This is a genomic window from Nonomuraea sp. NPDC001699, assembly GCF_053596455.1.
This window is the reverse complement of sequence record NZ_JBSFGF010000004.1, coordinates 55,728-110,686: the sequence shown is the minus strand read 5'-3', so window position 1 is coordinate 110,686 and position 54,959 is coordinate 55,728. Positions and strand designations below refer to the sequence as shown.

Below are 54,959 nucleotides of genomic sequence, written 5' to 3'. Positions count from 1 at the left end.
CCTGGCCGGCCTGTACGAGCTGGCCGACATCCTCCGCACCCACCGGGGAGCCGCGTGAAGAAGCCCGTCCCCCTGGACATCGACGCCATCCTCGACGACAAGGGCACCCGGATCATCGTCTGCTGCGGCTCCGGCGGCGTCGGCAAGACCACGACCGCCGCGGCCCTCGGCCTGCGCGCCGCCGAACGCGGCCGGTGCGCGGTCGTGCTGACCGTCGACCCGGCCCGCCGCCTGGCCCAGTCGATGGGCCTGACCGAGCTGGACAACACCCCGCGCCTGGTCAGCTCGCCCGAGGGCGGCGGCCAGCTCTACGCCATGATGCTCGACATGAAGCGCACGTTCGACGAGATCATCGAGGCGCACGCCGACCCCGAGCGGGCCCGCCAGATCCTGTCGAACCCCTTCTACCAGTCGCTGTCCTCCAGCTTCGCGGGCACGCAGGAGTACATGGCGATGGAGAAGCTGGGCCAGCTCCGCCGCTCCGACGAGTGGGACCTGATCATCGTGGACACGCCGCCCTCCCGGTCGGCGCTGGACTTCCTCGACGCGCCCGAGCGGCTCGGCCGCTTCCTCGACGGACGGTTCATCCGGCTGCTGACCGCCCCCGCCAAGGCGGGCGGGCGCAGCGCGTTCCGTCTGCTCAACGCCGGGTTCGGGTTGATGGCCGGGGCGATGACCAAGCTGCTCGGCGCGCAGGTGATCAAGGATCTGCAGACGTTCGTGTCCGCGCTGGACGCCGTGTTCGGCGGGTTCCGGCAGCGGGCCGAGATGACGTACAAGCTGTTGCAGGCGCCGGGCACGGCCTTCCTCGTGGTGGCCGCGCCGGAGCGCGACGCGATGAGGGAGGCGTCCTACTTCGTGGAACGGCTCGCCGAGGAGCGCATGCCCCTCGCCGGGCTCGTGGTGAACCGGGTGCACGTGTCGCCCGGCTCGGCGCTCTCAGCGGCACGCAGCGCCGCCGCGGCCGAGGACCTGGAGTCCAGGGGCGAACACGAGCTGACGGCCGCTGTGCTGCGGCTGCACACCGGCCGGATGCAACTCGCCACCCGCGAGAGCCGCGAGCAGGAGCATTTCGTCTCGGCTCATCCCACGGTGCCCGTGGCACAGGTACGTGCGATGTCCGGAGATGTCCACGATCTGGCCGGGTTGCGGCAGATCGGGAACCTGTTGGCGAGCGCGTAGAGAAAGCACGGCCGACGGGCGGCGCCGGCCGTGCTCTCCCTCCGCGGGCCCGATCAGCCCGCGATCAGCTCATTGGTCCGTTCGTACTCTTCCTTCGCGGACTCGAGCAGGTCACGCCACGAGTCCACGTCGGGCCGGCGCCTGAGCAGCGCACGGCGTTCGCGTTCGGTCATACCGCCCCACACCCCGAACTCGATGCGGTTGTCCAGCGCATCGGCGAGGCATTCGGTACGGACCGGGCATCCTCGACAGATCAACTTCGCCCTGTTCTGTGCGGCGCCCTGGACGAACAGCGCGTCCGGGTCCGCACCCTTACAGGCGGCACGGGAGGTCCAATCCGTGATCCACATTTTTCGACCCCACTCCCCTTAGGTGGTCAGTCGTCATTTGGGGCCGACGGGCGCGGGCGCCGAGCCTCCGTATTCAGTTGCCGCAGGGAGAACGTACGCAACTTCACGTTCGGGCCGACAGACCCCAGAGGACCAATTTCTCGCCGGACTGTTGACCGGGAATGACTAGTCACCCCTCCCAGTCAAGGCGAAATGGTGTCGTGTTACCGATAAGGACAGTGTTTCGACGTACCCTTAGGAGCGTGCAAGCGAAGGGCAAAGACCGCTCCCACCCGCTCCTCAGCGTCCTGCGTCTGATCATCGCCGGGACGGCGGCGGGTGTGCTGACGGCAGCCGTGGCGCTGCCCGCGGTCGGCGGGGCGGGTGTGTCGGCCAAGAGTGCCATGGACGGGCTCGACCTCAAGCCCAGGGAACTCGACGAGCCGCCCCTGTCCGAGCGCACGAAGCTGGTCGACGCCAACGGCAAGCAGATCGCCCAGTTCTACTACGAGAACCGGCAGTCCGTGACCCTCGACAAGGTCGCGCCCATCATGCAGACCGCGCTGATCGCGATCGAGGACTTCCGCTTCTTCGACCACGGCCCGATCGACGTCGAGGGCACCGCCCGCGCCCTGGTGAAGAACCTCACCGGCGGCGGCGTCATGCAGGGCGGCTCCTCGATCACCCAGCAGTACGTCAAGCAGGTGCTGGTCAACAAGGCCGAGACGCCGGAGGAGCAGCAGGCGGCCATCGCGCCGACGATGTCCCGCAAGCTCCAGGAGCTGCGGTACGCCATGGCGATCGAGGGCAAGTACACCAAGCAGCAGATCCTGGAGAAGTACCTCAACATCGCCTACTTCGGCGCGGGCGCGCACGGCGTCCAGGCCGCGGCCAGGCGTTTCTTCGACAAGCCCGCCTCCGAGCTCAACCTGTCCGAGGCCGCCACGCTGGCCGGCGCCGTCCAGAACCCGGCCCGCACCGACCCCAACGTCGGCCCCGAGGCGCGCGAACGGCTGCTGCTGCGGCGCAACACCGTGCTCGACAGGATGGCCCAGATCGGCAAGATCACCTGGCCCGAGGCCACCGCTGCCAAGGCCAAGAAGCTCGGCTACAAGGACGTCAAGTTCCCCGGCGGCTGCGAGGCCAGCAAGTTCCCGTACTTCTGCCTCTACGTCCAGTACGAGATCCTCGGCAACGAGGACTTCGGCAAGAATGAGGACGAGCGCAGGAAGCTGCTCCAGCGCGGCGGCCTGACGATCAAGACCACGCTCGACCCCAAGATGCAGAAGGCCGCCGAGAAGGCCATCAAGAAGTACGTCAGCCCCAAGGACAAGCCCGTGGCCGCGCAGGCCATGGTCGTGCCCGGCACCGGCGAGATCAAGGCGATGGCGGCCTCGCGCAAGTTCGGCGGCAGCAAGAAGAAGAACGAGATGAGCTACAACATCGTGGCCGACGCGGCGCACGGCGGCGGGCGCGGGTTGCAGCAGGGCTCGACGGCCAAGGCGTACACGCTGGCCACCGCCCTTGAGGAGGGCCTCAAGTACGAGGACGGCTTCCCCGCGCCGGCCGGGTTCACCGCCGGCGGCTACAACTCGTTCAAGGACTGCAAGGGCGACAACGTCGGCGACCCCTCGCACACCGCGCACAACTCCAGCGAGGGCGGTGGCGGTTTCAAGACCCTGCAGAGCGGCACGTGGGGCTCGGTGAACACGTTCTTCCTGAAGCTGGAGCAGGAGGTCGGGCTCTGCAAGGTCGTCAAGCTCGCCAAGCGCCTCGGCGTCAAGCGCGCCGACGGCGGCAAGCTGCGCGAGGTCGAGACGTTCACGCTGGGCGTCAACGAGGTCGACCCGGTGACGATCGCCAACTCCTACGCGGTGTTCGCCTCGCGCGGCCAGTACTGCAAGCCGCTGGCCATCACCGAGATCAAGGACAGGAACGGCAACGCCAAGCAGTACAAGCCGAAGTGCTCGCAGGTCATGGAGGAGGAGGTCGCCGACGCGGTCAGCGGCATCCTGTCAGGTGTGTTCACCAAGGGCACGATGCGCGAGGTGGGCGGAATCGGACGGGACGCGGCCGGCAAGACCGGGACGACCGACGACTACATGTCCGCCTGGTTCGCCGGTTACACGCCGAACCTGGCCTCCGCCGTCAGCCTCGGCGACCCGCGCGGCGCGTCCACCCACAAGCTGATCGGCGTCACGATCGGGGGGCGCTACTTCCCGTACGTGTACGGCGCGTCCATCTCCGGGCCCATCTGGAAGCAGGCCATGATGCAGGCGCTCAAGGGGGTGGAGCCGACGAAGTTCACGTCCGTGGACCACTCGCGCTTCGGCGGCTGCTCCGACAAGTGCGCGCCGAAGCCCAAAAAGAAGAAGAAGCACGAGGAGGACGGGCGGCCGGGCGGCGGCGACCCGTTCGAGGACTTCTTCGGCGACCGCAACGACCGGGGGGACGGCGGCGACGGCGGGCGCGGTGACGGGCCGGGGCCGGGTGACTGGCAGGGGCTGGGCGACGGGCCTGGCGGCCACGCCAACACCGGCCTCACCATCCCGGCGACCCGAACCCGCCCCTGACCCGCCTCCAGCCCGGCCCCTGACCTCACCGTCCCAGGGGCCGGCCGCCGCTCCCGGCCCGGCTCTGACCGCACCCGTCCCAGGGGCCCGGTCGCCGCTTTCGGACCGGCTCTGACCGCACCCGTCCCAGGGGCCGGCCCGCCGCTTCCGGCGCGGCCTCCCATCGCCCCCTAAGGGCGCTACGCGGCTTCTAGACGTCTCCGCCCGCTTCCCGCCCTGGGATGGGCCCCCAGGAGGCCCCACAACCTTCTCGGGGCCCCTCAGCGACGCTCCAGCTTCCGGGCCCTCAGCCTCAGAGACGCCGACCGGCCTTGCGGGGGCGCTCAGCGGGCAGCGGGGGTCAGGCCGTCAGGCGGGCGCGTACGGCGGCGGCGACGCGGCCGCCCTCGGCCTTGCCCGCCACCTTGGGGTTGACCACCTTCATGACCTGCCCCATGGCCTGCGGCCCCGACGCGCCGGTCTCGGCCACGGCGGCGTCGACGATCTGGGCCAGCTCCTCGTCGGAGAGCTGCGCCGGCAGGTACTCCTCCAGCACCGCCTGCTCGTCCAGCTCGGCCTGGGCCTGCTCGGCGCGTCCCGCGTTCTGGAACGCCTCGGCGGCCTCGCGCCGCTTCTTGGCCTCCTTGGTCAGCACCTTGATGACCTCGTCATCGCTGAGCTCCCTGGCCTGCTTGCCCGCCACCTCCTCGACGTTCACGGCCGCCAGAGCCATACGAATCGTCCGGAGACGCACCTCGTCCCGGCTCTTCATCGAGGCCGTGAGATCGGCCTTCAGCTTGTCCTTCATTGCGCTCATGCGGTCCATCTTGCCGTCTGCCGGGACGCCTCGTGCCCGTTGTCAGGCATCATGAGTACGTGAGGAAAGCCGTCGCAGTGCCCCTGTCCATGATCGGTCTCGGCCTGGCCGGGCTGGGCTACGCCTCCGTCGTGGAGCGCAACTGGTTCCGTCTGCGCCGCTTCGACGTGCCGGTGCTGGAGCGCGGCCGGCGTCCCGTACGCGTGCTGCACCTCTCAGACCTGCACCTGACCCCCAACCGCACGATGCTCATCAACTGGGTGCGCTCCCTGGGCGCCCTGGAGCCCGACCTGGTGGTCAACACCGGCGACTCGATCGCCCACCCGGAAGCGGTCCCCGCGCTCCTGCACGCCCTGGAGCCCCTGCTGTCCCGCCCCGGCCTGTTCGTCTACGGGTCCAACGACCTCTACGCCCCCCAGCCCAAGAACCCGGCCCGCTACCTCTGGCGTACGTCCAAGAACGACCGCCGCCAGCACATCCCCAACCTCCCGTGGGAGGAACTGGGCGCCGGCATGGCCGCCGAGGGCTGGCTGGACATGAACAACACCACCGCCCGCATCAAGATCGGCGACCTCGACGTCGCGGTGGCGGGCATCCACGACTCCCACATCTCCCGCGACCGCTACGACCTGGTCGCCGGCCCGGCCCCCGCCGACGCCGACCTCCGCCTCGGCGTCATGCACTCCCCCGAGCCCCGCAACATGACCCGCTTCGCCGACGACGGCTACCAGCTCCTGCTCGCCGGCCACACCCACGGCGGCCAGCTCTGCGTCCCGTTCTACGGCGCCCTGGTCACCAACTGCGGCATCGACCGCGCCCGCGTGAAGGGCCTGAGCCGGCACGAAAGCGCCTGGTTGCACGTGTCCGCCGGCCTCGGCACCTCGCCGTACGCACCTGCCCGCTTCGCGTGCTTCCCGGAGGCGTCGTTGCTCACGCTGGTCCCGCGACGCTGAGGCGGTCACGAGTACCCGCGAAGTCCGCTAGACTTTCTCAAGCACGCGCAAGACGGGCGTGCATCGGGGTGTAGCGCAGCTTGGCAGCGCGCTTCGTTCGGGACGAAGAGGTCGTGGGTTCAAATCCCGCCACCCCGACAGTATCGCCGCAGGTAGAAGGCCGCTTCCGAAACTTGGAAGCGGCCTTACTTGTTTCTGGGTAACCAACAAGGTCCGAGACGACGGCACCCATAACTCTGATCTGCCACGTCCGCGCTGAAGGGCGATCACACGGCGCTCCGACGAAGTTGGGGCCGGCGCCCAACCGGATGTGAGATATCAGCGTTTCGGTTGCCCGTGCCTGTGCCCGGCGAGCAGCGTGGCCCACACAAGGCGAGCGGTGGCGTGGCGCCCTCGGGCGGTCTCCTCGTACCCGTTCTCCTCGCTGTGACGACGGATGAGGAACTGCCCCGCCTCGCAGCACCACTCGTACTCGCCGCAGCACGAGATCTCCCGCACCCGGACGGGACGCGGTCCGTACGGGACATGCGGCGTCCACACGTACATGAGGGCTTGCCTTCGGTTCGCGCGCAGGAGGCAACCGCGGCCGCCTCCTGCGATGCCTGATCGGGCGTTCACGTCAGGTCGGCGTCAGCCGTTGGCGATGATGGTCATCGCTCTGTGGAGACGCAGTACGGTCGCGCCGTAGATGTAGGAGGGGTTCGATGCGTACCGGTCAAGGCGAACGACCTGGACTGAGCCCATGGAACCTGGAGCCAACGACTCAAGCGCCTGCCGCAGAAGCGCGGCCGCCTGCTCGGCCTCACCGGTTATGCCGCACGACCCACGGCCGTACTGATCGCAAGCAGCCCACGAGTAGAAGCCATCGATGTCCTGGTGCACGACTACATCAGAGCCACGCGCGGTACCACGTCAGAAGAGGACACTGAGCGGCGAACCCCGCTGTCCGCCCCCGTGTCCGCCCGTCCCCGGAGGTGCACCGGATGAGCGACAACGCAACGGCCCCCGTCTGGGCCGGCCGCCTCCTCGCCGCCCGCAACAGCAAGGGCTGGTCCCAACGCGAGCTGGCACAACAGCTGGCCAGAGCCTCCGACAAACCCCTCCCCGAGCTGCCGAACGTCATCCGCCGCATCCGAGGCCACGAGACCGGCGAACACCGCCCGGACGCCTTCTACACCCAGCTCTACTGCAAGGCGTTCGGCCTGACCGAAGACCAGCTGTTCGGCACCATCATCAAGCCCATCCCCGCCCTCGCCCTCCCCACCTTGGCCCCCGACGCCGACCTCTACGAACGCATCACCCGCGCCATCGAGCACCCCTCCCGCGTCGATCTGGCGACGGTGGAATGGCTGGAACACTGCCTCGCCGAACACCGCCGCGTCGAGGACACGATCGGCAGCCGCCCTCTCCTACCGCTGATCCACGCCCAGCTGTCCACCGTGGCCGACCTCGCCCGAGGAGCCCGCGGCCCCCTCGCTGACCGCGCCGTAGCAGCCCTGGCCCAGTACGCCCAGTTCCTCGCCTGGATGTGCCAGGACTCCCGCCAGCACGCCGCAGCCCTGGCCTGGTACGACCGCTCCCACGCCTGGGCCGTCGAAGCGGGAGACGCCTGCCTCGCCTCCACCACCCTGAACATGCGCGCCCACCAAGCCTGGAGCCTCGGCGACGCCCAACGCTGCATCCGCCTGGCCGAAGCCTCCCGCTGGCACGACGGCCGCACCACGTACGGCGTCCAAGGCATGGCCGCCCAAATGGCCGGCCGAGGCCACGCCCAAATGGGCGAGGCCAACCAGGCCCGCACCCGCCTCGCCGAAGCCGAAGACCTCATCCGCACCGCCGCCGAACACCCCGAAGACGAACCACCCTGGATGTACTTCTACGACGAGGGCTGGTTCCTCATGCAACGCGGCATGGCCGAACTGGAACTCGGCGACGGCCGCCGCGCCGCCGAGTTCATTGAGCGCGGCCTATCAACCCTGCCTGAGCACTATCGACGCGACCGAGCCTGGTTCGGAGCCTGCCTGGCACGAGCCCACATCCTTGAGGGCGACGCCGAAGCCGCAACCACCATCGCCGTGGAGGTAGCCCCGGATGCCGTGGCCCTCAACACCTACGCTGTGACAGAACTCCACCGCGCCGCACAGGGACTGGCGGAGGCAGGCGCCTCAGGCGCCAAAACAATCAAGGACTCACTGGCATTGGCAAGGCGCTGAGACTGTCCCTGCTGTCCCCTTGTCCCTCATCTACCCTTGGGCCTGTTGAAATAGCGACACAGGCGGGGACATCCAGCACGCTCGCTGATGTCCCTACCGTCCCAATCTCCGTGATCGGCATGGAGCCGCTATCGGCTGCATGCGCTGCCAGCGTTACAGCTCCGAAACGTAAGTCCCTACGAAATTCCGGGCGAACTGCGGATGCGGTGGCTCCAGACGAACCCCGTCTCAATCGATACCGGCCCGGTTGACTTGCGCCGGCGGGGCATACATACGTAACGCCTACACCGCTTTACTCATGAGCGCTGATCGAGACAGGAGCCTTATCGAGTGACAAACCATTGGCTTCCATGGCAACTGCTACGGCTTCAGCTTGCTGTTGGACGCTCGCTCGATTCACAAGCTTATGCAGCCAACTGTGCCTGGAAAGTTCGAATGTGACATCGATAAGATGGAGCTGGTCCGTCAGGGTCGCCAGTTCAACGATCTGTTCAAAGGAGGCATCATATTTCTCGCCTTCAAGATACCCTTTAAGCAGAGCGAGCTTCGAGCGAAGCAAACCTTGATGAAAAGCCGCAACCTTCATATGGCGCCCCTGACGCTGGACATACTTAAGGGGCAAACGCGCAAGCGATTGCTGCAAGCGATCCAAGCTCTTTTCCGCCTGCTCCACTTGACTCACAAGGAAGTCGGACAGGCTTTCGACATACTTCAATTCGGTAAGACGCATCGTGCCGAGCACTAGGCCAAGCTCCTGGAACTGGAATATCACCTCATCAATCTGATTTCTGTCGCGAATAATCCGCGCCTTCCTTGCTTCCAGTTTCGGCTTTGCCAGATATTCAACTGTCATCGTGGTAGCCAGGGCGGTGAGTATCGCTATTAAAAAGTTCTTCAGCGTTGGATTTGCATTCAGCAGATCGATTAGAGACACGAGATGTCTACCCTAGAAGGAAATTGGCGCTTTTACGAAAAGCGCTCTGCTAAGTACCTGGCTTGGCATCCCACGGCACAGGCACGGTAGCACTCGCCCACCCACTTAGTTGGGAGGTCGAGGGGGGCGGCATCAGGACGGTGACCCGGCGGTTCGTCATCACCGACTGCGCGGCGGTGCCGCACGAGCCACAGCCGATCCGCTACACCTACCGGACCTGGCTGGGGACGGGTTCGTCGGAGGTGACGCCGACTTCGTGGCAGCTGACGGGAAGCACGGGCAGCGTTCCCGTGGCCTGGCAGCGCGGCCTGGCCGGCCTGGCGTGCAACCAGGCGGTGAGCGGCGAGCTCTGACGGCCGTCCGACACGAGAAGGGCAGTGCGCTTGCGTCCCGTCACGAAGATCGTCACCGGGCTGGTCATCGCCTTCTGCGCGGTCCGGCTCAATGGCCTCGACCTGCTGTTCGACCCCGTCGGCTGGGGCCTGTGCGCCGCCGGGCTGCTGCCGTTGCAGCGACCGGGCGACGCCTTCGCCAGGGCCCAGACCTGGACGATCTGCATGGTCCCCGCCTCGCTGGTGGCCACCTACGCGAGCGGCGAACTCCCGGATGAGCCGGTCAGGGACCTGATCGGCAACGCCGTCACGGCCGGCGCCCTGATCACGGTCTGGCTGATCGTGGACGCCTTCGTCAGCCGGTTGTGCTCGCTCGGCGACAGTTCCCATGCCGCCCTGCTGGACGTCCTGCGCTGGGCGGTGGCCGGTCTGGGTGCGGCCGGTCTGGCGGCCGGTTCCGGCTACGCGGAGCTGTCGCCCGTGCTGACGCTCGGGTGGTTCGTCGCCCTCGTCGTCCTGGTCATCGTGCTCTGGGGCGGCGCGACCGGCCGTACTTCGCCGGTGTGCGGCCGGTCTCCGGTGACACATTGCGTCAGCCAGGGGCGGGCTGACGCACGGAGAGGCCGCCCGTGTGAGATGTGGGGACATACCCCTCGGCGGCGCTGGGCAACGCCTCGACGCAGGCCGGAGAGCAGGCGTTGACCAGGAGCGGCAGGACGTCGGTGGCGACTCGCAGGGAGATCCACACCTGATGGGGGCCGCCCTCGCTGATCGGCTGGTCGCAGACGCTGCACGTACGAACGGCCGTGGCGCCCCAGACCGCGGGATCGAGGTCACCGAGATCGGGACGGTCGGCGGCGTCCGGGCCGGGCCGCAGCCGGGGGAACGACGGACGCTGCTTGTAGTTGCCGTACACGGAGCGGGTGCTGACAGTGCTGCGCCGCAACTTCTCGCACCTGGTCAGCTCGTAGGGGAACCAGTGCAGCCGGCGAGAGGTGTAAGGGCTGAACTCCTCCAGAGCGGTCATCGCGCCGATCTCCGGCGGGATCCTGACCAGGTTGCTCCCGTACAGCACGAGGTGCTTGACCGCGACCAGCTTGGCGATCGTCGGCGGCAGGGTCACGATCTGCCGCCGCTCGTCCGGGCTCAGCTCCGTCAGCGGCCGGAACACCTCGCGGCCGTCCGCGGCGGCTTCCTCGATCAGGGCCAGCAGATGGTGCCATCCGGCCGCTGAGGTGTCCTGTCGCTCGGCGTGGAATCGCACGTTCCTCGGCTGCTGCCGCCTGAACTGGTCGAAGCACTCACATCGATCACGGTCGACCCCGCCGCCGGGGCCCACCGCGTCCGCCCACAGGTTGCCGAAAGCAGCTCCTGGCTGCTCGCTGTCCGCCATGGCGGCCAAGGTACGCGTTTGGAGGGAATTGTGCCCGGCCGTTCCCCCGATGGACGGCCGGGCACCGGTTCAGCCCACCGCGTAGGCGCGGATGATCGTCTGGGTCAGCCGGGTGGTGGGGGTGTCGATGACGGTCGCCCGCAGGGAGACGAATCCCGCTGTGCGGGGGTTGGGGACCACCGCCAGCCGGCCCTGGGCGGATCGTGTCACCGGGACGGGACGCCAGGTGCGGCCGTCGTCGGAGGAGGTCTCAAGGCGTACGCGCGTGCTCTCCTGGCGGGGTTCGAGGGTCAGGGTGAGGGGGGTGCGGGTGCCCGGGCGGGCGCGGTTGTGGTCGTCCAGGGTGGTGGGGGTGAGGCGTACCGCGGTCAGGGGCGGCGGACGGCGGCCGTCGGCCCTGGAGGAGCGGAACGTCCAGACGGACTCCACGGCGGTCGAGAGGGTGGAGTAGGGGACCTGGCGGCGGGCCGACGCCTTCAGGGTGTACGTGGCGGCCTCCGGTGACAGGGCGGCGTGGAGCACGCAGTCGGCGGGCCGTTCCGTCGCGCATCCCGCCAGGTCGGTCTCGGCCAGCGTCCGGCCGCCGGTGGTGAGGGTGGCGGTGCCGGTGGCCGCGTCGTCGGCGCCCCTGTGGCCGGCGACGCCGTCGGCGAACAGGCCGCCCACGGGAACGGTCAGCTCGTCACCCGATCGGGTCGCGACGGGCGCGGACGGGCCGGCCACGGCGGCGTTCCACACCTCCGTGGTGCTCCCCCGCTCCAACCTGACCGGGGCGCCGGCCACGACGGACGTGCCGACCTCGAACCCGCTGTCCCACACCAGCCCCGGCGTCCGGTAGTGGGTGAGGGTGCTCGGCAGCTCCACCTCCTGGACCGGGCTCGCCCCGATCCCGGGCCTGTCCTCGACGAGCCTCGGGCCGGAGTACGGAAGTCCGGTCGCCGCCGTGGCCGCGGCCCGGTACGTCGCCGTCACCTTGACCAGGTCCGCGCGCCGGGCGGCGTGAACGGGGTTGTCCGGCAGCCCGTCGGTGTGGATGTTCACCAGGTCGTAGACGTACGGGCTCGGCGTGCGGGTCCTGCTCTTCCAGAGGCTCCTGATCAGGAATCGCAGGCCCGGCGCGCGTGCCGGGACGACGTACGTGTCCCAACCCGGTGCGGCCCAGCTCGCGAACCCGTAGGACCAGGCGCCGTCGGCCAGTTCGACGACGAGCGGGTCGCCCGGCGCGGCGTCCGGGTCGTCCACGCTGAAGCCGGCTCGCCTGCCGTCGCGGGCGTCGATGGTCACCTGCCGGTCCTGGTCGACGTCGAGCCGGGTGTGGGCCAGGGTGCCTCCCGTGTCGTCGTCGATCTCGCTGTACAGGTTCCACTCGCGTTCGGGCAGCCTGAGCCTGGCCGTCCCGTCGATGAAGGGGACGTCGCGGCCGGTGCCCGTGTGCGCGTCGTACACCTGGATGAAGCCCGCCTCGGCGGGCCGGCCGTTGCGGTCGAGCGCCTTGACGGTCACGTTGTGGGACTCGGGCTCGACGAACGCGCCGGCGAGCGTGCGGATCACCGTGTCGCCCGACCTGGCGGTGATCGTCGCCGGGTGTTCGCCGGACGCCTTGTCCTTGGCGTCGATCGTCACGGTGACCGCCGCCTGCCCCTTGGCGGGCACCTGGAGACGTCGGGCGGAGAGCCGCGCCACCTCGCCGTCTGCGGTCAGGTCGAGGTCGACGGGGGTGTCGCCGGCGTTGTCGTACGTGACGGTCCCGGTGGACACCCGCTCCCCCGGACCGTCCGAGGGGAAGTACGCCCACACCCGCTCCGGTACGGCGACGACCTGCTGGGCCAACGCGCGGACGACGTCCACCCGCCCGGTCCCCTGCCGGTACGGCGTCAGGCCGGGAAGCGGCATGGCGCTGCCCGTCAGCGCGGACTTGAGCCGTTGCCCGGTCCAGTCGGGATGGAGCTGGGCGAGGATCGCCGCGGCGCCCGCCACGTGCGGCGCGGCCATGGAGGTGCCCGACATCGCCACGTGCGCCTCGGTGCCGGTCCCGCCCGCCTTCGCGGCCACGATTTCCACGCCGGGCGCGGTGATGTCCGGCTTGATGGCGTGGTCGCCCTCGCGGGGTCCGCTGCCCGAGGAGGCGGCGACGCGGTCCTGGTGGTCGACGGAGCCGACGGTGAGCGCGGCGTCGGCGCTGCCGGGACTGGTGACGGTGGTGCCGTCGTTGCCCGAGGCCGTGACGAACAGCGTGCCGTACCGCTCCGACAGCGTGTTCACCGCCTGCTCGACCGGGTCGAGGCCCAGGGTGTCGGGAGCGCCGAAGCTCAAATTGACGATCTTGGCCTTGACCTCGGCGGCGGCCCACTCCATGCCCGCCAGGATGGCCGACTCGGTCAGTCCGAAGGCGGTGCCGGCCTTCGCGACGGCGAGCTTCGCACCGGGCGCGATCCCTCGGTACTTCGCGTCGGCCCCCGCGATGATCGAGGCGACGTGAGTGCCGTGGCCGGTGTTGTCGCGGATGTCGGGGTCGTCGGTGAAGTTCTTCTCCTGGGTCACCACGCCCTTCAGGTCGGGGTGGTCGGGGTCGTACCCGCTGTCCAGGACGGCCACCGTGACGCCCTTGCCCGTCATGCCCTGTTTCCAGGCTTCGGTGGCGCCGATCTGCTCGGCGCTCCGGTCGAGGTTGTAGGAGCGGCGGCCGTCCAGCCAGAGCTTGGTGGATCCGGCGGTGAGGGAGCGGGCGCCGGCCGCCAGGTCCTGCCAGGTCCGCCCGGCGGACGCCTTGGGCACGTTCATCGCGCTCATCCCGAGCCCGCCGAGCCGCCGGGCCCGCTCGGCCCCCCGGAACGTCGGGGCCGTCCCCTGGGACGACTGGACGATCAGCGGGATGTCGGGCCGGTCGGCGTCGCCGTACCGCCAGGCCAGCAGTTGAGTGACGTCGAACAGCCGCCGGTCGAGGAGGTCCGCGGCGACGAGCGGCCGGGCGTCGGACGGGATCACGTACAGGTGACCGTCCTGGATCTGGCCGCTGAACCCCACCCGCCTGCCCGGCCCCGGTCGCACGCGGTATCCGCCGCCGCCGGTGACCATCACGCGGTCGCCGGTGATCAACGTGACACCGCCCGCCCGGCCCACATCCGGAGGCTGTGGAAGGTCGGGCGCGGGCACGACGCCGACCGTCACGGCCACCAGGACGGCGGCCAGCGCCTTGTGCACGATCACGGGCACCCGGTCTTCTCCTTCATCGTCCGTACGAGGTCGGCGGGCAGGTCCGAGTCGCTGACCTGGAGTGTCGCCTTGCCGGCCATCGTCAGGTAGCCGCCGACGACGTGCATGGTCTCCGGTACCGACGCCTTGGTCACCGGCTCGGTGTCCTTGCCCTCCTTCGTCCAGAAGGCCGGGCCGAGGACGTCGAACGCCTGGACGTCCACGCCGCGGGCCTTGAGCAGGGCGCGCACCTCGCCGACGGGCCTGTTGTGGAACGGCGCGCAGTGCATGGGCTCGCCGAGCGAGTCGAAGCCGGTGATGATCTCGTACTCCTCACCGGGACGCGCCTCCCGGCCGAGGACGACCTCGGCCGGCCCCTTGAAGTCCCGGCGGACCTTGATGCTGATCGGGCAGCCGCCCGCCGTCTCGCAGCCTTCCTGCCGGTCGACCACCTCGATGCCGTCCGGTTCCGCCGTGCTCGGGGCGACCGAGCCGACGTTGCTGGGCGTGGAGGGCAACAGCCGCAGCTTGATGTCGAGCCCGGCGTCGCGCAGTTGTTCTTGGTATGCCTCCGGCTTGGCGAACACGTCCTTGACCTCGATGACGAAGTAGCCGCCCTCGTCCTTGACGTCGAGGGCCGAGGCCGAGGCGGGCCCGAGGGTGAGGACGACGGCGGACGACGCCGCGAGGGCGCCCAGCGCGAGCAGGGCGCGCCGCCTCCTGCGCATGGGCCGGGCCGGGGCGGGCTCCTCCTCCATGATCTTGTACATCGTCTCCCGGGCGCCGGGCGTCAGCCCCGGTCCGGCGGGCGGGGCGAGCCGCCTGACGACGTCGTCGAGCTGCGGGTTCATGAGGTCTCCTTGGCAAGACGGACGGCCCGCGGACCGTACCGGGCGAGATCGGGGTCGTCGGCGGCGAGCTCGGCGGCCAGGCGCTTGCGGGCGCGGTGCAGGCGCTGCCGCACGGCGAGACGCGAGCAGCCGAGCACCTGCGCCAGCTCGGCGTTGCCGAGCCCCTCCCAGGCGACGAGCGACAACACCTCCCGGTCGTCGGCGGACAACCGCATGAAGGCCGCGCGGGCGGTCTCGGGCACGGCCTCCGTCGCGGGGCCGGTCCATTCTTCGAGTTCGGTGCGCAGGCGCGTGGTGAGGGCCGCCCTGCGGGACTCGCCGCGGCGGTGGTTGGCCAGGGTGCGCCTGGCCACGCCGTACAACCAGAGCCGGGCGCGGTCGCCGGACGGTACGTCGCCGAGCCGCCGCCACGCGGTCGTGAAGATCTCGGCGATGACGTCGGCGACGTCGTGAGGGTCGCCGGTACGCCGTCGCACATATCCGGAGACGGCCTCGTAGTGCTCGGTGTAGAGCTCCTCGAAGCGTCGCCGGGGGTCCGGTGGGCCCACGCGGTCGTCCCTTCCGTAGGGGTATGTCACAACAAGCAGGTGTCCGGATGGTTGCAGGCGTGACAGACGAGGACGCGGAAGCGGCCTTTCGCGTCGGGGCTGTGGGCCCTATGGCCGTTGTTCGAGATGGCGGCGGTAGGCGTCCAGGATCAGGCCGTGGAAGTGGTGGACGGCGTGTTCCGACAGGCCCGAGCCGTCGGGGTCGTAGACGATCTTGCCCTGGGTGAACGCCGGGGTGCGCATCCCCCGCTGGACGCTCTCCACCAGGGCGATGTCCTCCACCTGGAGCACCTCGTCGATGTAGCGGATGCTGTCCCGCCCGCTCTCGTCGGGCTCGGCGGTCTCCAGGGAGAAGTCCCAGGTCCCGCGCCCGGTGTCCGCAGTCGTTCCACGTGACACATCGAGAGTGCCGGATCGGGATGGTAACCGGCGGAGATGTGAGCGAATTCCGGGGTTACCGATACCTCCGATGCAGAACATGAGCCGCCTTGAGGCTATTGAGCAATTGCGTGCCGATTCAAGGCTTCAGTTCTGCCTGGGGCTGGCGTAATCAATGAGATTGGTGGGATGATCCTATGATTAACGCCAGAAGAATGGAGTTGTCCAATGAGTCCGTCTTCCAGAGCGCTGCCGATGGCGGGGTTCATGTTCTCGGCCGTCGGGGTCGGGGGCGTGGTGCTGCAGATGTTGAGCGTGGCCTATCCCGACGGCGATCCGGCCAGAGCGCGGGCGGCCGCCGAATTGTTGCGCCAGCTGGCGGGACGGGTGGACGCGAGCCTGGACGACGTGGAGGAGGTGGCGAGCAGGGTTTGGCGGCCACCGAGTTCCGGCGCGGGAATTGACGCGTTCAGGCGGTATTTCGCCAAGGAGATCGCGCCCTATCCGCCGCGGGTTTCCGCCTACATCCGGGGATTGGCGGACGCCGTCGAGGATTATGCGGAGTTGCTGGAGCGGACCCAGCACACGTTGCGCACGATGGCCATGATCCAGTGGATGGAACTGCTGATGTTCTTCTGCTGGCCGGCGATCGACAAGAAGGTCCAGGTGATGATCAACTGGGCGATACGCAGGTCGCAGGCGCGGCTGTTGATCAGGATGTTCGAGAACGCCGTGGGGAAGCGGTTCATCTACGCGGTGGGGGGCAGCTTCGCCTACACCGTTCTCGACCAGGCGGTCGTCGACGGGTTCAAGCTGGCGAGGGGCGAGGACACCGGGTCGTGGGGCGACCGTGGCGAGTACATGCTGAAGAACTTCGCGGCGGCCATGGTCTTCTACCACGTGGACCCCGCGAACTTCGGCAAGGCCGCGAACGTGCTGCCGAAGAACCCGGCGGCGCGGAACGCGGTCGTGTTCCTGACCGGATCCACCATCTTCAGCACCACCGCCAACGCGCTCAACAGGCCCGGGGACGTCGTGGACGACCCGGTCAGCCTGTTGCCGACCTGGCAGCAGATGCTCGCCAAGCTCGGGGTCGCCGCGGGCCAGGACCAGTTCAGGAGATGGCGACGGTACTGAGGGCCGGTCACGTCGTCATTCCCGGGTGAAACGCCGGATCTCGTCGGCGAAAGGGGTCAGACCGGTCGTCATAAGGCCGGTCATCTGGGCGGCGAGGTCCTCGGCGGCGGCGTTCGCGGCGGCCAGGACGGCCTCGGCCAGGGCGTCGGCGCCCAGTCGCATGGCCCGCGGGTCGAGGTGCAGGCCGCCGAGCGCGCCGGTCGGCGTCACCTCGGCCCTGACCTGGCCGTCGGCGGCCTCACCCCGGCCGCGGACGGCGTCGAGGCTCTCCTGCAACTCCTCCAGCGGGCGGACGTCGGCCTGGAACCGGTCGAGGAGGTGGCGCATCTCGTCGTCGAGATAGGGAGTGGGGTCTTCGGGGGTGGTCATCGGGGACTCCTGGGGTGTCAGGTGAGCTTTCCGTCCTTGGGGGAAAGCTTGGGCGGGTCGGACACTTCGGGCAGGGATTCGATGGTCGCCCAGTTCGCGACGTCGAAGCTGGTCTTCATGTCGTCCAGACGGTCGGCCACTGCCGGGTATACGTCGCGCAAGGCTTCGACGTAGGTCTCGGCCTTGTTCAGGGCCGTGGAATAGCTTTTTCTGAACGTGTTCGCGGTCCCGTCCGTGCCGGCGAAGTCGCCCAGTGCGGCTATGGCGTCGAGGATGCGGCGGATGTCGGTCGCCAGTTCGGTGCGCTCCGCGAGCAGGGCGCCGGCGGCCTTGGTGAAGGTGCTGCCGTACACCTCGGTGGTCGGCAGGCCGGGCCCCCGGGGGGCCGCCGGGCTCGCGCCGGAGGCCGGGAACGGGGGCGCCGGCCGCGGCGGCGGGGGCTCGCTGGGTGACGGATTGCTGGGGCTCGGGGCGGGGGTGCTGCTCGGGGTCGGGGTAGGAGGAACGGGGGTGCTCATGGCGGTTCTCCTGTCGGTACGTGGCCACCGGGCGGGGCCGACGAGGTTGTCCACAATACCGACAGGAATAGGGGGCAGGGGCTAGGGTTCGTAGACCGGGGCGAGATCGGCGAAGATGCGGTAGTCCGAGATCAGGCCGTCGTCCCGGGTGCGCCAGATGGAGACGGCCACCACTGCGGCGTCCTTGCCGTCCAGCCGCCGGTACGTGACCTCGGTCTCGGCGATCGTGTCGGGGCCTGCCTGCCAGTCCCTGACGATCCGGTGCCGGAGGCCGCCGATGGTCGAGTAGAACGCCCGCAGGCCGTCGGCGACGGCGTCGCGTCCCACCATGGGCTCGGCGTTGCCGAACACCAGGGTGGCGTCCTCGGCCAGCAGTTCGGCGAACTTGTCGGGGTCGAACGAGTCGACCGTGCGGAAAACGCGTCGTACCACATCGTGGGACATGTTGATCATTCCTCACGTGGACGGGGTCGCTGGTCCGGACGATACGGGACGACGCGTTCCCGTGCGACGGGCCGGCCGCGTCCGGCGCTCAGGCCGGCGAGGCGCCGCCGGGACCGGCCGGCGGCTCGAAGGTGATCGACACGATCGCGCTGATGGCGAGGTTGTGCTCCCGGACGCCGCCCGACGCCGGGTCCGAGGACTCGACCGTGACCACCGAGTCGCCCCGGCGGGTGACGTGGCCGGTGAAGGAGTCGCCGCTCAGCAGGCGTACCGAGATGACCCGGTTCTCGTGGCGGGCGTTGTCGAGGAGGGCGATCCAGGACGTGATGAGCCCGGTTCCTGGGGGTTCGAAGGGGTCTTGGGTCATGCTTCCTCTTCTTCCCTCAACAAGGGGAAGGGAACGACCGGATCGGCGACCTCGCCGGCAGGCAAGGGCTCGGAAACCGGCTCAGCGTCAGACCGTGCGGCATGTCACCGGTCGTCACGAAATTTCGTGTGATGTCGTGGGGTGAATTCATTTGCCCTTCAGCGGTAGGACATCAAGCGTCGATACCTTTCGACCCTTGTCTGTAGGTTTGCTGCCAAGGGAAGCGTCATGTCTCGTTCGTTCATCGCCATGCTGGCCGTCGGCGCGGCCCTCGCCACCACCGTCGCCGCGCCCGCCGACGCCGCCTCCGGACGGCAGCCGCGCGTCCTGTCCGACGTGACGCTGCCCGCCCCCGACCTGGCCGCCTTCGAGCCGGGCCTCGTCAAGGACTCCCGCGGCGTCAAGCTCGGCGGCCTCGGCAGCGGCCTGTTCCCGGCCCGGCGCGCGGGCGAGTACTGGATGGTCACCGACCGGGGCCCGAACGGCGAGCCCAAGGTGAACGGCGAGAAGCGGCGCACGTTCCCGGTGCCGGAGTTCGCGCCGGCGATCGTCCGCGTGGCCGTACGGCAGGGCGTGGCGCGCATCGTGGAGAGCATCCCGCTGAAGACCTCCGACGGCACCCCGATCACCGGCCTGTCGAACCAGCCCGGCCACGACGAGGTCCCCTACACCTGGGACGGCCTGACCCAGCTCACCTACGACCCGAACGGCCTGGACACCGAGGACATCGTCACCGACGGCCGCGGCGGCTTCTGGCTCGTGGACGAGTACTCCCCCTCGCTGCTCCACGTGGCGGGCGACGGCCGCATCCTGGCCCGGTACGTCCCCAAGGGCCTGAACCTCACCGGCGCCGGCTACCCGGTCCACGAGACGCTGCCCGCGATCCTCGCGACCCGGCAGCAGAACCGCGGCATCGAGGCGCTCGGCGTCTCGCAGGCCGAGCGCGCCCTGTACCTGGCCGTGCAGAGCCCGCTCGCCAACCCCGACAAGAAGACCAGCAAGGCGTCGAGCACGGCCCGCATCCTGCGGGTGGACCTGCGTACCGGCCGCCCGACCGGCGAGTGGGCCTACACCATGGAGAACGCGGCCACCTTCGACCCGGCGGCCGAGCAGGGCGACATGAAGATCTCTGCCCTGAACGTGCTGAGCCCCGGCCGCCTGCTCCTCCAGGAGCGCACCGACGCCGTGGCCCGCCTCTACACCGTGGACCTGCGCCGGGCGACGAACCTGCTCGGCGGTCCGCACGACGACCCGGCCACCACGCCGTCGCTGGAGGCGTCGCTGCCGTCGAACGTCACCGTCGCCACCAAGGCGCTGTCCGTGGACCTGGCGGCGATCGCCGGCCTGCCGGGCAAGATCGAGGGCGTCGCCCTGCTCGACCCGGTGACGCTCGCCGTGGCCAACGACAACGACTTCGGGCTCGGCACCTTCGACGCCGACGGCCGCCTGGTGGACTCCGGCGTGACCAGCCGGATCCTGACGATCCGCCTGGCCAAGCCGCTCTTCTGAGCTCCTAGGACAACGTGCTCGCGTACGGGTCCCAGTCCGCGGGCAGGGGTTCGGGGGCCGTCACGGCCGAGGTGATCGGGCGGAACTCGGCGCGTTCGCCCGACTCGGTGATGGCCGTCATGAGCTCCAGCACGTGCAGCGTCAGCTCGCCCGAGGCCCGGTGCGGCGTGCCCGCGCGCAGCGACCGGGCCAGGTCGAGCACGCCGATGCCGCGCCCGGCCGTGCCGTCGGCGACGGGCAGCTCGCGCCAGTCGGCGTCGTGCGGGCCGCGGGCCAGCAGCGGGCCGCCGAAGGTGTTGGGATCGGGCAGGAGCAGGGCGCCCTCGGTGCCGACGACCTCGATCAGCTTGCGGCTGACGGGCGAGTCGAAGCTGAAGGTCGCGGTGGCGATGGCCGTGCCGGGGAAGTCCAGCAGGGCGTTGACGTGGGTGGGCACGTCCACGGGGAACAGGGTGCCGGCTTTGGGGCCCGAGCCGATCGTCCGTTCGGCGCGGGCCCTGCGCGTGCCGCCCGCGACCCGGGCGACCGGGCCGAGCAGGGATACCAGCGCGGTCAGGTAGTAGGGGCCCATGTCGAACAGGGGACCGCCGCCGGGCCGGTAGTAGAACTCGGGATCGGGGTGCCAGGACTCCGGGCCCAGGTTCTGGAACGCGGCGGTGATCCCGACCGGCTCGCCGATCAGGCCGGAGCGCAGGGCGTGCGCCGCGGCCTGGAGTCCGGGGCCGAGGAAGGTGTCGGGGGCGCCGCCGACGCGCAGGCCCAGGTTGGCGGCCTCGGCCATGACCTTGGCCGCCTGGTCCATGTCGAGGGCGAGCGGCTTCTCGCCGTACACGTGCTTGCCGGCGCGCAGGGACTCCAGCGCGACGGCCGCGTGCGCGGCCGGGACCGTCAGGTTGACCACGATCTCGACCTCGGGCAGGGCGAGGATCTCGGCCAGGCCGCCCGAGGCGGGCACGCCGTGCTCGCGGGCCGCCGCGGCGGCCCGATCGGTGTCGAGGTCGGCGACGCCGAGCACCTGCACGTCGGGGAAGGCGGTGAGGTTGCGCAGGTACTGGGCACTGATCACCCCGGCGCCGACGACCGCGACACCGACGGGTCCGCTGCTCAAAAGCCCTCCAGGCGGGTGAGGTGGGCGTGGCTGTCGGCGAGTGCGGTGAACAGGTCGGTCGCGCACGTGTCGAGCTCGACGATGCGCCAGGCGTCCGGCGCGGCGGCCAGGATCTCGGGCACCGGCATCGCGCCCGACCCGACGGCCGTGTGCGGCTCCTCCTTCACCACCGGCCCGTCCTTGACGTGCAGCGCGAGCGTGCGACCGGCCAGGCGGCCGAGCAGGGCGGGCACGTCCGCGCCGCCCACGGCCGCCCAGTACGTGTCGATCTCCAGGAACACCTCGGGGGCGAGCAGATCGGCCAGCGCCTCGATGGCGTGTCGGCCGTCGATCCTGGGCTCGATCTCCCACCAGTGGTTGTGGTAGCCGATGCGCATGCCGTGCCCGGCCGCCTGTTCGGCCAGGCCGTTGAGCAGGTCGGCGGTGCGCGAGAGGCCGTCGCGGGTGGTGAACTCGGCCTCGGGGACGCCGCCGGGGATGATCACCAGGTCGGCGCCGACCGTGGCGACGGCGTCGAAGACCTCGGCGGGTTCCCTGCTGAGCAGCGCGTACGCGTGCGTGCTGCTCACCGCGAGCCCGAGGTCGTCGATCACCTGGCGGAAGCCCTTGGGGTCGTCGGTCGGGTCGAAGGGCTCGACGGCGCCGTACCCGATGCCGGCGATGCGCTCAAGGGTGCCGTCGCGGTCGGCGGCGAGCTGGTCCCTGACGGTGTAGAGCTGGACGCTGAGCGGCCGGGTCATCCGCGGACCCCCATGAGGTGCTCAAGGGCGAGCTGGTTGAGCCGGGTGAAGTGGAAGCCGCGCCGGGCCGCCGCCTCGGGGTCGAAGTCGTCGCCGGCCAGGTCCTGCCAGGTCTCGCCCTGGGCGAGGGTGGGCCGGGCCAGCTCGTCCACGCGGGAGGCGCGCAGGGCCTCCTGGACCTCGGGGTCGGCGCGGAAGGCGCGCGACTTCTCCTTCAGGATCAGGTACGTGCGCATGTTCGCGGCGGCCGAGTCCCACACGTCGTCGGGGTCCTCGGTGCGCAGCGGCTTGTAGTCGAAGTGGCGGGGGCCGTCGTAGCCGCCGTTCTCCAGCAGGTCGACCAGGAAGAAGGCGCTCTTGAGGTCGCCGTGGCCGAAGATCAGGTCCTGGTCGTACTTGGGGCCGTGCTGGCCGTTGAGGTCGATGTGGAACAGCTTGCCGTGCCAGAGCGCCTGGGCGATGCCGTGGACGAAGTTGAGCCCGGCCATCTGCTCGTGGCCGACCTCGGGGTTGAGGCCCACCATCTCCGGGTGCTCCAGGTCGTTGATGAGCGCCAGGGCGTGGCCGATGGTCGGCAGCAGGATGTCGCCGCGCGGCTCGTTGGGCTTGGGCTCCAGGGCGAAGCGCAGGTCGTAGCCACGGTCGAGGACGTACTGGCAGAGCAGGTCCAGGCCCTCCTTGTAGCGGTCGAGGGCCGCCTTGACGTCCTTGGCCGCGTCGGACTCGGCGCCCTCGCGGCCGCCCCAGCACACGTACGTGGTCGCGCCGAGCGAGGCGGCCAGGTCGATGTTGCGCAGGACCTTGCGCAGGGCGTACCGGCGGACGTCGCGGTCGTTGCTGGTGAACGCGCCGTCCTTGAACACCGGGTGGGTGAACAGGTTCGTGGTGGCCATCGGGACCTTCATCCCGGTCTCGTCCAGGGCCTTGCGGAAGGCGGCGATCGCCTTGTCCCGGTCGGGCTCGACGGCCAGCAGGTCGTCGTCGTGGAAGGTGACGCCGTACGCGCCGAGCTCGGCCAGCCTGTGCACGCTCTCGACCGGGTCGAGCGCGGGACGGCTCGCGTCCCCGAACGGGTCACGGGCCTGCCAGCCCACGGTCCAGAGTCCGAAGGTGAAGCGGTCGGCGGGTGTCGGAGTGAAGGATGACATGTGTCGGTGTCCCCAACCTTTAGTCCATAATCTGCACATAATCCTGAGGAGGCATGCATGGTGACGTCAAGGGGGGTCCGGCATGATTCCATGCGTGCCCGCAATCTGGCCGTGGTACTCCAGGCCGTCCACCGGCAGGGGCCGCTCACCAGGGCGGGGCTGGCCGAGCGCACCGGGCTGACCAAGACCACCGTGTCCAGCCTGGTCGCGGCCCTGCTGAAGGCCGGGGCGGTGAGCGAGTCGGGCGCGGTGCGCGACGGCGAGCGCGGACGGCCCGGCGTGGCCGTGGAGCTGAGCGGGCATCGCGTGGCGGCGCTCGGGCTGGAGGTCAACATCGACTACCTGGCCGCCTGCGTGGTCGACCTCACCCGGTCCGTACGCCTGCGCCGCACCCGTCCGGCCGACAACCGCGGCTCCGACCCGGCGGGCGTGCTCCAGCTGCTGCGCGACCTGGTGAAGGAGGTCACCGCCGAGGCCGAGGGGGCCGGGCTGCGGATCATCGGCGCCGCCCTGGCCGTACCCGGCACGGTCGAGGGCGACCTGCTGCGCAACGCCCCCCACCTGGGCTGGCGCGACGTACGGGTGGCCGACCTGCTGGACCTGCCGTGCGCGGTCGACAACGAGGCGAACCTGGCGGCGCTCGGCGAGCTGTGGTTCGGCTCGGGGGCGACGGACTTCCTCTACGTCTCCGGCGAGATCGGCGTCGGCGCGGGCCTGGTCGTGGACGGGACGGTGTTCCGGGGGACGTACGGGCTGGCCGGCGAGCTGGGCCACGTCGTCGTGACCCCGGACGGCCCCGCCTGCCGCTGCGGCGGCCGGGGCTGCCTGGAGGTGTACGCGGGCCAGGACGCCCTGCTCGGCGGCCTGGACTCGGTCGCCGCCCTGGTGAACGCGCTGGCCGCGGGCGACCGGCGGGCGCTGGACGCCTGCGCGCGGGCGGGGGACGCGCTCGGGGTGGCGCTCACCTCGGCCGTGCACCTGCTCGACCCCGGCAGGATCGTGCTCGGCGGGATCTTCGCCCCGCTCTTCCCGTGGCTGGAGTCGCCGGCCCGGGACGTGCTGGGGGCCCGGCTGGGGCAGATGCGCGGCGCGCCGCCCGCCCTGGTCGTCTCGTCCAACGGCGCGGACGCGGCGGTGCTCGGGGCGGCCGGGATGGTCATTCAGCGGATCATCGCCGACCCGGCGGACGTGCTGGGCCTGTGAGGGTCAGTAGTAGCCCTTGTTCCCGTCGACCAGCTCTCTGACGATGTCGAGGTGACCGGCGTGCCTGGCGGTCTCCTCGACCATGTGGATCAGCACCCAGCGCAGCGAGGACGCCGCCGACCGGAAGTCGGGGTGCTTGCCGACGTCGTCGAGCGAGTGGGCGGCGACGATCTCGTTGGAGCGCTCGCACTGCTTGGCGTAGTCGTCGAGGAGCTGGGCCAGCGTGACGCCCTCGACCAGCATGTCGGCATCCTCGGGCTCCTCCAGGAACTGCGGGTTGCCCTCGGAGCTGCCGCCCAGGAAGAGCACCTCGAACCAGCAGTGCTCGGTCCAGCGCATGTGGGCGACCAGGCCGGCCATCGTCATCAGCGGCGAGCTGGGCAGGACGACACGGTGGGCGTCGGCCTCGGACAGGCCCTCGCACTTCCAGTGGACGATCGCGCGCTGCATGTCCAGCCAGCCGACGAGCTGGGTACGTTCGTCGGCCACGAAAGGCGGACGTACACGGGGTGGCGTCATGCGCGGGAGGCTACTGCACGGCTGCTCTGCAACGCACCGCATTTTCGGCTGGTTCGCGTATGACCCGGGCGAGCCGCGACAATGGCTCGATGGCGGAAAGTGCAGAGGCCGACTGGGTCTCCAGGTTCGCGGACGAGGTGATCTCCGAGGCGGAGCGTCGTGCCCCGGGCAAACCGATCGTCTGCGCCTCCGGGCTCAGCCCCTCGGGCCCCATCCACCTGGGCAACCTGCGCGAGGTCATGACCCCCCACCTCGTCGCCGACGAGATCCGGCGGCGCGGCCTCGAATGCGTGCACCTGCTGTCCTGGGACGACTACGACCGCTTCCGCAGGGTGCCCGCGGGCATCGACCCGGCCTGGGCCGAGCACATCGGCAAGCCGCTGACCTCGGTGCCGGCCCCGCCGGGCAGCCCGCACGCCAACTGGGCCGAGCACTTCAAGGCGCCGATGGTCGCCGCGCTGGCCGAGCTGGGGGTCGACTACCGGGGCATCAGCCAGACCGAGCAGTACACCTCGGGGGCCTACCGGGAGCAGATCCTGCTGGCCGTGCGTGAGCGGTCGAGCATCGACACGATCCTGGCCGCGTACCGGACCAAGGACGGCGGGCGGGAGGTGGAGGACTACTTCCCGTACAAGCCGTACTGCGAGTTGTGCGAGCGCGACCTCACCAAGGTCACCGCGTACGACGACGAGACGACCGAGCTGGCCTACACCTGCGAGTGCGGGTTCGGCGAGACCGTGCGCCTGGCCGAGCACGACCGCGGCAAGCTGGTGTGGAAGGTCGACTGGCCGATGCGGTGGGCGTACGAGGGCGTGGTCTTCGAGCCGTCGGGCGTCGACCATCACTCCCCCGGCTCGGCCTGGATCGTCGGCGGGAGCATCGTGGGCGAGGTGTTCGGCGGCGAACAGCCGATCGGCCCGATGTACGCCTTCGTCGGCATCACCGGCATGGCCAAAATGAGCAGCTCCAAGGGCGACGTGCCGACCCCGGCCGACGCGCTGGCCATCATGGAGGCCCCCGTGCTGCGCTGGCTGTACGCCCGCCGCAAGCCCGCCCAGTCCTTCAAGATCGCCTTCGACCAGGAGATCCAGCGCCTCTACGACGAGTGGGACGCCCTGGCCCGCAAGGTCGCCGCCGGCCAGGCCCAGCCCGCCGAGCTGGCCGCCCACGGCCGCGCCGTGGGCACCGCCGCCGGGCCGCTGCCGGTCACGCCGAGCCCTGTGCCCTACCGCACGCTCGCCTCGATCCTCGACATCACCACCGGCCACGACGAGCAGGCGCTGCGCATCCTGCGCGACCTCGACGCGGTCGACGACCTCGGCCAGGCCCGCCCCCGGCTCGACCGGGCGCGGCGCTGGGTGGCCGACCACCTGCCCGCCGACCAGCGCACCCGCGTGCGCGAGACGCCCGACCACGCCCTGCTGGACTCCCTGGGCCAGACCGAGCGCGAGTCGCTGCGACTGCTGGCCGAGGGCCTCGACGACTGGACGCTCGACGGCCTCACCGCGCTGGTCTACGGCGTGCCGAAGCTCCAGGCCGGCCTGGACGCCGACGCGAAGCCCACGCCGGAGCTGAAGGCGGCCCAGCGCGCGTTCTTCGTCCTGCTCTACCGGTTGCTGGTCGGCCGGGACACCGGGCCCCGGCTGCCCACGTTGCTCATGGCCGTGGGCGCCGACCGGGTGCGGAAGCTCGTCGGCGGGTGAAGGGCGTCGTCCTGGTCACCGGAATCTCGGCCTCGGGCAAGTCCACGGTCGCCCAGGCCCTGGCCGAGCGCCTGCCGCGGTCGGTCCACGTCCGGGGCGACGCCTTCCGCCGCATGGTCGTGCGCGGCCGGGCCGAGATGACGCCAAGGGCGGAGGAGGCGGCGGACGAGGCGGCGGACGAGGCGGTGCGCCAGCTCCACCTCCGCTACCGGCTCGCGGCCCAGACGGCGGACTTGTATTTCCAAGCCGGATTCACGTCAATTGTGCAAGATGTGGTTCTTGGTGAAGACTTGGAGCGGTTCACCACGTGGATCCGCACCCGTCCGCTTCGGGTGGTCGTGCTCGCCCCGGACGCCGCCGCCGTCGAGCGCCGCGAGCGCGAACGCGCCAAAACCGGCTACGGCGCCTGGACGATCGCCCAGCTCGACGCCACCCTACGGGCCGGGACACCGCGGATCGGCCTGTGGCTGGACACCTCCGGCCAGACCCCCGACGAGACCGTCTCCGAGATCGTCGCGCGGGCCGACGAGGCATTGGTCAGCGGAGATCGCATATAAGTAGGATCACTGCAAGGCAGTGTCAAGTGGGCTGCATGTGTGCAGGTGCACCTTGTACCCATGAACAAGCAGCCCTTCGCCGCCAGTGTCAGTGTCATCGTCCCCGCGATGAACGAAGCCGAGAACCTCCCCCACGTCTTCGCCACGCTGCCCGACTGGATCGACGAGGTGATCCTGGTCGACGGCAACTCGACCGACGACACCGTCGCCGTCGCGCGCAGGCTGCGCCCCGACCTCCGGGTCGTCGTGCAGAGCCGGCGCGGCAAGGGCAACGCCCTCATCGAGGGCTTCCAGGCCGCCAGAGGCGACATCATCGTCATGATCGACGCCGACGGCTCGACCGACGGCAAGGAGATCCGCTCCTTCGTCGAGACCCTCATCGACGGCGCCGACTTCGCCAAGGGCTCCCGGTACGCCCCCGGCGGCGGCTCCGACGACCTGAGCCCCATCCGCTCGCTCGGCAACAAGTTCCTCACGGGCCTGACCAACCTGTTGTACGGCACCCGCTTCACCGACCTGTGCTACGGCTACAACGCCTTCTGGCGCGACCACCTGGACGCCATGGAGCTCGACTGCGACGGCTTCGAGATCGAGACGCTCATGAACGTCCGGGCCGCCCAGGCCGGTCTGGTCATCCACGAGGTGCCCAGCCACGAGCGCTCCCGGATCCACGGCGCGAGCAACCTGCACGCCGTGCGCGACGGCTGGCGCGTACTCAAGACGATCATGCGCGAGCGGACGCGCGGCACCGCCCTGGTCCCGCAGACCGAAGTGGCGCTGGCGAAGTAGGAAGTGACATTCTCGGACAATGCGCTACATAGTGATCGGAGCAGGAGCAGTCGGCGGCACCATCGGCGCCCGCCTCCACCAGGGCGGGCACGAGGTTCTGCTCGTCGCGAGAGGCGCGCACTACGAGGCGCTCAAGCGTGACGGACTCCGCCTGATCACCCCCGAATCCGACGAGACCCTGCACATCCCCGCCACCTCCGGCCCGGTCCCCACCCGCGACGGCGACGTGCTGATCCTGGCCACCAAGTCGCAGGACACGACGGCCGCCCTCGACCCCTGGCCGGTGGACCTGCCGGTCGTCTGCGCCCAGAACGGCGTGGCCAACGAGCGCACCGTCCTGCGCAGGTCCGAGCACGTCTACGGCATGTGCGTCTGGCTGCCCTCCCAGCACCTCGAACCCGGCGTCGTGGCCGCCTACGGCCACCCGTACTCGGGCCTGCTGCACGTCGGACGCTATCCCCAGGCTGTGGACGACCTCGCCGGGCGCATCGCCGACGACCTCGGCAAACACGGCCTGCTGGCCAGCGCCACCCCCGACGTCATGCGCTGGAAGCACGGCAAACTCCTCAGCAACCTCGGCAACGCCGTCGAAGCCCTCGTCGGGCACGCCGACGGCATGGTCGAGCTCTTCGACCGGGCCCGCGCCGAGGCCATGCGCGTGTTCGACCACGCGGGCATCCCCTACTCCACCCCCGAGGACGAGCGCAGGGTCCGCGGCCACCAGGTGGACGTCGTCCCCATCGAAGGCGTCGAGCGCGGCGGCGGATCGTCCTGGCAGAGCCTGGCCAGGGGCAGCGGCTCGATCGAGGCCGACTACCTCAACGGCGAGATCGTCCTGCTCGGCCGCGAGCACGGCGTGCCCACGCCGGTCAACGAGGTGCTGCGCCGCGAGGCCAACAGGTACGCCCGCGAGAAGCTGCCGCCCGCCTCGATGCCGGTGGAGGAGCTGACCGCGCTCATCGACGCGCGTTCCGCAGCCTGATCCCGCTGAACTGCATGCTGCTGCCCGTCACCTCGTGCCAGAACGGCCACAGGTTGTCCAGCACGCGGAGCTGGATCCCGGCCTGCTCGTGCAACTCGAACAGATCGCCCACCGGCTCGGGAGGGCCGACCGGGACGACCGGCGCCCTCGACACCACGGCGTGCGGCGGGTCGCCGATCGGCGCGAAGCCGGTCGCGGGCAGCCGGTAGGCGTACAGCCGGACGTCCATGATGGCCTTGAGCCAGGCGTACTCGACGGCGTGGACGCGGTCGCCGCAGCCCGCGCCGACGATCCTGGTCACGTCCTCGTCGGCCGTGTCCGGACCGCGCCAGGCCATCGCCCGCGGGCAGGCGCGCGGGAACCAGTAGTCGGGGCAGCGGTCGTGGGCCACCGCCCACACGTACGGCTCGACGAGCGAGGACGTCACCGCGACATGGGGCACGAACCGCTCGATGGTCGGGTCCTCGGAGAAATGCAGCACCTCGCCTGGCTCGGGTCTCATACCCGCCATCATGCGCATACCCCGCCCGCGTCAGGGCAGAAGAAACGCGCTCTGACGACAAGGGGTGAGTTCGGATGGTCTTATTGGGTCTGATCCTGGTCCTGCTCGCCGGCGGCGCGGTCGCCCTGGTGGCGACCGAGGAGAGCTCCAGGTACATCTTGTTCGGCAACACCTACCAGCTCGACCACGTCCAGATGTTCGTCGCGGGGGCGGTCACCGCGGCCGCCCTGCTGGCGGGGCTCTGGCTGATCGGCTCCGGGTCGCGCAGGACCGCCAGGAAGCGCCGCAGGCTGCGGGCCGCGCGAGCCGAGGCGTCCGACCGGGTCTCCCGGCTGGAGGGCGAGAAGCGCGACCTCGAACGACGGCTCGAACGCGACCGTGCCGCCGAGGCCGCCGAGGCCGCCGAGCGGGCCACCGATGACGGCGTGACCGGGCGTCACGTGGCGCACGAACCGGCGGAAGGCGACCGGCTCGTGGCCGGCGGCCGTACCGACGACACCAGGCCGTGAGCTCATGAGCGCGAGGGCAGCAACTTGCCCTCGCGCCAGAGCGCGAACCCGGTGACCAGCGCCCCCGCCCCTTCCCAGAGGCCCACGCCGAAGAACTCGCCCGGCGCCGCCCCCGTCAGCACCAGCGTCGTGAACACCGCGAACGTCACCAGCCTGAACGGCACGGTCCACCGGAAGAACGGCGTGTAGTCGGCGGATGCCGCGAAAACGTAATAGACCCCCATGTTCACCGCCGCCATCGACGAAGCAGCCATGTAGACCAGCGTGTAGTCGCCGGACGGGCGTACGTCGAGCACCTCGAAACCCAGCAGGACCAGCAGGGAGTCCGGCGACAGCAGCCCGACGAGCCCGAGCGCGAAGGCGAGCACGCCGAAGACGCCGATGGTCCAACCGGCGGCGGAACGCGGAAGACGCACAGAAATCCTTCCAAATGGGGGTGTAATCTGCGAGGCGATCTCATCATGCACCCGGAGGTCGCATGCCCCCCACGCGTGGCCGTCCCATTGCTCTGAAGCTCCTCATCCTGCTGCTCGTGCCGCTGCTGTCCCTGGTCGGGCTGTGGGCGTTCGCGGCGGCCCTGACCGGCGGTGACGGCCTGCGCCTGCTGGAGATCAACAAGCTGGCCTCCCACCTGACCACGCCGTCGGAGCGGGTCAACGTCGAGCTCCAGGACGAGCGGCTGGCCTCGGTCGAGTTCCTGGCCACCCGGCGCGGCGCGGACAAGCTGGCCAGACAGCGCGGGCAGACCGACCGGGCCGTGGCGGCCTTCCGCAAGCTGGCCAAGGACCAGCGCGACATGTCGCCCGAGATGCGCACGCAACTCGACGCCCTCAACGGCAAGCTCGACCTGCTGTCCGGCATCCGAGCCGAGGTGGACGGCGACACGGTCGCGCCGCTGGCCGTCATCGACGGCTACAGCCAGATCGTGGACGCCTCCTTCCGCATGTACGACGCGATGGTGCTGGTGCCCGACATGTCGCTGTACCGGCAGGCCAGGGCCGTCACCATGCTCGGCGAGGCCAAGGACCTCGTCTCGCGCGAGCGCGCGATGATCGTCGTGGTGCTGGCCAGAGGACGCGTCGAGGCCGTCGAGCGCGAGGCGTTCACCGGGATGGTGGCGACCCGGCGGCTGCTGTACTCGCAGGCGCTCTCGCACCTGGACGACGGCCTGCGCGGCCCGTACGAGGAGCTGGCCGCCTCGCCCGTCTACAAGGAGTTCCTCGACGCCGAGGACGCCATCAGAGGTCAGGCCGCGATGAACGGCCTGCCCGCCACCGCCGCCACCTGGGAGGTGGACGGCCAGAACCTGTGGGCGGTGCTCGAACGCGACCAGGGGCGGGCCGTGGAGGGCATCGTGGCCCGGGTGACGCCCGCCGCGGAGAGCATCCTGATCAAGATCGGCGTGGCCGGGGGCGCGGGCCTGCTCGCCGTGCTCGCCTCGATCCTGCTGTCGCTGCGCTTCCGCAAACGGCTGGTCCGCGAGCTGGCCGGGCTGCGCGACGCGGCCACCGAACTGGCCGAGGTGCGGCTGTCCGGGCTGATCGAGCGGCTGCGTACGAACACCCGCCCGCCCTCGGCCGCCGAGGTTGCGCCGCTGGAGGTCAGGACGGAGACCTCCGAGGTCGCCGACATCGTGCGGGCCTTCAACCACGTGCAGTCCACGGCCGTCGAGGCCGCCGTCGACCAGGCCAGGCTGCGGCACGGCGTCAGCCAGGTCTTCGTGAACCTGGCCCGGCGCAACCAGTCGCTGCTGCACCGCCAGTTGCTCCAGCTCGACGGCATGCAGCGGGCCACCGAGGAGCCCGAGATCCTGTCCGACCTGTTCAAGCTGGACCACCTCACCACCCGCATGCGCAGGCACGCGGAGAGCCTGATCATCCTGTCCGACCAGGCCCCCGGGCGCGGCTGGCGCAACCCGGTGGCGATCCTCGACGTCCTGCGGGCCGCGGTCGCGGAGGTCGAGGAGTACGAGCGCGTCGAGATCCTCCAGCCGCCGCAGGCCGCGCTGCTCGGCGCGACCGTCACGGACGTGGCCCACCTGCTGGCCGAACTGGTCGAGAACGCCACGCTCTTCTCACCCCCGCGGACCAGGGTGGACGTGCGCAGCGCGAGCACCCCGAACGGCCTGATGATCGAGATCGAGGACCGCGGTCTCGGCCTGCCGAGGGTCGAGCTGGACGAGCTCAACGACCGGCTGGCCGAGATGCCCGAGTTCGACCTCGCGCAGAGCGACCGGCTGGGCCTGTTCGTGGTCGGCCGGCTGGCCGCCCGGCACGACATCAAGGTCACCCTCGCGCCGTCGCCCTACGGCGGCCTGACCGCGATGGTCTTCCTGCCCGCGGCCCTCCTGGCCGACCAACCGGCCCTCACCGGAAGCTAGACGAGGGCCGACCAGCCGGCCCTGGCCGGCAGCCAGGCGCGCTGAGCACAGGACCGCGTTACGGCAGCACCTGCAGCAGCGCCTGGGTTCTGGCCTTGGCCGGTTCCTCGATCCGCTGGGTCTCCTTGCCCGCCGCGTCCAGCACGACCAGCGTGTTGTGCGTGCCGCCCGCCACGCGGACGACCAGCCGCCCGTCGGCCAGGTAGAACGCGCCGATCAGCCGGCCCTTGACGGCCGGGGTGAGCTTCTTGCCCGTCACCAGGTCGACCACGGTCGGCCTGAAGGCGGCCGGCCAGCTCCCGTCGCCGAGCGCGTTCGGGTTGGCGGGGAACTCGACGACGGCGGCGCGGCCGTTCGGCGACAGGCTCTGCACGTGCGTGACGAGCTTGACGCCCTTGGCCCTGACGGACTTCCCGGTCCTGACGTCGAGCCGGTAGACGGCGTCGGCCTCGCCGGTGTAGCCCGCGAGGTAACGGCCGCCGGCCGCCCACGCCAGGTGGCACACGCCCTTGGACGTGCCGAGCCTGCGCGCGCCGGTGCCGTCGGCCTTGACGGCCATGATGGTCTCGCCCTTGCCGACGTAGGCGACCTGGGTGGAGTCGGGCGACCAGACGGGGGTCAGGCAGGGCGTGCCGCCCTGGAGCTTCGTGGCCGCGGTGACGGTCTTGGCGCCGTCCTTGACCTGGAGGTTGCCGCCGCCGGTCACCCAGGCGGCCTTCTTGCCGTCCGGCGAGGCGGCGAACTGCGGCAGCGCGCCGATCTTGGCGAGGGTGCTCCATTCGCCGCCTTCGTAGCGGGCGAGCTGGTTGCCGGCGCCGGCATAGACGGCGGCGCCCGAGAGCTCGGGCGCGGTGGCCGCCGACGCCGCGGCGGGGGCGACCAGGGCGGCGCCGAGAGCGACACCGGCCACAACACGAATCTTCATGAGAGCCAATGGTGCCGTAACGGATCAAAGACGCATGAACGGCTCGCTGAAGTGCGCGGTGGCGATCGTCGCCCGCTCGGCGCGCAGCGCCGCCAGGACCTCGGTGCGCGTGCGCGCGGCCGTCTCCTGGTCGTCGTCGTAGGCGTAGTGGACGCCCGGGTCTGCCAGCTGCACCGGGTGGAGCACGAGGTCGCCGGTGATGGCCAGGTCGCCGACCCTGGCGATCTGGTGTCCGGGGGTGTGTCCGGGCGTGTGCTGGACGTGGACGCCCGGCGCGACCCGGGCCTGCCCCTCGACGATGTGCAGCTGGTCCTTGAGCGGGGTCAGGAGCCGGTCGGCCACGACCCCGGCGGCGGCGTCGACCTCGGCCCGCTGGAGCACGTAGCGCGCGTTCTCGAACACCGGGGCGCCGTCCGCGACCGCGCCGCCGGCGTGGTCGCTGTGCAGGTGGGTGAGGATGACGGTGCCGATGTCGGCGGGCGTGACGCCCGCCGCCGCCAGCTCGTCCGTCAGTACGCCGGGGACGGGCGCCCAACTGGCCGCCGGGGAGTCCTCCCCGCCGATGCCGGTGTCGACGAGGGTGAGGCGGCCTGCGCCGTCACGCAGCAGGTAACAGTGGAAGTGCAGGACCCACGGATCGTCCCCCGAGCCGGAGCCGGGGAACATCTCGGCGAGCGGGAGGCGGATCGCGGGGCCCATCGGGCCCACCGCGTCGCAGAGCGGCGTCACCTCGACGCCGGAGACGGTGATGGGGTTGTGCTTCATCCCGCCAAGGTTAGGCGGCGACGGGCTCGCGCGGCACGTACTCGTTCTCGAGGTCGGCGGCGTAGACGGCGCGGCAGCAGTGGGCGCACCGGTACATGATCGGGCCTTCGTCGAGGGTGTGGTGGCACTGCGGGCACTGGACGGCGTTCATGGTGATCCCCCAAGGAGCTGTGATGTGTCCATGGAACCCCCGACGGGTTGCAGGGGTCCTGCATGTCACTTGACACGGTGCCGCTGCGCTGGACGGGGATTCTGTGGCGTTCGGGCGCACCGGTGGCCGGCGGTTTCCTCACGGCGCGGTGCGATGAAGAACATTGTCACGCGTACGGGCCGTCTCGCGCGGCAGAACACACCAGAACCGTCCAGGAATAGTCCAAGAGGGCTAGACGTTTCATGGGGCGGAACGTGTGGTATCTTGCCCACAAGCGTTGAGCTGTCAGCTCCGCTGGTCTTCCACATCGAAGCCCGCCTCGGTTTTCCCGGCCCGGCTTCCTCATCGAACTCGCCGGCCATGGTTCGGCGCATCTCCCCCAAAGGGGCTCTTCATGACTGTTCACACCATTCCGCAACAGCGCGCGGAAACGCCCGTACGGCAGGTGAGCGGCCTTCTCGACGTGCACGAGAAGTCCGCCTTCATCCGCGCGGAACACCTTCCGGGGCCGGGCGACGTCCGGGTGCCTCCCGAGAAGGTCAAGCAGCTCGGCCTGCGGCGCGGCGACCACGTCGTCGCCTCCGTGGCCGGGAACAGGCTGGCCGGCGTCGAGTCGGTCAACGGCCTGACCAAGTGGCGGGGCCGGCCGCACTTCGAGGAGCTGACGCCCGTCCATCCGGACGAGCGGCTGGTCATCGAGGCCGGATCGCTCAGCACCCGGGTCATCGACCTGGTCGCGCCCATCGGCAAGGGACAGCGCGGTCTCATCGTGGCGCCGCCCAAGGCCGGCAAGACGATGGTCCTGCAGGCGCTGGCCGCCGCGGTCAGCCGCAACCATCCCGAGGTCCACCTCATGGTCGTGCTCGTGGGCGAGCGCCCCGAGGAGGTGACCGAGATGCGCGGCTCCGTCCAGGGCGAGATCTTCGCCTCCACCTTCGACCACCCCGACCGCGACCACGCCGCCGTCGCCGAGCTGGCCGTCGAGCGGGCCAAGCGCCTGGTGGAGGGCGGCCGCGACGTCGTGCTGCTGCTCGACTCGCTGACCCGGCTCGGCCGGGCCTACAACAACCTCGCGCCCGGCGGCGGCCGGGTGCTCACCGGCGGCATCGACGCCCGCGCCCTCTACCCGCCCAAGCGCTTCTTCGGCGCGGCGCGCAACGTCGAGGACGGCGGCTCGCTGACCATCCTCGCCAGCGCCCTCGTGGACACCGGCTCCCGCATGGACAACAGCCTGTACGAGGAGTTCAAGGGCACCGGCAACATGGAGCTCCACCTCGCCCGCGACCTGGCCGAGCGCCGCCTGTTCCCCGCGGTCGACCTGGAAGCCTCCGGCACCAGGCGCGAGGAGATCCTCATGCACCCCGAGGAGCGGCAGGCGATCTGGCGGCTGCGCCGCTCGCTCGCCGGGCTGGAGCGGCAGCAGGCCCTGGAGACGCTCATCGGCAAGCTGCGCACGACGCCGTCCAACGCCGCGTTCCTGCTGGAGGCGCTGCGCGCGGCGGCGTGAGGCCGCTGGAGAATGGGCGCATGCTGGCCGACATCGTCGAACACCTGATCTGCCCCGTCTGCCGCGCGGACGTGGAGCTCGCCGACGGCGCCCTCCGGTGCGCCCAGGGACACTCCTTCGACGTGGCCAAGCAGGGGTACGTCAGCCTGCTCACCGGGTCACGCCCGCCCGGCACCGCCGACAGCCCGGCGATGGTGGCCGCGCGGGCCGCGTTCCTGACGGCCGGGCACTACGCGCCACTGGCCGAGGCGCTGGCGGAGACCGTGCGCGCCAGGGTGGCAACTCCAGAAAAACGTGAATCTTCTACTGAATCGAATGACGAAACCGGGTCGAGAGCGTACGGTGGGGCGGGAGTGGAAGCCGGTTCAGAAGGTGAACCGGCGGCCGTCGAGGATCGCGGCGCGGCGGGCAGGGCCATACCGGTGATCGTCGACGCCGGCACGGGCACCGGGCACTACCTGGCGGCCGTGCTGGACGCGGTGGACGATGGCATCGGGATGGCGTTCGACGTGTCCAAGCACGCCGTACGGCGGGCGGCGCGGGCGCATCCGAGGCTGGGGGCGTTCGTGGCGGACGTGTGGCGGCCGCTCCCGATCCGGCATGGGGTGGCCGATGTGGTGATCGATGTGTTCGCGCCCAGGAACGGGCCCGAGTTCCGGAGAATTCTGCGTCCTGGCGGGGCCGCGATCGTCGCGACGCCGGCGGCGGCGCATCTGAGCCCGCTGGTCGAGGAGCTGGGGCTGCTCTCGGTGGACGAGGAGAAGGATCGCCGGGTCGCCCGCAGCATGGACGGGTTCGCCCAGACCGGGCGGCGCACGATCGAGTTCGACATGGACCTCGGACAGGATGAACTGATCCAGGTCGTGGGAATGGGACCGAGCGCGTGGCACACTGATTCCGCCGAGCTGACAGCCCGCATATCAGGCTATTTCAGCCGGCATGCCAAGAATAGCCAGAATAAAGTTACGGTCAGAGCCGCGTTTCATCTGTCTATCTTCGAGCCTGAGCCTCGTTCAAGACCTGTTCCTTGACGGGCATCTGCGACTGGTGTTACTGATGGGGCATTTAGTACGAAATTCCCCCACATTCCCCGAGTATTTCCCGGACTCAGGCGTAATACTGGACGGCATCCCGCACCCAGAGGGCGCGGGCCATCGATGGGAGGGGGCGCGCCGGATGAAGGCGGAGGAACGCTGGCAGGCCAGGTTCCGCGCGTCACGCATGACGTTGCCGACGTGGGCCCGCCAGGCCCCCAACCGCTCCATCTACCGCTCCAACGCCACAGGCACGTGGGAGGTCTACGCCTGGGACCGGGGCACCGGCGTCGTGCGCCAGGTCACCGACCGGCCCAAGGGCACCGCGTACGCGGCGATCGACCCGGCGGGACAGTGGATCTACTGGTTCGCCGACACCGACGGCGACGAGTTCGGCACCTGGTGGCGCCAGCCCTTCGCGGGCGGTCCGAGCGAGCCGGCCGCCCCCGGCCTGCCGCCGGGCCAGCCGGGCGGCATCGCGCTGTCGGCGACCGGTCTGGCCGCCATCAGCCTGGCCAGCGAGGGCACGTTCAGGATCCACCTGGTACGCCCCGGCGCGCCGGCCGAGCTGCTCTACGAGCACGCCGAGGCCGCCTGGGTGACCGACATGTCCCTCGACGGCTCCCTGATCGCCATCAACCACGGCGAGTACGGCGACTTCCGCCGTCCGGCGTTGCGCGTGGTCGACCAGCACGGCGAGACCGTCGGCGAGCTCTACGACGGCCCCGACAGGGGCGTGCACGGCCTCCGCTTCGCCCCGGTGGTCGGCGACCGCCGCCTGCTGACCCTGCACGAGCGCCGCCAGCGTCACGAGCCCCTGGTCTGGGACCCGGTCACCGGCGAGCAGCGCGAGATCTGGCTGAAGGACCCCGGCGACCTGGCCGCCGAGTGGTTCGACGACGGCCGCGGGCTGCTGATCGTGCGCGACCACCGCGCCCGCAGCTACCTGCACCGCTACGACCTGGCGGGCGGCGTCCTGACGCTCATCGACACTCCGCACGGCGTGATCGACGAGGCCGCGGCGCGACCCGGCGGCCACATCGAGTACTCCTGGTCCAGCGGCTCCCGCCCGCCGGTCATCCGGTCGAGCAACGGCCAGGTCGTGCACAACGCGGGCGGCCCGCCGGCGCCGCCGAGCGTGCCCGTCGAGGACCTCGACGTCGAGGGGCCCGGCGGGCGCATCCACGCGCTGGTGTCCAAGCCCGAGATCGGCGCGGCGCCCTTCCCGACGGTCTTCCTCATGCACGGCGGCCCGACCGACCACGACCGCGACTGCTTCTCCCCCGAGGTCGCGGCCTGGGTGGACGCGGGCTTCGCCGTCGTCCGCGTCAACTACCGCGGCTCGACCGGCTACGGCTCGGCCTGGCGGGACGCCCTCCACGGCGACGTGGGGCACATCGAGCTGGCCGACATCGCCGCCGTGCGCCGGGCGCTGGTGGACCGGGGCACGATCGACCCCTCCCGGCTGGTCCTGGCCGGCACCGCCTGGGGCGGCTATCTCGCGCTGCTCGGCCTCGGCGTCCAGCCCGGCCTGTGGGCCGCGGGCATCGCCGCGGTGCCCATCGCCTGCCACCAGACCTGCTACGAGGACGAGGCCGAGAGCCTGCGCGCCTACCAGCGCGCCCTGCTCGGCGGCTCCCCCGACGAGCAGCCCGAGCGGTACGCCTTCTGCTCGCCGATCACGTACGTGGACCAGATCAAGAGCCCCCTGCTGATCCTCGCCGGCGAGAACGACACCCGCTGCCCGCTGCGCCAGATCGAGAAGTACGTGGCCAAGCTGGCCGAGCACGGACGCGAGCACGAGCTCTACACGTACGGCGCCATCCGCGGCTCGCTCGTGGTCGCCGAACGCATCGCGCAGACGGCCCTGCAACTGGAGTTCGCCCGCAAGCACGTACACATCGGCTGACTTCTCGCGCACGTTTTGGGAGCGCTCCTGCGGGGGCGCTCCCGCGCGGTCAGCGCGCGCGGAGGACCACGATGGCGAGGTCGTCGGCGCTCGGCTCGGCGGCGAACTCCGCCGCGCCCCTGCGGATGCGCTCGGCCACCGCCCTGGCCGACAACCCGGCGCACTCGGCCAGCAGCTTGGCCAGGCCGCCGTCGTCGTCGAGCAGCCGGCCGCCCGAGCGCCGCTCGGTCACGCCGTCGGTCACCGCGAGCAGCACATCGCCGTGGTCGAGATGGATGGTGTCGGCCTCGAACACGACCTCGTGGAAGACGCCGAGCAGCGACTGGGGCGTGGTCACCGCCTCCACCTTGCCGCTCGGCCTGAGCCGCAGTGCCTCGGGATGGCCGGCGGACACCAGCCGCACCTCCAGGCCGGACTCCACGGGCGTGATGTCGCCGTGGAGCAGCGTGAGGAACCGGGCCCGCTCGCCCTCCTCCAGGATCGCCTGGTTGAGCCGGCCGAGCACCGCGGCCACTCCGTAGCCCTCGCGGGCCAGCAGGCGCAGCGTGTGACGGGCCAGGCCGGTCACCGCGGCCGCCTCCGGGCCGGTGCCGCAGACGTCGCCGATCGCGAAGCGCCAGGAGTCGTCGCCCGCCTTGAACAGGTCGTAGAAGTCGCCGCCGACCTCGTTGGCCTCGCCGGCGGGCTCGTAGATGACGCCGTAGTCGAGGCCGGGCACCTCGGGCTCGTTGGGCGGCAGGAGGCTGCGCTGCAGCGCCCGGTTGGCGGCGGCCTGCTGGGCGTAGAGCCGGGCGTTGTCCATGGCCAGCGCGGCGCGCCTGCCGATGTCCTCGGCGAACTGGATGACGTCGTCGGGGAAGCGGTCGGACCGGCCCAGGCACATCATGCCGAGCCCGCGGCCGCGCGCGGTGAGCGGCACGGCCAGCACCTGGGAGTCGTTCAGGTGGATGATGGACGTCGCCCTGGTGTCGGCCGCGCCGATGTTCATGTCCGTGAGCTGCTCGCGCAGGCCGTCGATGCGGGCCTCGTCGGCGTGCCACAGGTAGACCAGCCGCAGCGGGCCGCCCGAGCTGTCGGCGGTGTAGACGGCGCACCAGTTCGACAGGCGCGGCACGACGATCTGCGCGATGATCGCCGGGACCATGTCGGGGTCGAGGGTGCCGGCCAGCAGGTCGCTCGCGTCGGCCAGGAATCCGAGCCAGTGAGGGCCCCGCGCGCTCTCCTCCAGCCATTCCGCGGCCACCTGGTCCACCGAGCCGGGTAGCGTGAGCCTTGCCCAATGGACACGGGAATCGCCCGCGAAGGTGACTCCCCACTCTTCCACGTGCACGGAAGGAGCTTTCGGATCACCGTGAGCGGTGATCCGCTGCCGTAGTTCGACCTGGACGGCATCTCCATAATGCTTCCAAATCACCTCAAACGGCTCGTCAGAGACCTGCTCCGTCAGATCTCCGGCCACCTGCTCGGCGGCGTGGAGCACGCTGACGGTGGCCCACGCGGTCATCACCTCGCGCGTGAACCTCATCGCAGCCGTCACAGCGGTATCGCCAGGCGCGAAGGTCGCGGCCAGCACCGCATGGGGAGATGCAGTCATCCCATCGTGCCTACCACACTTCTCACTGACTTGGGGTAAATCCAAGGGCAGGACTACGAGCTACTCATCGTGACAGACTTGAATCACTCGCCGGGACCCGTCGCGAGTGAAGGAGGCCCCATGACCACGGCCAAGGCCGCATCAAGCCCGGAGGAGAGGACCTATACAGAATCGGATCTCGTTCCCGTGCTGGAGACCCTTTTCTCCTGGCGTGACGGCGATTTCCGGCGTCGGGTCCCTCACGCGCCCCCCGGCATCCTCAGTGAAGTGCGTCTGTTGCTGAACGAAGTGGCCGATCGCCGCGAACATCTCGCGAACGAGCTGGCAAGAGTTCGCAAGGAAGTCGTCAAGGAAGGGCGCTTCGGGGAGCGGCTGACGCCCGGCCCCGGCGTCGGGGCCTGGTCGGAGAGCGTCGAGTCGGTCAACATGCTGATCGACGCCCTGGTCAGCCCGGTCAGCGGCGCGGCCGACGTGATCGACGCGGTGGCCAAGGGCGACCTGTCGCGGCGCATCGACCTCGACCGGTCGGCCCGCGGCGAGGTGCGCCGCCTGGGCAAGGCCATCAACGGCATGGTCGACCAGCTCGCCCTGTTCAACTCCGAGGTCACCCGGGTCGCCCGCGAGGCGGGCACCGAGGGCAGGCTGGGCGGCAGCGCCAACCTGCGCGGCATGTCGGGCAGCTGGCGCGACCTCACCGAGGCCGTCAACACGATGTCCTCGCGCGTGGCCGCGCAGGTCCGCGACATCGCCGTGGTCACCACCGCGGTCGCCAAGGGCGACCTGAGCCGCAAGGTCACGGTCGACGCCGTGGGCGAGATGTTCGAGCTGAAGAACACCGTCAACACGATGGTCGACCAGCTCTCGGGCTTCGCCGAGGAGGTCACCCGCGTGGCCCGCGAGGTCGGCACCGAGGGCCAGCTCGGCGGCCAGGCGCAGGTCACCGGCGTGTCGGGCGTCTGGAAGGACCTCACCGACAACGTCAACTTCATGGCCAACAACCTGACCTCGCAGGTGCGCTCGATCGCGACCGTGGCGACGGCGGTCGCCCAGGGCAACCTGTCGAAGAAGATCACGGTCGACGCCGAGGGCGAGATCCTGCAGCTCAAGGACACCCTCAACACGATGGTCGACCAGCTCTCGTCCTTCGCCGACGAGGTCACCCGCGTGGCCCGCGAGGTCGGCACGGAGGGCAAGCTCGGCGGGCGCGCCGAGGTGAAGGGCGTGTCGGGCGTCTGGAAGGACCTCACCGACAACGTCAACTCGATGGCCAACAACCTGACCTACCAGGTGCGCAACATCGCCCAGGTGACCACGGCCGTGGCCAACGGCGACCTGACCCGCAAGATCGACGTCGACGCCCAGGGCGAGATCCTCGAACTCAAGTCGACCATGAACACGATGGTCGAGCAGCTGTCCTCGTTCGCCTCCGAGGTCACCCGTGTGGCCCGCGAGGTGGGCACCGAGGGGCAGCTCGGCGGCCAGGCTCAGGTGCGCGGCGTGTCCGGGGTCTGGAAGGACCTCACCGACAACGTCAACTCGATGGCCAACAACCTGACCTCGCAGGTGCGCCAGATCGCGGCCGTGTCGTCCGCGGTGGCGCAGGGCAACCTGTCGAGGAAGATCACCGTTGACGCGCAGGGCGAGATCCTGCAGCTCAAGGACACCCTCAACACGATGGTCGACCAGCTCTCGTCGTTCGCCGACGAGGTCACCCGCGTGGCCCGCGAGGTGGGCACGCAGGGGCAGCTCGGCGGCCAGGCGCGGGTGCAGGGCGTGTCGGGCGTCTGGAAGGACCTCACCGACAACGTCAACTTCATGGCCAACAACCTGACCTACCAGGTGCGCAACATCGCCGAGGTCACCACGGCCGTGGCCAACGGCGACCTGACCCGCAAGATCGACGTCGACGCCCAGGGCGAGATCCTGGCGCTGAAGACCACCATCAACCGGATGGTCGACCAGCTGTCCTCCTTCGCCTCCGAGGTCACCCGCGTGGCCCGCGAGGTGGGTTCGGAGGGCCAGCTCGGCGGCCAGGCCCGGGTCGAGGGCGTCGAGGGCACCTGGAAGCGGCTCACCGAGAGCGTCAACGAGCTGGCCGGCAACCTGACCACGCAGGTGCGTGCCATCGCGACCGTGACCAGCGCCGTGGCCCGGGGCGACCTGACCCGTTCGATCGCCGTCGAGGCGCAGGGCGAGCTGGCGGAGCTGAAGGACAACATCAACTCGATGGTGGCCAACCTCCGCGAGACCACCCAGGCCAACCAGGAGCAGGACTGGCTCAAGTCCAACCTGGCCCGCATCTCCCGGCTCATGCAGGGCCACCGCGACCTGTTCGAGGTGGCCAAGCTGACGATGAGCGAGCTGACGCCGCTGGTCTCGGCCCGCTACGGCGCCTTCTACGGCATCGACCCCGAGGGCGACCACGAGCTGACGCTGATCGGCGGCTACGGCGTGCGTCCCGACCGGGGGCCGCGCCGGCGGTTCGCGATCGGCGAGGGCATCGTCGGCCAGGCGGCGGCCGAGGGCAGGCACATCATCCTCGACGACGTGCCGCCGCAGTTCATCACCATCGACAGCGGGCTCAGCCAGTCCACGCCCGCCCAGATCGTGGTGCTGCCGATCCTGTTCGAGAACCGCGTGCTCGGCGTGCTGGAGCTGGCCTCCTTCACCCCGTTCGGCGAGGTGCACCTCGACTTCCTGACGCAGCTCGTCGAGACCATCGGCGTCACGATGAACACGATCATCGCCAACTCCCGCACCGAAGACCTGCTGACCGAGTCCCAGCGGCTCACCCGTGAGCTCCAGGAGCGCTCCGACGAGCTCCAGCGGCAGCAGGAGGAGCTGCGCAGGTCCAACGCCGAGCTGGAGGACAAGGCGGCGCTGCTGGCCAAGCAGAACCGCGCGATCGAGATCCAGAACTTCCAGATCGAGCAGGCCCGCCGCACGCTGGAGGAGCGCGCCGAGCAGCTCGCCGTCTCCTCGCGGTACAAGTCCGAGTTCCTCGCGAACATGTCCCACGAGCTGCGTACGCCGCTCAACAGCCTGCTGGTGCTGGCCAAGCTGCTGACCGAGAACGCCGAGGGCAACCTGACCTCCCAGCAGGTCGAGTTCGCCCGGACGATCCACAGCGCGGGGTCGTCGCTGCTCCAGCTCATCAACGACATGCTCGACCTGTCGAAGGTCGAGGCCGGCCGGATGGACATCCATCCGATCCAGGTGTCGTTGCCCAAGATGGTCGACCTGCTGGAGGCGGCCTTCGCGCCGCTGGCCCAGGACAAGGGGCTGTCGTTCGGCGTGGAGGTGGCCTCCGACGTGCCGAGCGAGCTGCGGGCCGACGAGCAGCGCCTGCAACAGGTGCTGCGCAACCTGCTGTCCAACGCGGTGAAGTTCACCCCGAAGGGCGAGGTCAAGCTGCGGGTCGCGGCGGCGCCGCGGGGCGTCGACTTCGACGACGACACCCTCCACGACGCCACCGACCTGCTGGCGTTCCAGGTGATCGACACCGGCATCGGCATCGCGCCCGACAAGCGCGAGGTCATCTTCGAGGCGTTCAGGCAGGCCGACGGCACCACCAGCCGCAAGTACGGCGGCACCGGCCTCGGCCTGGCCATCTGCCGCGACATAGCCCGACTGCTCGGCGGCGAGATCCACGTCGACAGCGAGCTGGGCAAGGGCAGCACGTTCACCCTCTACCTGCCCGCCTCCTACACCGGCCCGCTGGCCGCCACCGACGGCAGCACGGCCCCGCGCCGGCAGCTCATGACCTCGCCCGCCGAGGAGCAGGCCGCCGCCGCGACCATGCCCGAGCCGCCCATGCCGCTCGACATGCCGATGCCCGAGCTGGTCGAGGCGCCGGTGGAGACGCCCGCCCAGTGGCAGGGCGACGACCCGCTCAACGGCGCCAAGATCCTCATCGTCGACGACGACATCCGCAACGTGTTCGCCCTCACCAGCGTGCTGGAACGGCACGGATCGACGGTCGTCTACGCTGAGAACGGCCGTGAGGGGATCGAACAGCTCGAACGGAACGAGGACGTCGCGCTCGTCCTGATGGACATCATGATGCCGGAGATGGACGGCTGGGCCACGACCTCGGCCATCCGGCGCATGCCGCAGTTCGCCGATCTGCCGATCATCGCGCTGACCGCCAAGGTCATGCGAGGTGATCGCGAGAAGAGCATCGCCTCGGGCGCGTCCGACTACGTGCCCAAACCGGTCGACGTGGACCGCCTGCTCGAACGGCTGCGCGGCTGGCTCAGCCGTGGGCGAGGAGCCACGAACGACTCATCGCCCTCAACCGCCGAAGGGTCGTGATCGATGCCTGACCGTGCCAAGATCCTCCTGGTCGACGACCGCGAGGAGAACCTGATCGCCCTGGAGGCGATCCTCAGCTCGCTCGACCTGGTGCCCGTACGCGCCAGGTCCGGCGAGGAAGCGCTCAAGGCGCTGCTCAACACCGAGTTCGCGCTGATCCTGCTCGATGTCCGGATGCCGGGCATGGACGGGTTCGAGACGGCCGCCCACATCAAGCGGCGGGAGCGGACCAGGAACATCCCGATCATCTTCCTGACCGTGGTCGACAGCGCTCCCGACTACGCCTTCCGCGGCTACGCGGCCGGGGCGGTCGACTATCTCACCAAGCCGTTCGACCCGTGGGTGCTGCGGGCGAAGGTGTCGGTGTTCACCGAGCTCTACAACATGAACAAGCGACTGGCCGAGCAGGCGTCGCTGCTCCGGGAGCGGCTGACCGCCGAGTTGCCGCCGGGAGCGGGTGACCACGCCTCGGTCCTGCCGGAGTTGTCCCGGCGGCTCACCGCCGCGGAGGACGAGCTGGCCCGGGTACGGGAGCTGGCCCGCAAGTCGCAGGATCCGGCGCTCGCCGTCCCGCTGGGCGACCTGGCCGACCGGCTCACCCACCTGCGCGCGGGCTTCGACGCGCTCTCCTGACGCCGTCCCACCGGACGCCCGGGCCGCCACCTACGGCGCCCGGGCGTGGTGGTCAGTGGCGGGCGCGTTCGAGGGCGTCCCAGAAGCCGCGGCGCAGGGCGTGGCGGACCTCGTCGTGCAGGAGGAAGTCGATCGGCAGCGAGGAGCCCTGCAGCAGGCGGGCCTCCAGGTCGGAGGGCATGCGGGGCTTGCGGGCGAGCACGGCCTCCAGCCACAGCGCGGGCGCGTCGCGGGCCACGGACTCGCCGAAGTCGTGCCCCTCGCGGTGGGCGGCCTTGACGGCGTCGGCCAGCGTGGTGGCCCCGGCGGTCGCCGCGGACGGCGGCGAGACCGGGGCGGCCTGCGGCCCGGTGTAGGGCCCGAGCTGCGACGGTTGGTACGCGCCCCCCGACGACGGCGTGGCGAACTGCCCGGTGCTGGGCGAGGCGGACTGCGGCTGCTGCAAGGGCCCGGTCGCCGGCGCGGCGGACGGCGGGATGGACGGCGGCTGCTCCTGGTACCCCGAGTAGGACGGCAGCACCGGCGGCGTGGACGCCTGCCCCCGCCCGGCCGAGGAAGCGGGCCCGTTGGCGGACGGCTGCCCGGCGGAGGGCGCCGCGTGGCTCCCGGAGGGCGGACTGGCCGCGTGGCTGCCCGAGGACGACGAGCCCGGTGGCAGCGAGGCCGTCGGGGACGGCGGCGCCGAGGCCGGCGGGGCGGGCGGCAGCGAGTGCGCGGCGTGCCCGTTGCTGAGCGGCTGGTGGTGACCGTTGGAGGACTCGGTGACGCCGCTCACCATGGTGACGTAGGGCCGCAGGTGGACGCCGCCCAGCTCGACCAGGTCGTCGCACTCCTGCCGAAGCGACCGGGACACGGCCCACCCGCCGTCGGCCGCGATGTGGATGACGGTGACCCTGATGCCGAGGTCTTGGGCGTCGCACACCACCTGGGCCAGGTCTTCGTCGCCGCTGACGACGACGGCGTCGCAGATGGCGTTGTTGCGGGCCAGGGTCATGAGGTCGCGATGGACCTGGGCGTCGACGCCTTCGCGGCGGCCCGGCCGGATGCGCGAGAGCCTGAGCTTGAGGCCCGGGATGTCGGCCAGCGCGTCGTGTTCCGGGGTGCGGCGGCCCTCGACGGTCGCCTCGTACCAGTAACACCGCAGCAGCGGCAGGCCCGTGCGCTCGCGCGACAGGTTGGTCATCAGCTGGAGGAGCCCGGGATAGTCCCAGGCGACGGCTTCGCGATGGCGAGTGCCGTGCACGGCCATCGCTCCGTCTGCCAGCAGATAGCCGGCGTCCACGAACAGCGCGCAGCGATCCACTGACACCGCCCCTTTCCTGGTGGTCCGACCTTGCTGGCTCTGCACCGTCAGAGACCGGACTCGGCGGCCCTCTCTCAGGGTAATGAAAGCAGGTGATCGCGCGAGGGTGAATCCCGACGATTCGACCGCGGGCCGCCGTCCGACCGGAGGTTTTAGGCAGACCGTACCAGTTTGTCCTGTTCATGGTCATGAGCGCGCCCTGACGCTCAGTGCGGCCACGCCGAACAGCACGACGTCCCGGTCGGCCACGATCGTCAGCCCCGGGTCGCGGCCCAGCTCGGCGTCGACCGTGTCGACGTCGACGCCGAAGGTCATCCCCGTGGCGCCGTTGGAGGAGCCGTCGAAGACGTTGGCGCGGTCGCGGTCGCCGCCCGCCGGGGTGATCGCGCCGGTGCCGAGCGAGACCTTGTCGCCCCCGAGGTCGGCGTCGCCCTCCCAGGTCACCAGCTCGGCCCTGGCGGGCGCGGCGGCCGGGCTCAGGCCGCCGAGCGGCATGCGCACCTTCCTGACCGGACCGCCGATCACGGTGGCCGTGTCGAGCACCACGGCCTGGCTGTACGGCTGCCGCGGCCCGGACACGATCACCACCAGGCTCCACCCGGCGTGGCTGGAGGCCCCCTCCGCCATCGGCGGGTCGGCCGCCCACCACAGGCCGCTCGGCCGCGCCTGCCCGGCCAGCGCGGTGACGTCGGCGAACGCCTGGTAGGCCGGGCCGAGCGGCATGTCGAGGGTCGTGACGTGGTCGGGCCGGACCGACACGTACGTGCGCCGCCCAGGCGCCCTGACCTTGACCGGCCCCGCCGCCGCGCCGCTCGCCGACCAGTAGAGGCCCGCCCACACGACCCGGCCGTCCTTGGGCAGGGTGAGCCGGGCCGCGCTGGAGGCGGTGGTGGCCGGGCTGGCGTCCTGGTCGAGCGCGGTCATCGGCCACAGGTCGTTGTCGCGCTGGTCGCCCTGGCGGCGCCTGGCCTCGGCGCAGCCGTCGTGCTCCTCGGGGCAGGTGAGCAGCGTGTTGCCGATCGCCCTGACGGCGACCCTGCCCTCGGTGGCGAACCTGGCCGACGCCCCCGCCGTGCGCACGCCCTGCTCGGCCCGCGCCTTGACGTGCAGGCCGGCCGCGTCGACGCGGACGGCGGGCCCGGCGCCCTCCGGCGCCTGCTCCGACACCAGCACGCGCAGGAACAGCGCCGTGCCCTGCCCGGCGGCGAGCGGCTGCCTGGCGCACCGCGCGCCCTGACCGGCCTGCCGGCAGGACCAGCCGTCGACCGTGCCCACGGGATCGAGCAGCGCCACCCCCTGGCCGCGCCGGGCGGACGGGAGGAGCGTCACGCCGGGCGGCAGCTCGACGGTCGCGGCCAGCTCGCCGCTCGGGCCGTCGCCGTCGTTGCGCAGGCGCATGCCGACGATGCCGGGCTGGGCGCGCACGAGGGCGCCGAGCGCGCCGATCGTGGCCCGCAGCCGCGGCCTGCCCGACGGTTCCTCCGGCGGCGGCGGCACGCGCGCGGGCGGCTCGCTCGGCACGGGCAGCGGCACCGGCCGCACCGACGCCGGAGGCCGCTGGGCCACGGGCGCGGGCGGCGGCACCGGCTGCCTGACCGCCGGCGACTCCCCGGACACCAGCACGAACGCCGCCACCGCCGCGGACGCGACCGCCACGCCGCCCGCCACCACGACCTGCTGCCGCGAGGGCGTCCGCCGCAGCAGCCCGAACAGCCGCAGCAGCCAGCCCGTGCCTCCGCCGGCCGCGCCCACCTTGGCCAGCGCCGCCGCGTAACCGCCGAACACCGGCCCGGCGATCAACGGGCCGACGATGACGCGCAGGCCGCGGTTGACGTCGGTCAGTTCGAGCAGCACGCCGTGGCATTCCTCGCAGCCGTTCACGTGGTCGTCGACCGCTCGCGAGTCGCGCCTGGCCAGGCCGCCCCTGACGTAGGCGCCCATCTTGCCGAGCACCGGACGGCACTCGTGCTGCGGCGCCGCGCGCAGATGCATCTGCAGGTACGCCTGCCGCAGCCCCTCGCGCGCCCGGTAGGCCAGCGCCGCCACCCCGTTGGCCGACAGCCCGAGCAGCGGCGCGACCTCGGCGGGCTTGCACTTCTCCACCTCGGTGTGCCAGAGCACCGCCCGCCAGCGCTCGGGCAGCGACAGGAACGCGCGGGAGATCATCGACCGTTCGAGGCCGACGAGCGCGGGATCGGCGAAGGGCACGCCCGGGTCGTACCGCTCGATCTCGCCGGTGGTCACCTGGCGGCTCTCGACCCGGCCGCGGTCGTAGACGGTGCGGCGCACGACGGTCAGCAGGTACGTGCGGAACCCCGATTCGGGCCCGCCGCCCCTGCCGACCAGGTCGAGGATCTTCGTGAACGACTCGGCCACGACGTCCTCGACCTCGGACTCGCCCCTGACCAACTGCCTGGCCAGCGCGCGGGCCGCGGCCACGTGACGCTCGTAGAGCCGTCCGTACGCGGTCGCGTCTCCGGCCCTGACCTCCTTCAGAAGGTCGGCATCGCTACGCGGCGATTCCACACTCATTGTGACCTCACGATTACGGTGGGTTGCCCCGCGCAATCATTCCGCATTCTCCGTCATGACTAAACCGCAGCGCCGTCTTTACCTCTGAGGACCTAGGGGAGGCACGCATGGGCGAGGACGTGCGGACGCGCTGGCGCGGCCGGAGCACGGCGGATGGATGGTCGCTGGCCGACGACTGGTGGGCTCCGGCCGTGGAGTACGCGATCAAGGCAGCGACGCGCGGCGGCGACCTGCCGCGCGCCTGCGAGGAGCTGGGGGCGGCGCGCGCGGAGGCGGGCGTGGGGATCACCGAGGGGCTGAACGACCTGGCGGCGCTGTTCGCCGTCACCGACCAGGGGGAGCCGTCGTTCCCCCTGGTACGGGCGTACGCGGCGGGGTGGGCCGAGCAGAGCTTCGCGCCCATGAACGACCTGCGGTGCGAGGACCCGCTGACCGGGCTGGCCACGGTGGGCTACCTGCGTACCAGGCTGGGCGAGCTCTACCGGGGGGCGGCCGCGGGCGGGCACCTGCTGGTGGTGGCCGAGCCGTACGGGCCGATCGGCGAGCCGGCCGAGCGGCTGGCGGCGGCGCTCAACCTGGCGACGGCGCTGCGCAAGGTGTTCACCGGCGGCGAGACGCTGGCGCTGCTCGCGCCCGTCCGCGTGGGCGCGGTGACCACGGAGGACGAGCGGCTGCCCGACCGGCTCGCCCGCCTGCGCACCACCGACATCCTGTACGGCCGCCACCCCCGCGTCCGCGTGCGCCGGCTCCCCCGCGCGCACGCGCAGGCCCTCGCTCTCATCAGGACGCTGACCCTGGGACCCTAAGCTTGGGCGCATGACAGACCGCGACAACCTGCTGGCCGAGATCAAGCGCAAGGCCGTCGTCCACGGCAAGGTCACGCTCTCCTCGGGCAAGGAGGCCGACTTCTACCTCGACCTGCGACGCATCACGCTCGACGGGGTGGCCGCGCCGCTCGTCGGCAAGGTGATGCTCGACCTGACCGACGATCTCGACTTCGATGCCGTGGGCGGGCTCACGATGGGGGCCGACCCGGTGGCCTGCGCGATGCTGCACGCGGCGGCGGCGCGCGGGCGCACGCTCGACGCGTTCGTGGTGCGCAAGGCGCAGAAGTCGCACGGCATGCAGCGCCGCATCGAGGGGCCCGAGGTGAAGGGGCGCCGGGTGCTGGCCGTGGAGGACACCTCGACGACCGGCGGCTCGCCGCTGACCGCCGTCGAGGCGCTGCGGGAGGCGGGCGCCGAGGTGGTGGCCGTGGCCACGATCGTCGACCGGGGCGCGGGCGCGCGGATGGCGGAGGAGGGGCTCGACTACCGCACCGCCTTCACCCTCCAGGACCTCGGACTGTGACAGCCTCCCTCGCGCCCTGCTCACCCGGGGTGCGAGGGACGGTCGACGGCGGGATCAGTGCTGAGGGTCGGTGCTGGAGGGCACGCGGTGGTGCTTGCCGTTGGGCAGGGGCATCCGCTTGCGCTCGCGGCGCTTCTTGACGACCTCGATGATGATCGGGATCAGCGAGATGAAGACGATGATGAACACGCCCGGCAGGATGTACTTGTCGATCTGCTTGGGGTCGACCTTGCTGCCGAGGAAGTAGCCGAGCAGCACCAGGCCCTCGACCCAGACCACGCCGCCGATGACGTTCCACAGGAAGAACCGCCTGGCGGGCATCTCCAGCACGCCGGCCACCGGGTTCATGAACGTGCGGACGATCGGCACGAACCGCGCCAGCACCACCGCCCTGGCCGGCCCGAACTTCTGGAAGAACTCCTCGGCCCGCATCACGTGTTCGCGTTTGAACAGCCGGGAGTCCGGCCTGTCGAACATCTTCCTGCCGAACCTGGCCCCCAGGAAGTGGCCGAGCTGGGCGCCCGCGATGGCGCACAGCGGTGTGCCGATCACCAGGACGGGGAAGGAGATCGGCGGCGCCTCGCCCACGACCAGCGACGCGGAACTGAAGATCCCCGCCGCCACCAGCAGCGAGTCGCCCGGCAGGAAGAAGCCGAGCAGCAGACCCGTCTCGGCGAAGATGATGGCCAGCACGCCGATGGTGGCGAAGGCGCCGAGGATGGTGAGCCACCACGTCGGGTCGAGGAGATTCCAGAGCCAGTCCACCCCGTGAGCCTACCTGGAGCCGAGCGAATCGGATGTGGCCATCCGGCTCGCGTTGTCACTACCAGTTGAGGTGGGGAGCCGGGATACTGGGCAGGCGCGAAGCCGTACTTCTCAGGGAGATGACTCATGCCCATCGCGACTCCAGAGGTCTACGCCGAAATGCTCGACCGTGCCAAGGCGGGCGGGTTCGCCTATCCGGCGATCAACGTGACCTCTTCTCAGACCTTGAACGCCGCCCTGCGCGGGTTCGCCGAGGCCGAGAGCGACGGCATCGTGCAGGTGTCGACCGGCGGCGCCGAGTTCCTCTCCGGCACGACGGTCAAGGACATGGTGACGGGCGCGACCGCCCTGGCCGAGTACGCGCGGGTCGTCGCCGCCAAGTACCCGGTCACGGTGGCGCTGCACACCGACCACTGTCCCAAGGACAAGCTCGACGGCTACATGCGGCCGCTGATCGACATCTCGCTGGAGCGGGTGTCCAAGGGCCTCGACCCGCTCTTCCAGTCGCACATGTGGGACGGCTCGGCCGTGCCGCTGGAGGAGAACCTGGAGATCGCCAAGGAGCTCCTGGACAAGTGCGCCCGCGCCCGGATCATCATGGAGATGGAGATCGGCGTGGTCGGCGGCGAGGAGGACGGCGTCGTCGGCGAGATCAACGAGAAGCTCTACACCACCGCCGAGGACGCGCTGGCCACGGCCGAGGCCGTCGGCGTCGGCGACCGGGGCCGCTACATGCTGGCCGCCACGTTCGGCAACGTGCACGGCGTCTACAAGCCGGGCCACGTGAAGCTGCGGCCGAGCGTGCTGAAGGAGATCCAGGACGCGGTCGGCGCCAAGTACGGCAAGGACAAGCCGTTCGACCTGGTCTTCCACGGCGGCTCCGGCTCGCTGCTGGAGGAGATCCACGAGGCCATCTCCTACGGCGTCGTGAAGATGAACGTCGACACCGACACCCAGTACGCCTTCACCCGGCCGATCGCCGACCACATGTTCCGCAACTACGACGGCGTCCTGAAGGTCGACGGCGAGGTCGGCAACAAGAAGGCGTACGACCCGCGCGCCTACGGCAAGAGCGCCGAAACCGGCATGGCGGCCCGCGTGGCGGAGGCCTGCCACAACCTCAAGAGCAGTGGGACGAAGATCTCCTAGCCACTTGGGCGGCACGGCGGGTATGACTTGTCCTATGGATAACCTTCTCGCCGGGCCGCCCCCGACTCACCTGCCGGACCTGCCCGAGGCCAGGGAGGCGCTCGAATCAGGAGCCAAGGCCGCCGACGTGGCCGCCCGCTTCCCGGCCCACCCGGCGGCCTGGGCCGCGCTCGCGGAGGAATACTTCGCGCAGGGCCACGCCGTCACCTCCTACGCCTTCGCCCGCACGGGCTACCATCGCGGCCTCGACCAGCTGCGCAGGAGCGGCTGGAAGGGCCACGGTCCCATCCCTTGGGAGCACGAGCCCAACCGCGGCTTCCTGCGCTGCCTCTACGCCCTGTCCAGGGCCGCGCAGTCCATCGGCGAGAAGGACGAGGCCGAGCGTTGCCTGCAGTTCCTCAAGGACAGCACCGACACCGGATATGAGGCGCTGGCCAAGGGTTAGCACCCCATTGGGGGCACGCGCCTTGGGACGAATAGGCAGACTCGGGTAGTCTCTCTACGCAAGAGCCCCTGTCGCACTTGCGCCAGGGGTTTCGTTTTGTGCTCGGGAGACTGAACAATGCCGGCTGCCGTTCTCGTTGGGGCCCAGTGGGGCGATGAAGGCAAGGGCAAGGCCACCGACCTGCTCGGTGGCGACGTCGACTACGTCGTCCGTTATCAGGGTGGCAACAACGCGGGACACACCGTCGTCATCGGTGACCAGAAATACGCTCTGCATCTCCTGCCGACAGGGATCCTGTCGCCGGACGTCGTACCGGTGATCGGCAACGGTGTGGTGATCGACCCGGGGGTGCTGCTGAGCGAGATCGACGGGCTGGCCGCGCGGGGCATCTCCGCCGAGCGCCTGCTGATCTCGTCCAACGCGCACCTGATCATGCCGCACCACAAGGCGCTGGACAAGGTCACCGAGCGCTATCTGGGCAAGGCCAAGATCGGCACCACCGGACGCGGCATCGGCCCCGCGTACGGCGACAAGATCGCCCGGATGGGCGTGCGGGTCCAGGACCTGCTCGACCCGGGCATCCTGGCCAAGAAGATCGAGGTCGCCCTGACCGAGAAGAACCAGGTGCTGACCAAGGTCTACAACCGGCGCGGCATCGACCCGGCCGCCGTGCTGGAGGAGTACCTGGCCTACGCCGAACGGCTCAAGCCGCACATCGCCGACACCTCGCTCGTGCTCTCCAAGGCGCTGGACGAGGGCAAGTTCGTGCTGCTGGAGGGTGGTCAGGGCACGCTGCTCGACATCGACCACGGCACGTACCCGTTCGTCACCTCCTCCTCGCCGACGTCCGGGGGCGCGTGCGCCGGGGCGGGCATCCCGCCGAACCGGCTCACGAAGATCATCGGCATTCTGAAGGCGTACACGACCCGCGTGGGCTCGGGGCCGTTCCCGACGGAGCTGACCGACGAGACGGGCGAGTGGCTGCGCCAGACGGGCGGCGAGTACGGCGTCACCACCGGCCGCAACCGGCGCTGCGGCTGGTTCGACGCGGTGATCGCCCGCTACGCGACCCGGATCAACGGCATCACCGACTACTTCCTCACCAAGCTCGACATCCTGTCGGGGCTGGAGAGCATCCCGGTGTGCGTGGCGTACGAGGTCGACGGCGTCCGGCACGACGAGATCCCGATGACCCAGACCGACTTCCACCACGCGGTCCCGGTCTACGAGGAGCTGCCGGGCTGGAAGGAGGACATCTCCAACGCCAAGTCGTTCGACGACCTGCCGCCGAACGCGCAGTCGTACGTGCGGACGCTGGAGGAGATGAGCGGGGCGCCCATCTCGGCGATCGGCGTCGGCCCGGGCCGCGACCAGACCGTCGTGGTCCGCTCGCTGGTCTGAGGCTGGCGTGAGGGGGACGGCGTTGCCGTCCCCCTATCGTCGAGGGTTAACAGTTTTTGTATTGCCATACGCTTGATCGTGGGAAGGGCGCGGTATACCGTCAAGGTGCAGCGAATGCCCTCTGAGGCGGCAGCTCGTACAACTGCGATCGCAGAAAAAGCCGTGCCCCGGGCGGCATGCGGAGCAGAGGCGGACCCGGGGCGTACGAGCTACAGCATACCCCGAGGTGCCGCTACGAGTCAGCCGTGCTCTGGAGGGTTTCGCCATGCGTACTGACGTGCCTGGGTGGATCGAGCGAACGATCTCCGAGCCACGCTTCGCACCGTACCTTGCCGCGTTCAGCGGAGACAGTTCGCCTGCTTGGAATCTGTACCAGTGGAACGTCGAAGTGTCCGAAGCGTTCTACCAGCCGTTGCATTGGTTGGAGATCAGCCTGCGGAACGCCGAGCATCGTGAACTGTGCGAGAGGTTCGGGCGAGCCGACTGGTGGCACGTGGCTCCGTTGCAGGAGCATGACGCCGACAAGGTGCTCAGGGTGGAGAACGAGTTGCACCGCAGGAACAACCGTCGCCCCGGCGCGGACAACGTGGTCGCCGAGTTGTCGTTCGGCTTCTGGGTGTCGCTGTTGGGACGTCGGTATGACCGCCACTTGTGGGTGCCCGCTCTCCACCGCGCCTTCCCGCATTACAAGGGGGCCAGGGAGCCACTGCGTGACAACCTCCAGGCCATGCTGCTCCTGCGTAACCGGATCATGCATCACGAGCCCGTGCACCACCGGCATCTGGCTGCCGATCATGCCAAGATCTATCGCCTGCTCGGCCACGTCGAACCGAAGCTCGTCACATGGCTCCAAACCATCGACCGCCTGCCCGGCGTGCTGGCCCGCCGTCCGGAAGGCGCGCGGTGACGGCCGCACCCGACGGTTACGTGTCGCGGCCCGACATCGCTCGGCTCGCCCAGGTGAAGCGGCCGGCGGTGAGCAACTGGGAACGCCGTCACAAGGGGTTCCCCCAACCGGAGCGCA

At 70.5% G+C, this 54,959-nt stretch carries 55 protein-coding genes and 1 tRNA gene (2 of these 56 cut by a window edge); 29 read left to right on the top strand and 27 right to left on the bottom strand.

Annotated features, from left to right (window positions below; genetic code table 11):
- Positions 1-58: the end of an ArsA-related P-loop ATPase gene (locus tag ACWCSU_RS13875; protein WP_357692614.1), read on the top strand. 947 nt of this gene lie to the left of the window's left edge; the window shows 58 of its 1,005 coding nt (coding positions 948-1,005); the start codon falls outside the window, past its left edge; the stop codon is at positions 56-58.
- On the top strand, positions 55-1,182 hold the full coding sequence (locus tag ACWCSU_RS13870; RefSeq protein WP_357692616.1) for an ArsA family ATPase: 1,128 nt from the start codon (positions 55-57) through the stop codon (positions 1,180-1,182). The genes ACWCSU_RS13875 and ACWCSU_RS13870 overlap by 4 nt, the downstream gene beginning before the upstream one ends.
- Positions 1,183-1,235: 53 nt before the next feature.
- On the opposite strand, the gene ACWCSU_RS13865 is transcribed toward ACWCSU_RS13870, so the two are convergent.
- Positions 1,236-1,532: a WhiB family transcriptional regulator gene (locus ACWCSU_RS13865; RefSeq protein WP_090771382.1), complete on the bottom strand. Its 297-nt coding sequence runs from the start codon at positions 1,530-1,532 to the stop codon at positions 1,236-1,238.
- 242 nt (positions 1,533-1,774) lie between these two features.
- Between ACWCSU_RS13865 and ACWCSU_RS13860 the strand changes: the two genes are divergently transcribed.
- On the top strand, positions 1,775-4,084 hold the full coding sequence (locus ACWCSU_RS13860; protein ID WP_364082765.1) for a transglycosylase domain-containing protein: 2,310 nt from the start codon (positions 1,775-1,777) through the stop codon (positions 4,082-4,084).
- Positions 4,085-4,424: 340 nt separating this feature from the next.
- Here the strand turns inward: ACWCSU_RS13860 and ACWCSU_RS13855 are convergent, their stop codons facing one another.
- Positions 4,425-4,880: a GatB/YqeY domain-containing protein gene (locus ACWCSU_RS13855; RefSeq protein WP_449935220.1), complete on the bottom strand. Its 456-nt coding sequence runs from the start codon at positions 4,878-4,880 to the stop codon at positions 4,425-4,427.
- A gap of 89 nt (positions 4,881-4,969) precedes the next feature.
- Between ACWCSU_RS13855 and ACWCSU_RS13850 the strand changes: the two genes are divergently transcribed.
- Entirely contained in the window at positions 4,970-5,833 is an 864-nt protein-coding gene (locus ACWCSU_RS13850) for a metallophosphoesterase (RefSeq protein WP_357693535.1), read from the top strand.
- 64 nt (positions 5,834-5,897) lie between these two features.
- Positions 5,898-5,971 (top strand) — tRNA-Pro (locus ACWCSU_RS13845).
- 180 nt (positions 5,972-6,151) lie between these two features.
- On the opposite strand, the gene ACWCSU_RS13840 is transcribed toward ACWCSU_RS13845, so the two are convergent.
- Together ACWCSU_RS13840 and ACWCSU_RS13835 are read right to left on the bottom strand one after the other, a co-directional pair.
- Positions 6,152-6,379 carry a hypothetical protein gene (locus ACWCSU_RS13840; RefSeq protein ID WP_449935217.1) on the bottom strand — a complete coding sequence of 76 codons (228 nt, stop codon included), beginning with the start codon at positions 6,377-6,379 and terminating at the stop codon, positions 6,152-6,154.
- A gap of 84 nt (positions 6,380-6,463) precedes the next feature.
- A complete protein-coding gene (locus ACWCSU_RS13835; protein ID WP_449935215.1) occupies positions 6,464-6,715 on the bottom strand; it encodes a hypothetical protein in 252 nt (83 codons plus the stop codon).
- Positions 6,716-6,816: 101 nt separating this feature from the next.
- Here ACWCSU_RS13835 and ACWCSU_RS13830 point away from each other — a divergent pair, with 101 nt between their 5' ends.
- Entirely contained in the window at positions 6,817-8,046 is a 1,230-nt protein-coding gene (locus tag ACWCSU_RS13830; RefSeq protein ID WP_449935212.1) for a helix-turn-helix domain-containing protein, read from the top strand.
- Between the two features lie 292 nt (positions 8,047-8,338).
- Here ACWCSU_RS13830 and ACWCSU_RS13825 read toward each other — a convergent pair whose 3' ends face one another.
- A complete protein-coding gene (locus ACWCSU_RS13825; RefSeq protein ID WP_449935209.1) occupies positions 8,339-8,980 on the bottom strand; it encodes a hypothetical protein in 642 nt (213 codons plus the stop codon).
- A 140-nt stretch (positions 8,981-9,120) separates the two neighbouring features.
- Here ACWCSU_RS13825 and ACWCSU_RS13820 point away from each other — a divergent pair, with 140 nt between their 5' ends.
- Both ACWCSU_RS13820 and ACWCSU_RS13815 read left to right on the top strand, forming a co-directional pair.
- Entirely contained in the window at positions 9,121-9,333 is a 213-nt protein-coding gene (locus tag ACWCSU_RS13820; RefSeq protein WP_449935207.1) for a hypothetical protein, read from the top strand.
- A 24-nt stretch (positions 9,334-9,357) separates the two neighbouring features.
- Positions 9,358-10,014, top strand: a complete 657-nt coding sequence (locus ACWCSU_RS13815; protein ID WP_449935204.1) for a hypothetical protein — start codon at positions 9,358-9,360, stop codon at positions 10,012-10,014.
- Here ACWCSU_RS13815 and ACWCSU_RS13810 read toward each other — a convergent pair.
- The 5 genes from ACWCSU_RS13810 to ACWCSU_RS13790 all read right to left on the bottom strand — a co-directional run bounded on the left by ACWCSU_RS13810 (position 9,905) and on the right by ACWCSU_RS13790 (position 15,695).
- The gene (locus ACWCSU_RS13810; protein WP_449935202.1) at positions 9,905-10,705 is read right to left on the bottom strand and encodes a hypothetical protein; all 801 of its coding nucleotides are present in this window, start codon (positions 10,703-10,705) and stop codon (positions 9,905-9,907) included. The two genes, ACWCSU_RS13815 and ACWCSU_RS13810, sit on opposite strands and share 110 nt — an antisense overlap.
- A gap of 69 nt (positions 10,706-10,774) precedes the next feature.
- Positions 10,775-13,918 (bottom strand): S8 family serine peptidase, encoded by a 3,144-nt coding sequence (locus tag ACWCSU_RS13805; RefSeq protein ID WP_449935199.1) that lies wholly within the window; start codon positions 13,916-13,918, stop codon positions 10,775-10,777.
- A complete protein-coding gene (locus tag ACWCSU_RS13800) occupies positions 13,909-14,748 on the bottom strand; it encodes a hypothetical protein (RefSeq protein ID WP_449935196.1) in 840 nt (279 codons plus the stop codon). The genes ACWCSU_RS13805 and ACWCSU_RS13800 overlap by 10 nt, the downstream gene beginning before the upstream one ends.
- On the bottom strand, positions 14,745-15,296 hold the full coding sequence (locus tag ACWCSU_RS13795; protein ID WP_449935194.1) for an RNA polymerase sigma factor: 552 nt from the start codon (positions 15,294-15,296) through the stop codon (positions 14,745-14,747). Before ACWCSU_RS13795 ends, ACWCSU_RS13800 begins: the two co-directional genes overlap by 4 nt.
- 108 nt (positions 15,297-15,404) lie before the next feature.
- Entirely contained in the window at positions 15,405-15,695 is a 291-nt protein-coding gene (locus ACWCSU_RS13790) for an SRPBCC family protein (RefSeq protein WP_449935191.1), read from the bottom strand.
- Between the two features lie 207 nt (positions 15,696-15,902).
- Here ACWCSU_RS13790 and ACWCSU_RS13785 point away from each other — a divergent pair, with 207 nt between their 5' ends.
- On the top strand, positions 15,903-16,811 hold the full coding sequence (locus tag ACWCSU_RS13785; protein ID WP_449935189.1) for a hypothetical protein: 909 nt from the start codon (positions 15,903-15,905) through the stop codon (positions 16,809-16,811).
- Positions 16,812-16,826: 15 nt separating this feature from the next.
- Here the strand turns inward: ACWCSU_RS13785 and ACWCSU_RS13780 are convergent, their stop codons facing one another.
- The 4 genes from ACWCSU_RS13780 to ACWCSU_RS13765 form a co-directional block, all read right to left on the bottom strand.
- Positions 16,827-17,180 (bottom strand): YbaB/EbfC family nucleoid-associated protein, encoded by a 354-nt coding sequence (locus tag ACWCSU_RS13780; RefSeq protein ID WP_449935185.1) that lies wholly within the window; start codon positions 17,178-17,180, stop codon positions 16,827-16,829.
- 17 nt (positions 17,181-17,197) lie between these two features.
- Positions 17,198-17,533, bottom strand: coding sequence for a hypothetical protein (locus ACWCSU_RS13775; RefSeq protein WP_357692745.1), 336 nt, complete (start codon positions 17,531-17,533; stop codon positions 17,198-17,200).
- Positions 17,534-17,779: 246 nt separating this feature from the next.
- The gene (locus tag ACWCSU_RS13770; RefSeq protein ID WP_449935182.1) at positions 17,780-18,142 is read right to left on the bottom strand and encodes a nuclear transport factor 2 family protein; all 363 of its coding nucleotides are present in this window, start codon (positions 18,140-18,142) and stop codon (positions 17,780-17,782) included.
- 88 nt (positions 18,143-18,230) lie between these two features.
- Positions 18,231-18,509 (bottom strand): hypothetical protein, encoded by a 279-nt coding sequence (locus ACWCSU_RS13765; protein ID WP_449935180.1) that lies wholly within the window; start codon positions 18,507-18,509, stop codon positions 18,231-18,233.
- A 228-nt stretch (positions 18,510-18,737) separates the two neighbouring features.
- On the opposite strand from ACWCSU_RS13765, the gene ACWCSU_RS13760 reads away from it, so the two are divergent.
- Positions 18,738-20,018, top strand: a complete 1,281-nt coding sequence (locus ACWCSU_RS13760; protein ID WP_449935178.1) for an esterase-like activity of phytase family protein — start codon at positions 18,738-18,740, stop codon at positions 20,016-20,018.
- Between the two features lie 4 nt (positions 20,019-20,022).
- On the opposite strand, the gene ACWCSU_RS13755 is transcribed toward ACWCSU_RS13760, so the two are convergent.
- From ACWCSU_RS13755 to xylA, 3 genes are read right to left on the bottom strand one after another with little or no spacing between them, the layout of a single operon-like run.
- A complete protein-coding gene (locus ACWCSU_RS13755; protein WP_449935176.1) occupies positions 20,023-21,126 on the bottom strand; it encodes a Gfo/Idh/MocA family protein in 1,104 nt (367 codons plus the stop codon).
- Complete coding sequence (locus ACWCSU_RS13750; RefSeq protein ID WP_449935173.1) at positions 21,123-21,866, bottom strand: sugar phosphate isomerase/epimerase family protein; 744 nt, start codon at positions 21,864-21,866, stop codon at positions 21,123-21,125. Before ACWCSU_RS13750 ends, ACWCSU_RS13755 begins: the two co-directional genes overlap by 4 nt.
- Complete coding sequence (xylA, locus tag ACWCSU_RS13745; protein ID WP_357692757.1) at positions 21,863-23,014, bottom strand: xylose isomerase; 1,152 nt, start codon at positions 23,012-23,014, stop codon at positions 21,863-21,865. Before xylA ends, ACWCSU_RS13750 begins: the two co-directional genes overlap by 4 nt.
- 90 nt (positions 23,015-23,104) lie before the next feature.
- Between xylA and ACWCSU_RS13740 the strand changes: the two genes are divergently transcribed.
- Entirely contained in the window at positions 23,105-24,217 is a 1,113-nt protein-coding gene (locus ACWCSU_RS13740; RefSeq protein ID WP_449935171.1) for an ROK family protein, read from the top strand.
- A gap of 3 nt (positions 24,218-24,220) precedes the next feature.
- On the opposite strand, the gene ACWCSU_RS13735 is transcribed toward ACWCSU_RS13740, so the two are convergent.
- On the bottom strand, positions 24,221-24,736 hold the full coding sequence (locus tag ACWCSU_RS13735; RefSeq protein ID WP_357692761.1) for a DinB family protein: 516 nt from the start codon (positions 24,734-24,736) through the stop codon (positions 24,221-24,223).
- 89 nt (positions 24,737-24,825) lie between these two features.
- Between ACWCSU_RS13735 and lysS the strand changes: the two genes are divergently transcribed.
- From lysS to ACWCSU_RS13715, 4 genes are read left to right on the top strand one after another with little or no spacing between them, the layout of a single operon-like run.
- Entirely contained in the window at positions 24,826-26,439 is a 1,614-nt protein-coding gene (gene lysS, locus ACWCSU_RS13730) for a lysine--tRNA ligase (RefSeq protein ID WP_364082964.1), read from the top strand.
- Positions 26,436-26,996 carry an AAA family ATPase gene (locus tag ACWCSU_RS13725; RefSeq protein WP_364082967.1) on the top strand — a complete coding sequence of 187 codons (561 nt, stop codon included), beginning with the start codon at positions 26,436-26,438 and terminating at the stop codon, positions 26,994-26,996. The genes lysS and ACWCSU_RS13725 overlap by 4 nt, the downstream gene beginning before the upstream one ends.
- A 60-nt stretch (positions 26,997-27,056) precedes the next feature.
- Positions 27,057-27,785 carry a glycosyltransferase family 2 protein gene (locus ACWCSU_RS13720; protein ID WP_357692767.1) on the top strand — a complete coding sequence of 243 codons (729 nt, stop codon included), beginning with the start codon at positions 27,057-27,059 and terminating at the stop codon, positions 27,783-27,785.
- 19 nt (positions 27,786-27,804) lie between these two features.
- Positions 27,805-28,767 (top strand): ketopantoate reductase family protein, encoded by a 963-nt coding sequence (locus tag ACWCSU_RS13715; RefSeq protein WP_449935165.1) that lies wholly within the window; start codon positions 27,805-27,807, stop codon positions 28,765-28,767.
- Here ACWCSU_RS13715 and ACWCSU_RS13710 read toward each other — a convergent pair.
- On the bottom strand, positions 28,742-29,269 hold the full coding sequence (locus tag ACWCSU_RS13710) for a DUF6886 family protein (protein ID WP_449935163.1): 528 nt from the start codon (positions 29,267-29,269) through the stop codon (positions 28,742-28,744). The genes ACWCSU_RS13715 and ACWCSU_RS13710 overlap by 26 nt on opposite strands.
- Positions 29,270-29,343: 74 nt before the next feature.
- On the opposite strand from ACWCSU_RS13710, the gene ACWCSU_RS13705 reads away from it, so the two are divergent.
- The gene (locus tag ACWCSU_RS13705) at positions 29,344-29,778 is read left to right on the top strand and encodes a hypothetical protein (RefSeq protein ID WP_357692773.1); all 435 of its coding nucleotides are present in this window, start codon (positions 29,344-29,346) and stop codon (positions 29,776-29,778) included.
- Positions 29,779-29,780: 2 nt separating this feature from the next.
- Here ACWCSU_RS13705 and ACWCSU_RS13700 read toward each other — a convergent pair whose 3' ends face one another.
- Positions 29,781-30,194: a hypothetical protein gene (locus tag ACWCSU_RS13700; RefSeq protein WP_364082979.1), complete on the bottom strand. Its 414-nt coding sequence runs from the start codon at positions 30,192-30,194 to the stop codon at positions 29,781-29,783.
- A gap of 62 nt (positions 30,195-30,256) precedes the next feature.
- On the opposite strand from ACWCSU_RS13700, the gene ACWCSU_RS13695 reads away from it, so the two are divergent.
- Entirely contained in the window at positions 30,257-32,158 is a 1,902-nt protein-coding gene (locus ACWCSU_RS13695; RefSeq protein ID WP_364082982.1) for a sensor histidine kinase, read from the top strand.
- Positions 32,159-32,216: 58 nt separating this feature from the next.
- On the opposite strand, the gene ACWCSU_RS13690 is transcribed toward ACWCSU_RS13695, so the two are convergent.
- Genes ACWCSU_RS13690 through ACWCSU_RS13680 form a run of 3 tightly spaced genes read right to left on the bottom strand, consistent with a single transcriptional unit; the run spans position 32,217 to position 33,999 of the window.
- Positions 32,217-33,083, bottom strand: coding sequence for a TolB family protein (locus tag ACWCSU_RS13690; RefSeq protein WP_449935160.1), 867 nt, complete (start codon positions 33,081-33,083; stop codon positions 32,217-32,219).
- A 24-nt stretch (positions 33,084-33,107) separates the two neighbouring features.
- On the bottom strand, positions 33,108-33,848 hold the full coding sequence (locus ACWCSU_RS13685; RefSeq protein WP_357692781.1) for an MBL fold metallo-hydrolase: 741 nt from the start codon (positions 33,846-33,848) through the stop codon (positions 33,108-33,110).
- A gap of 10 nt (positions 33,849-33,858) precedes the next feature.
- On the bottom strand, positions 33,859-33,999 hold the full coding sequence (locus ACWCSU_RS13680) for a hypothetical protein (RefSeq protein ID WP_357692783.1): 141 nt from the start codon (positions 33,997-33,999) through the stop codon (positions 33,859-33,861).
- A gap of 394 nt (positions 34,000-34,393) precedes the next feature.
- Here ACWCSU_RS13680 and rho point away from each other — a divergent pair, with 394 nt between their 5' ends.
- The 3 genes from rho (at position 34,394) to ACWCSU_RS13665 (ending at position 38,449) form a co-directional block, all read left to right on the top strand.
- Positions 34,394-35,506, top strand: coding sequence for a transcription termination factor Rho (gene rho / locus ACWCSU_RS13675; RefSeq protein ID WP_449935159.1), 1,113 nt, complete (start codon positions 34,394-34,396; stop codon positions 35,504-35,506).
- 20 nt (positions 35,507-35,526) lie between these two features.
- Entirely contained in the window at positions 35,527-36,537 is a 1,011-nt protein-coding gene (locus ACWCSU_RS13670) for a putative RNA methyltransferase (protein WP_449935157.1), read from the top strand.
- A gap of 145 nt (positions 36,538-36,682) precedes the next feature.
- Complete coding sequence (locus tag ACWCSU_RS13665) at positions 36,683-38,449, top strand: S9 family peptidase (protein ID WP_449935156.1); 1,767 nt, start codon at positions 36,683-36,685, stop codon at positions 38,447-38,449.
- Positions 38,450-38,498: 49 nt separating this feature from the next.
- Here ACWCSU_RS13665 and ACWCSU_RS13660 read toward each other — a convergent pair whose 3' ends face one another.
- On the bottom strand, positions 38,499-39,701 hold the full coding sequence (locus ACWCSU_RS13660) for a PP2C family protein-serine/threonine phosphatase (protein WP_357692791.1): 1,203 nt from the start codon (positions 39,699-39,701) through the stop codon (positions 38,499-38,501).
- Between the two features lie 462 nt (positions 39,702-40,163).
- On the opposite strand from ACWCSU_RS13660, the gene ACWCSU_RS13655 reads away from it, so the two are divergent.
- Both ACWCSU_RS13655 and ACWCSU_RS13650 read left to right on the top strand, forming a co-directional pair.
- Entirely contained in the window at positions 40,164-44,357 is a 4,194-nt protein-coding gene (locus ACWCSU_RS13655) for a HAMP domain-containing protein (RefSeq protein ID WP_357692793.1), read from the top strand.
- Positions 44,358-44,360: 3 nt separating this feature from the next.
- The gene (locus ACWCSU_RS13650) at positions 44,361-44,990 is read left to right on the top strand and encodes a response regulator (RefSeq protein WP_357692795.1); all 630 of its coding nucleotides are present in this window, start codon (positions 44,361-44,363) and stop codon (positions 44,988-44,990) included.
- A 52-nt stretch (positions 44,991-45,042) separates the two neighbouring features.
- On the opposite strand, the gene ACWCSU_RS13645 is transcribed toward ACWCSU_RS13650, so the two are convergent.
- Complete coding sequence (locus ACWCSU_RS13645; RefSeq protein ID WP_357693539.1) at positions 45,043-46,293, bottom strand: NYN domain-containing protein; 1,251 nt, start codon at positions 46,291-46,293, stop codon at positions 45,043-45,045.
- Between the two features lie 186 nt (positions 46,294-46,479).
- Entirely contained in the window at positions 46,480-48,819 is a 2,340-nt protein-coding gene (locus ACWCSU_RS13640; RefSeq protein WP_397036301.1) for a sigma-70 family RNA polymerase sigma factor, read from the bottom strand.
- A gap of 113 nt (positions 48,820-48,932) precedes the next feature.
- On the opposite strand from ACWCSU_RS13640, the gene ACWCSU_RS13635 reads away from it, so the two are divergent.
- Both ACWCSU_RS13635 and pyrE read left to right on the top strand, forming a co-directional pair.
- Positions 48,933-49,631, top strand: coding sequence for a hypothetical protein (locus ACWCSU_RS13635; RefSeq protein ID WP_357692799.1), 699 nt, complete (start codon positions 48,933-48,935; stop codon positions 49,629-49,631).
- 10 nt (positions 49,632-49,641) lie between these two features.
- The gene (pyrE, locus tag ACWCSU_RS13630) at positions 49,642-50,175 is read left to right on the top strand and encodes an orotate phosphoribosyltransferase (RefSeq protein WP_352357535.1); all 534 of its coding nucleotides are present in this window, start codon (positions 49,642-49,644) and stop codon (positions 50,173-50,175) included.
- A 54-nt stretch (positions 50,176-50,229) separates the two neighbouring features.
- Here the strand turns inward: pyrE and ACWCSU_RS13625 are convergent, their stop codons facing one another.
- Complete coding sequence (locus ACWCSU_RS13625) at positions 50,230-50,940, bottom strand: DedA family protein (RefSeq protein ID WP_357692803.1); 711 nt, start codon at positions 50,938-50,940, stop codon at positions 50,230-50,232.
- 126 nt (positions 50,941-51,066) lie between these two features.
- On the opposite strand from ACWCSU_RS13625, the gene fbaA reads away from it, so the two are divergent.
- From fbaA to ACWCSU_RS13600, 5 genes are all read left to right on the top strand, one after another.
- Entirely contained in the window at positions 51,067-52,089 is a 1,023-nt protein-coding gene (gene fbaA / locus ACWCSU_RS13620; RefSeq protein WP_352357541.1) for a class II fructose-bisphosphate aldolase, read from the top strand.
- Positions 52,090-52,123: 34 nt separating this feature from the next.
- Positions 52,124-52,534, top strand: coding sequence for a DUF3151 domain-containing protein (locus ACWCSU_RS13615; protein ID WP_364083010.1), 411 nt, complete (start codon positions 52,124-52,126; stop codon positions 52,532-52,534).
- 117 nt (positions 52,535-52,651) lie between these two features.
- On the top strand, positions 52,652-53,935 hold the full coding sequence (locus tag ACWCSU_RS13610; RefSeq protein WP_449935152.1) for an adenylosuccinate synthase: 1,284 nt from the start codon (positions 52,652-52,654) through the stop codon (positions 53,933-53,935).
- 265 nt (positions 53,936-54,200) lie between these two features.
- The gene (locus ACWCSU_RS13605) at positions 54,201-54,842 is read left to right on the top strand and encodes a hypothetical protein (RefSeq protein ID WP_397036296.1); all 642 of its coding nucleotides are present in this window, start codon (positions 54,201-54,203) and stop codon (positions 54,840-54,842) included.
- A protein-coding gene (locus ACWCSU_RS13600; RefSeq protein ID WP_449935149.1) for an N-6 DNA methylase crosses the window boundary here: on the top strand, positions 54,839-54,959 show its beginning. The gene runs 1,520 nt beyond the window's last position; only the first 121 of its 1,641 coding nucleotides appear in the window; its start codon is at positions 54,839-54,841; its stop codon lies off the right edge, out of view. The genes ACWCSU_RS13605 and ACWCSU_RS13600 overlap by 4 nt, the downstream gene beginning before the upstream one ends.

What these genes read in the sequence shown, in the direction of transcription:
- ACWCSU_RS13865 (WP_090771382.1), bottom strand. Translation starts at nt 1,532, where the DNA reads ATGTGGATCACGGATTGGACCTCCCGTGCCGCCTGTAAGGGTGCGGAC.
- ACWCSU_RS13855 (WP_449935220.1), bottom strand. Translation starts at nt 4,880, where the DNA reads ATGAGCGCAATGAAGGACAAGCTGAAGGCCGATCTCACGGCCTCGATG.
- ACWCSU_RS13850 (WP_357693535.1), top strand. Translation starts at nt 4,970, where the DNA reads ATGATCGGTCTCGGCCTGGCCGGGCTGGGCTACGCCTCCGTCGTGGAG.
- ACWCSU_RS13840 (WP_449935217.1), bottom strand. Translation starts at nt 6,379, where the DNA reads ATGTACGTGTGGACGCCGCATGTCCCGTACGGACCGCGTCCCGTCCGG.
- ACWCSU_RS13830 (WP_449935212.1), top strand. Translation starts at nt 6,817, where the DNA reads ATGAGCGACAACGCAACGGCCCCCGTCTGGGCCGGCCGCCTCCTCGCC.
- ACWCSU_RS13810 (WP_449935202.1), bottom strand. Translation starts at nt 10,705, where the DNA reads ATGGCGGACAGCGAGCAGCCAGGAGCTGCTTTCGGCAACCTGTGGGCG.
- ACWCSU_RS13800 (WP_449935196.1), bottom strand. Translation starts at nt 14,748, where the DNA reads ATGAACCCGCAGCTCGACGACGTCGTCAGGCGGCTCGCCCCGCCCGCC.
- ACWCSU_RS13785 (WP_449935189.1), top strand. Translation starts at nt 15,903, where the DNA reads ATGAGTCCGTCTTCCAGAGCGCTGCCGATGGCGGGGTTCATGTTCTCG.
- ACWCSU_RS13780 (WP_449935185.1), bottom strand. Translation starts at nt 17,180, where the DNA reads ATGACCACCCCCGAAGACCCCACTCCCTATCTCGACGACGAGATGCGC.
- ACWCSU_RS13770 (WP_449935182.1), bottom strand. Translation starts at nt 18,142, where the DNA reads ATGTCCCACGATGTGGTACGACGCGTTTTCCGCACGGTCGACTCGTTC.
- ACWCSU_RS13765 (WP_449935180.1), bottom strand. Translation starts at nt 18,509, where the DNA reads ATGACCCAAGACCCCTTCGAACCCCCAGGAACCGGGCTCATCACGTCC.
- ACWCSU_RS13760 (WP_449935178.1), top strand. Translation starts at nt 18,738, where the DNA reads ATGTCTCGTTCGTTCATCGCCATGCTGGCCGTCGGCGCGGCCCTCGCC.
- ACWCSU_RS13750 (WP_449935173.1), bottom strand. Translation starts at nt 21,866, where the DNA reads ATGACCCGGCCGCTCAGCGTCCAGCTCTACACCGTCAGGGACCAGCTC.
- xylA (WP_357692757.1), bottom strand. Translation starts at nt 23,014, where the DNA reads ATGTCATCCTTCACTCCGACACCCGCCGACCGCTTCACCTTCGGACTC.
- ACWCSU_RS13740 (WP_449935171.1), top strand. Translation starts at nt 23,105, where the DNA reads ATGCGTGCCCGCAATCTGGCCGTGGTACTCCAGGCCGTCCACCGGCAG.
- ACWCSU_RS13735 (WP_357692761.1), bottom strand. Translation starts at nt 24,736, where the DNA reads ATGACGCCACCCCGTGTACGTCCGCCTTTCGTGGCCGACGAACGTACC.
- lysS (WP_364082964.1), top strand. Translation starts at nt 24,826, where the DNA reads ATGGCGGAAAGTGCAGAGGCCGACTGGGTCTCCAGGTTCGCGGACGAG.
- ACWCSU_RS13720 (WP_357692767.1), top strand. Translation starts at nt 27,057, where the DNA reads ATGAACAAGCAGCCCTTCGCCGCCAGTGTCAGTGTCATCGTCCCCGCG.
- ACWCSU_RS13715 (WP_449935165.1), top strand. Translation starts at nt 27,805, where the DNA reads ATGCGCTACATAGTGATCGGAGCAGGAGCAGTCGGCGGCACCATCGGC.
- ACWCSU_RS13710 (WP_449935163.1), bottom strand. Translation starts at nt 29,269, where the DNA reads ATGAGACCCGAGCCAGGCGAGGTGCTGCATTTCTCCGAGGACCCGACC.
- ACWCSU_RS13705 (WP_357692773.1), top strand. Translation starts at nt 29,344, where the DNA reads ATGGTCTTATTGGGTCTGATCCTGGTCCTGCTCGCCGGCGGCGCGGTC.
- ACWCSU_RS13695 (WP_364082982.1), top strand. Translation starts at nt 30,257, where the DNA reads ATGCCCCCCACGCGTGGCCGTCCCATTGCTCTGAAGCTCCTCATCCTG.
- ACWCSU_RS13690 (WP_449935160.1), bottom strand. Translation starts at nt 33,083, where the DNA reads ATGAAGATTCGTGTTGTGGCCGGTGTCGCTCTCGGCGCCGCCCTGGTC.
- ACWCSU_RS13685 (WP_357692781.1), bottom strand. Translation starts at nt 33,848, where the DNA reads ATGAAGCACAACCCCATCACCGTCTCCGGCGTCGAGGTGACGCCGCTC.
- ACWCSU_RS13680 (WP_357692783.1), bottom strand. Translation starts at nt 33,999, where the DNA reads ATGAACGCCGTCCAGTGCCCGCAGTGCCACCACACCCTCGACGAAGGC.
- rho (WP_449935159.1), top strand. Translation starts at nt 34,394, where the DNA reads ATGACTGTTCACACCATTCCGCAACAGCGCGCGGAAACGCCCGTACGG.
- ACWCSU_RS13670 (WP_449935157.1), top strand. Translation starts at nt 35,527, where the DNA reads ATGCTGGCCGACATCGTCGAACACCTGATCTGCCCCGTCTGCCGCGCG.
- ACWCSU_RS13665 (WP_449935156.1), top strand. Translation starts at nt 36,683, where the DNA reads ATGAAGGCGGAGGAACGCTGGCAGGCCAGGTTCCGCGCGTCACGCATG.
- ACWCSU_RS13655 (WP_357692793.1), top strand. Translation starts at nt 40,164, where the DNA reads ATGACCACGGCCAAGGCCGCATCAAGCCCGGAGGAGAGGACCTATACA.
- ACWCSU_RS13650 (WP_357692795.1), top strand. Translation starts at nt 44,361, where the DNA reads ATGCCTGACCGTGCCAAGATCCTCCTGGTCGACGACCGCGAGGAGAAC.
- ACWCSU_RS13635 (WP_357692799.1), top strand. Translation starts at nt 48,933, where the DNA reads ATGGGCGAGGACGTGCGGACGCGCTGGCGCGGCCGGAGCACGGCGGAT.
- pyrE (WP_352357535.1), top strand. Translation starts at nt 49,642, where the DNA reads ATGACAGACCGCGACAACCTGCTGGCCGAGATCAAGCGCAAGGCCGTC.
- fbaA (WP_352357541.1), top strand. Translation starts at nt 51,067, where the DNA reads ATGCCCATCGCGACTCCAGAGGTCTACGCCGAAATGCTCGACCGTGCC.
- ACWCSU_RS13615 (WP_364083010.1), top strand. Translation starts at nt 52,124, where the DNA reads ATGGATAACCTTCTCGCCGGGCCGCCCCCGACTCACCTGCCGGACCTG.
- ACWCSU_RS13610 (WP_449935152.1), top strand. Translation starts at nt 52,652, where the DNA reads ATGCCGGCTGCCGTTCTCGTTGGGGCCCAGTGGGGCGATGAAGGCAAG.
- ACWCSU_RS13605 (WP_397036296.1), top strand. Translation starts at nt 54,201, where the DNA reads ATGCGTACTGACGTGCCTGGGTGGATCGAGCGAACGATCTCCGAGCCA.